Source organism: Vibrio sp. C8 (genome assembly GCF_054051265.1).
In genome coordinates, this window is sequence record NZ_JBPAOE010000022.1 from 414,805 (window position 1) to 472,475 (window position 57,671).

45 protein-coding genes (2 of these 45 only partly in view) are annotated in these 57,671 nt (G+C 44.4%); 30 read left to right on the forward strand and 15 right to left on the reverse strand.

Annotation, left to right across the window (positions count from 1 at the left end; all coding sequences use genetic code 11):
* The 3 genes in view from ACRQQK_RS13160 to ACRQQK_RS13170 are tightly spaced (at most 56 nt apart) and all read right to left on the reverse strand, a layout consistent with a single transcriptional unit that may run on beyond the window.
* Positions 1–1,136, reverse strand: the 5' portion of a protein-coding gene (locus ACRQQK_RS13160; protein WP_457512073.1) for a bifunctional diguanylate cyclase/phosphodiesterase. The gene continues 775 nt to the left of window position 1, outside the view; 1,136 of the gene's 1,911 nt are visible here — the first part of the coding sequence; its start codon is at positions 1,134–1,136; its stop codon lies beyond the left edge, outside the window.
* A gap of 5 nt (positions 1,137–1,141) precedes the next feature.
* Positions 1,142–1,804 (reverse strand): transglutaminase-like cysteine peptidase, encoded by a 663-nt coding sequence (locus tag ACRQQK_RS13165; RefSeq protein ID WP_392477186.1) that lies wholly within the window; start codon positions 1,802–1,804, stop codon positions 1,142–1,144.
* Positions 1,805–1,860: 56 nt separating this feature from the next.
* Positions 1,861–3,252 (reverse strand): HlyD family type I secretion periplasmic adaptor subunit, encoded by a 1,392-nt coding sequence (locus ACRQQK_RS13170; RefSeq protein WP_457512076.1) that lies wholly within the window; start codon positions 3,250–3,252, stop codon positions 1,861–1,863.
* 284 nt (positions 3,253–3,536) lie between these two features.
* Here ACRQQK_RS13170 and pdxH point away from each other — a divergent pair, with 284 nt between their 5' ends.
* Positions 3,537–4,172, forward strand: a complete 636-nt coding sequence (gene pdxH / locus ACRQQK_RS13175) for a pyridoxamine 5'-phosphate oxidase (RefSeq protein WP_457512078.1) — start codon at positions 3,537–3,539, stop codon at positions 4,170–4,172.
* 94 nt (positions 4,173–4,266) lie between these two features.
* On the opposite strand, the gene ACRQQK_RS13180 is transcribed toward pdxH, so the two are convergent.
* On the reverse strand, positions 4,267–6,090 hold the full coding sequence (locus tag ACRQQK_RS13180) for an SUMF1/EgtB/PvdO family nonheme iron enzyme (protein WP_457512080.1): 1,824 nt from the start codon (positions 6,088–6,090) through the stop codon (positions 4,267–4,269).
* Between the two features lie 167 nt (positions 6,091–6,257).
* Complete coding sequence (locus ACRQQK_RS13185; protein WP_457512082.1) at positions 6,258–7,364, reverse strand: PEGA domain-containing protein; 1,107 nt, start codon at positions 7,362–7,364, stop codon at positions 6,258–6,260.
* Between the two features lie 451 nt (positions 7,365–7,815).
* Here ACRQQK_RS13185 and ACRQQK_RS13190 point away from each other — a divergent pair, with 451 nt between their 5' ends.
* From ACRQQK_RS13190 to ACRQQK_RS13250, 13 genes are all read left to right on the forward strand, one after another.
* Positions 7,816–8,625: an AraC family transcriptional regulator gene (locus ACRQQK_RS13190; protein WP_457512084.1), complete on the forward strand. Its 810-nt coding sequence runs from the start codon at positions 7,816–7,818 to the stop codon at positions 8,623–8,625.
* Positions 8,626–8,965: 340 nt separating this feature from the next.
* A complete protein-coding gene (putA, locus tag ACRQQK_RS13195; protein ID WP_457512086.1) occupies positions 8,966–12,085 on the forward strand; it encodes a bifunctional proline dehydrogenase/L-glutamate gamma-semialdehyde dehydrogenase PutA in 3,120 nt (1,039 codons plus the stop codon).
* A gap of 24 nt (positions 12,086–12,109) precedes the next feature.
* The gene (locus ACRQQK_RS13200) at positions 12,110–12,808 is read left to right on the forward strand and encodes a 1-pyrroline-5-carboxylate dehydrogenase (protein WP_457512088.1); all 699 of its coding nucleotides are present in this window, start codon (positions 12,110–12,112) and stop codon (positions 12,806–12,808) included.
* A gap of 105 nt (positions 12,809–12,913) precedes the next feature.
* On the forward strand, positions 12,914–14,404 hold the full coding sequence (putP, locus tag ACRQQK_RS13205; protein ID WP_457512090.1) for a sodium/proline symporter PutP: 1,491 nt from the start codon (positions 12,914–12,916) through the stop codon (positions 14,402–14,404).
* Positions 14,405–14,611: 207 nt separating this feature from the next.
* Positions 14,612–14,845, forward strand: a complete 234-nt coding sequence (locus ACRQQK_RS13210) for a hypothetical protein (protein WP_457512092.1) — start codon at positions 14,612–14,614, stop codon at positions 14,843–14,845.
* Positions 14,846–15,018: 173 nt separating this feature from the next.
* Entirely contained in the window at positions 15,019–15,495 is a 477-nt protein-coding gene (locus ACRQQK_RS13215) for an Lrp/AsnC family transcriptional regulator (RefSeq protein ID WP_042479512.1), read from the forward strand.
* Between the two features lie 21 nt (positions 15,496–15,516).
* The gene (locus ACRQQK_RS13220) at positions 15,517–16,959 is read left to right on the forward strand and encodes a coniferyl aldehyde dehydrogenase (RefSeq protein ID WP_457512094.1); all 1,443 of its coding nucleotides are present in this window, start codon (positions 15,517–15,519) and stop codon (positions 16,957–16,959) included.
* Between the two features lie 267 nt (positions 16,960–17,226).
* The gene (nifH, locus tag ACRQQK_RS13225) at positions 17,227–18,105 is read left to right on the forward strand and encodes a nitrogenase iron protein (RefSeq protein ID WP_457512096.1); all 879 of its coding nucleotides are present in this window, start codon (positions 17,227–17,229) and stop codon (positions 18,103–18,105) included.
* A gap of 48 nt (positions 18,106–18,153) precedes the next feature.
* Complete coding sequence (gene nifD / locus ACRQQK_RS13230) at positions 18,154–19,620, forward strand: nitrogenase molybdenum-iron protein alpha chain (protein WP_457512098.1); 1,467 nt, start codon at positions 18,154–18,156, stop codon at positions 19,618–19,620.
* Between the two features lie 77 nt (positions 19,621–19,697).
* Positions 19,698–21,269: a nitrogenase molybdenum-iron protein subunit beta gene (gene nifK, locus ACRQQK_RS13235; protein ID WP_457512100.1), complete on the forward strand. Its 1,572-nt coding sequence runs from the start codon at positions 19,698–19,700 to the stop codon at positions 21,267–21,269.
* A gap of 62 nt (positions 21,270–21,331) precedes the next feature.
* On the forward strand, positions 21,332–21,553 hold the full coding sequence (gene nifT / locus ACRQQK_RS13240; protein WP_457512102.1) for a putative nitrogen fixation protein NifT: 222 nt from the start codon (positions 21,332–21,334) through the stop codon (positions 21,551–21,553).
* A gap of 14 nt (positions 21,554–21,567) precedes the next feature.
* Positions 21,568–22,278 carry a NifB/NifX family molybdenum-iron cluster-binding protein gene (locus ACRQQK_RS13245; RefSeq protein WP_457512104.1) on the forward strand — a complete coding sequence of 237 codons (711 nt, stop codon included), beginning with the start codon at positions 21,568–21,570 and terminating at the stop codon, positions 22,276–22,278.
* Positions 22,271–22,585: a hypothetical protein gene (locus ACRQQK_RS13250; RefSeq protein WP_457512106.1), complete on the forward strand. Its 315-nt coding sequence runs from the start codon at positions 22,271–22,273 to the stop codon at positions 22,583–22,585. The genes ACRQQK_RS13245 and ACRQQK_RS13250 overlap by 8 nt, the downstream gene beginning before the upstream one ends.
* A 294-nt stretch (positions 22,586–22,879) precedes the next feature.
* On the opposite strand, the gene ACRQQK_RS13255 is transcribed toward ACRQQK_RS13250, so the two are convergent.
* Positions 22,880–24,283 carry an HD-GYP domain-containing protein gene (locus ACRQQK_RS13255; protein ID WP_457512108.1) on the reverse strand — a complete coding sequence of 468 codons (1,404 nt, stop codon included), beginning with the start codon at positions 24,281–24,283 and terminating at the stop codon, positions 22,880–22,882.
* Positions 24,284–24,722: 439 nt separating this feature from the next.
* Between ACRQQK_RS13255 and nifE the strand changes: the two genes are divergently transcribed.
* The 6 genes from nifE to ACRQQK_RS13285 all read left to right on the forward strand — a co-directional run bounded on the left by nifE (position 24,723) and on the right by ACRQQK_RS13285 (position 31,356).
* On the forward strand, positions 24,723–26,135 hold the full coding sequence (gene nifE / locus ACRQQK_RS13260; protein ID WP_457512110.1) for a nitrogenase iron-molybdenum cofactor biosynthesis protein NifE: 1,413 nt from the start codon (positions 24,723–24,725) through the stop codon (positions 26,133–26,135).
* 10 nt (positions 26,136–26,145) lie between these two features.
* On the forward strand, positions 26,146–27,537 hold the full coding sequence (gene nifN, locus ACRQQK_RS13265; RefSeq protein WP_457512112.1) for a nitrogenase iron-molybdenum cofactor biosynthesis protein NifN: 1,392 nt from the start codon (positions 26,146–26,148) through the stop codon (positions 27,535–27,537).
* On the forward strand, positions 27,534–28,016 hold the full coding sequence (locus tag ACRQQK_RS13270) for a NifB/NifX family molybdenum-iron cluster-binding protein (protein ID WP_457512114.1): 483 nt from the start codon (positions 27,534–27,536) through the stop codon (positions 28,014–28,016). The genes nifN and ACRQQK_RS13270 overlap by 4 nt, the downstream gene beginning before the upstream one ends.
* Before the next feature lie 81 nt (positions 28,017–28,097).
* The gene (gene fdxB, locus ACRQQK_RS13275) at positions 28,098–28,388 is read left to right on the forward strand and encodes a ferredoxin III, nif-specific (protein WP_457512116.1); all 291 of its coding nucleotides are present in this window, start codon (positions 28,098–28,100) and stop codon (positions 28,386–28,388) included.
* A gap of 299 nt (positions 28,389–28,687) precedes the next feature.
* Complete coding sequence (locus tag ACRQQK_RS13280; RefSeq protein ID WP_457512118.1) at positions 28,688–29,986, forward strand: HD domain-containing phosphohydrolase; 1,299 nt, start codon at positions 28,688–28,690, stop codon at positions 29,984–29,986.
* A 92-nt stretch (positions 29,987–30,078) separates the two neighbouring features.
* Complete coding sequence (locus ACRQQK_RS13285) at positions 30,079–31,356, forward strand: HD-GYP domain-containing protein (protein WP_457512380.1); 1,278 nt, start codon at positions 30,079–30,081, stop codon at positions 31,354–31,356.
* On the opposite strand, the gene ACRQQK_RS13290 is transcribed toward ACRQQK_RS13285, so the two are convergent.
* A complete protein-coding gene (locus ACRQQK_RS13290; RefSeq protein ID WP_457512120.1) occupies positions 31,343–31,969 on the reverse strand; it encodes a DUF2057 family protein in 627 nt (208 codons plus the stop codon). The two genes, ACRQQK_RS13285 and ACRQQK_RS13290, sit on opposite strands and share 14 nt — an antisense overlap.
* A gap of 307 nt (positions 31,970–32,276) precedes the next feature.
* On the opposite strand from ACRQQK_RS13290, the gene ACRQQK_RS13295 reads away from it, so the two are divergent.
* Together ACRQQK_RS13295 and ACRQQK_RS13300 are read left to right on the forward strand one after the other, a co-directional pair.
* On the forward strand, positions 32,277–33,011 hold the full coding sequence (locus ACRQQK_RS13295) for an IclR family transcriptional regulator (protein ID WP_457512122.1): 735 nt from the start codon (positions 32,277–32,279) through the stop codon (positions 33,009–33,011).
* A gap of 5 nt (positions 33,012–33,016) precedes the next feature.
* The gene (locus ACRQQK_RS13300; protein WP_457512124.1) at positions 33,017–33,853 is read left to right on the forward strand and encodes an arginase; all 837 of its coding nucleotides are present in this window, start codon (positions 33,017–33,019) and stop codon (positions 33,851–33,853) included.
* 123 nt (positions 33,854–33,976) lie between these two features.
* Here the strand turns inward: ACRQQK_RS13300 and fdhF are convergent, their stop codons facing one another.
* Complete coding sequence (gene fdhF, locus ACRQQK_RS13305; RefSeq protein ID WP_457512126.1) at positions 33,977–38,113, reverse strand: formate dehydrogenase subunit alpha; 4,137 nt, start codon at positions 38,111–38,113, stop codon at positions 33,977–33,979.
* Between the two features lie 536 nt (positions 38,114–38,649).
* Between fdhF and ACRQQK_RS13310 the strand changes: the two genes are divergently transcribed.
* Positions 38,650–40,524, forward strand: coding sequence for a PhoX family protein (locus ACRQQK_RS13310; protein ID WP_457512128.1), 1,875 nt, complete (start codon positions 38,650–38,652; stop codon positions 40,522–40,524).
* Positions 40,525–40,658: 134 nt separating this feature from the next.
* Here the strand turns inward: ACRQQK_RS13310 and ACRQQK_RS13315 are convergent, their stop codons facing one another.
* Both ACRQQK_RS13315 and ACRQQK_RS13320 read right to left on the reverse strand, forming a co-directional pair.
* Positions 40,659–41,363, reverse strand: coding sequence for a DUF445 domain-containing protein (locus tag ACRQQK_RS13315; protein WP_102953258.1), 705 nt, complete (start codon positions 41,361–41,363; stop codon positions 40,659–40,661).
* Between the two features lie 165 nt (positions 41,364–41,528).
* The gene (locus ACRQQK_RS13320; RefSeq protein WP_457512131.1) at positions 41,529–43,382 is read right to left on the reverse strand and encodes an ABC transporter ATP-binding protein; all 1,854 of its coding nucleotides are present in this window, start codon (positions 43,380–43,382) and stop codon (positions 41,529–41,531) included.
* A gap of 421 nt (positions 43,383–43,803) precedes the next feature.
* On the opposite strand from ACRQQK_RS13320, the gene ACRQQK_RS13325 reads away from it, so the two are divergent.
* Positions 43,804–44,781, forward strand: a complete 978-nt coding sequence (locus ACRQQK_RS13325) for an arginine deiminase-related protein (RefSeq protein ID WP_457512133.1) — start codon at positions 43,804–43,806, stop codon at positions 44,779–44,781.
* Between the two features lie 12 nt (positions 44,782–44,793).
* Here ACRQQK_RS13325 and ACRQQK_RS13330 read toward each other — a convergent pair whose 3' ends face one another.
* Positions 44,794–45,912 (reverse strand): HD domain-containing phosphohydrolase, encoded by a 1,119-nt coding sequence (locus tag ACRQQK_RS13330; RefSeq protein WP_457512135.1) that lies wholly within the window; start codon positions 45,910–45,912, stop codon positions 44,794–44,796.
* Between the two features lie 193 nt (positions 45,913–46,105).
* On the opposite strand from ACRQQK_RS13330, the gene ACRQQK_RS13335 reads away from it, so the two are divergent.
* The 3 genes from ACRQQK_RS13335 to ACRQQK_RS13345 all read left to right on the forward strand — a co-directional run bounded on the left by ACRQQK_RS13335 (position 46,106) and on the right by ACRQQK_RS13345 (position 48,251).
* The gene (locus tag ACRQQK_RS13335) at positions 46,106–46,687 is read left to right on the forward strand and encodes a histidine phosphatase family protein (RefSeq protein WP_457512137.1); all 582 of its coding nucleotides are present in this window, start codon (positions 46,106–46,108) and stop codon (positions 46,685–46,687) included.
* A gap of 33 nt (positions 46,688–46,720) precedes the next feature.
* Entirely contained in the window at positions 46,721–47,179 is a 459-nt protein-coding gene (locus ACRQQK_RS13340) for a GNAT family N-acetyltransferase (protein WP_457512139.1), read from the forward strand.
* A gap of 271 nt (positions 47,180–47,450) precedes the next feature.
* Positions 47,451–48,251, forward strand: coding sequence for a hypothetical protein (locus ACRQQK_RS13345; protein WP_457512141.1), 801 nt, complete (start codon positions 47,451–47,453; stop codon positions 48,249–48,251).
* A gap of 122 nt (positions 48,252–48,373) precedes the next feature.
* Here the strand turns inward: ACRQQK_RS13345 and glgX are convergent, their stop codons facing one another.
* Positions 48,374–50,350, reverse strand: coding sequence for a glycogen debranching protein GlgX (gene glgX / locus ACRQQK_RS13350; protein ID WP_457512143.1), 1,977 nt, complete (start codon positions 50,348–50,350; stop codon positions 48,374–48,376).
* A gap of 443 nt (positions 50,351–50,793) precedes the next feature.
* On the opposite strand from glgX, the gene ACRQQK_RS13355 reads away from it, so the two are divergent.
* The gene (locus ACRQQK_RS13355; protein WP_457512145.1) at positions 50,794–52,203 is read left to right on the forward strand and encodes a carbohydrate porin; all 1,410 of its coding nucleotides are present in this window, start codon (positions 50,794–50,796) and stop codon (positions 52,201–52,203) included.
* 64 nt (positions 52,204–52,267) lie between these two features.
* On the forward strand, positions 52,268–53,110 hold the full coding sequence (locus ACRQQK_RS13360; protein ID WP_457512147.1) for a MalM family protein: 843 nt from the start codon (positions 52,268–52,270) through the stop codon (positions 53,108–53,110).
* A 74-nt stretch (positions 53,111–53,184) separates the two neighbouring features.
* On the opposite strand, the gene ACRQQK_RS13365 is transcribed toward ACRQQK_RS13360, so the two are convergent.
* Positions 53,185–54,822 carry a glycoside hydrolase family 13 protein gene (locus ACRQQK_RS13365; protein ID WP_457512149.1) on the reverse strand — a complete coding sequence of 546 codons (1,638 nt, stop codon included), beginning with the start codon at positions 54,820–54,822 and terminating at the stop codon, positions 53,185–53,187.
* Between the two features lie 198 nt (positions 54,823–55,020).
* Between ACRQQK_RS13365 and ACRQQK_RS13370 the strand changes: the two genes are divergently transcribed.
* Positions 55,021–55,917: a LysR family transcriptional regulator gene (locus ACRQQK_RS13370; protein ID WP_457512151.1), complete on the forward strand. Its 897-nt coding sequence runs from the start codon at positions 55,021–55,023 to the stop codon at positions 55,915–55,917.
* A 55-nt stretch (positions 55,918–55,972) separates the two neighbouring features.
* On the opposite strand, the gene ACRQQK_RS13375 is transcribed toward ACRQQK_RS13370, so the two are convergent.
* Positions 55,973–57,085 (reverse strand): hypothetical protein, encoded by a 1,113-nt coding sequence (locus ACRQQK_RS13375; RefSeq protein WP_457512153.1) that lies wholly within the window; start codon positions 57,083–57,085, stop codon positions 55,973–55,975.
* Between the two features lie 404 nt (positions 57,086–57,489).
* Positions 57,490–57,671, reverse strand: partial view of an Hsp20/alpha crystallin family protein gene (locus ACRQQK_RS13380; RefSeq protein WP_042479459.1) — the final stretch only. Its footprint extends 241 nt past the window's final position; 182 of the gene's 423 nt are visible here — the last part of the coding sequence; its start codon lies off the right edge, out of view — the gene reads right to left on this strand; the stop codon is at positions 57,490–57,492.

A 57,671-nucleotide genomic window follows, 5' to 3' on the forward strand; every position in this document is an offset into this window, starting at 1 on the left:
ACAGCGTTATCTAGCAACGAAAGTATCTGTGTTGAATTTTTCTTGCTCTGGTTATGCACAATGCCCAGATAGACTTTCTCTTGAGTCATGCCTGTAGGGTCTGCACTGATATCCTGAACACAGCCGAAGATACTCTCAGCAACCATTTTTAGTTCGCCTTCGTCCATGTTCGGCAGAATGAAACCAAACTCGTCGGTAGAGATACGGGCAATGGTGGTGTTTGGTGCGGAAAGCGTGACTTTTAGATGTTCAGCTAAGTTACCAATCATGCCGTCTCCGGCTTCGTAACCCTTATCATCGTACAACTCTTTAATAAATTGAGCCTGAAGAATGGCAACGCCACCGATTGCACTTTCTGCCAACCAGTTATTAAGTTGGTTCATGTAGTACGCACGGTTACCTAAATGAGAAACAGGGTCGATGTAAGCACGCTCACGAAGTTGTTGTGCTTCTTGTGCTTGCGCTTTGAAAGACTTTTCAACTTGTGCCGACATGCTGTTAATGCCTTCCACCACAGAAATAAGATCTTTGGTTTTTGGCAGTGGAAGTGGATCGCCAAAATAGTTGCGAGCAACTTGTTCCATCTTATTGACGATCATTTGTAATGGACGAAGTGCGCGTTTGACGATGACTGATATTGCAACTAAACCCGCAAAGAAGATCGCGCCGAATGCAATACTTAGGCGAATAAGTGCATTCCATAACTGTGAATAAGCTTCACCAGGGTGGCTGATGATTTCTACTTCTGCTAGTTGCATCCAACCACTGGTAACCACACGTTGGTCGTGAATCGGTTGAAATAAATTTAAGTTCGTAAACCAAACAGGTACCGAACTTGGCTTTATAGGGTAGGCTCGTTCAATCTGCTGGTCATCATCGAGAAATTTCAACCTAACTAACGAGTAGGTACTTCCATCAAACAGAGCATTAATAACAGACTCAACCGCGACGGTGTCTTTCTTCTCAAGGTAAGGTGCGAGAGCTAAACCAACGGTATTGATCGTATTACTCACCTCAGAGCGTTGTTGTTGCTCTAAGTTGTCACGAGTCGTGTTAAATTCGATAACGAATACCGAAGCTAACAACAGAACAAATACAGTGATCATCCCTGCGACCAGTTGTTTATATAGTGTCATAGTACCTACTCATCGTAACTGATTAGTGGTTTATTCAGTTTAAGAGAGCGCTCGCGAGCGCGTAAATCATTCCAAAGGCTAAGACGTGAAGAGTCACCAGCAAGCTGACCGTTCTTAGATTTCATTAGCCACAAGTTTTTACCGTTGAAACTGTATATAGGTAATAAGTCTCTACGAGTTGAAGCTGGTTTTATTTCGCCGTTGATGTTGTCCAAAATCAACGGTTCTGCATTCGGTGTTGAGTAGTAGGCAAGAACCATGTGGAACTGGTTAAGTTCGATGGCCTTAACGTACACGAGGCGCAGTTTGATATCCGAAACGCCAAGTTCAAGCAGGGAGAAATACTTCGCAATGGTGAAGTCTTCACAGTCACCTGCATTACTGCCGAGAAATTCCAATGGTGTTGCCCAGTAATCGTTTTTGCCCCATAGCTGGATATCGTTAACGAAATAGAGCTGGTTAAAAAAACGGTTCACCTGAGTGAGCTGTTCTCTTTCTGACAAGCCTTTATAACGGGTCATTTCTGAACGCCAAGTCGCCACACGTTTACCCGCTCTTTGACCATAGGTCGCAGAGACAGCATCAATCCACTGTTGCTCCTGTTTACTGAGAGCCAGTGATATGGATGAGGTCATTAGGATAAGCGTTGCAGCTAGCCAGCGCTTCATTGCGTATCCCAATCACTGTTGTTCAAATGGGTCAGTTCGTGCTTGAGCATTCAGTATTATTCCCGCAAGGCGTTTGTCTTTGCTCTAAGAATTGGTTCAAGTAGGTACTCCATCACTGTTCTTTTTCCGGTAATAATGTCTATCGAAGCGGTCATACCCGGAATAATGGGTAGGTTTTCATCGTGACCAAACGACGTCTCAGTGGTACGCACTCGAACCAAATAGAAACTGTTGCCTTCTTCATCTTGTGAGGTGTCGGCGCTGATATGTTCTAGCGTGCCTTCTAAACCACCGTATTTAGTAAAATCGTAAGCGCTGAATTTCACAATAGCGTGTAAATCTGGGCGTAAGAATGCGATATCTTGGGGAGCTATTTGTGCCTCAACAAGCAGTGTGTCTTCAGTAGGAACAATTTCGACGATATCCATGCCTGGCTGAATTACACCACCCACGGTATTCACATTCAGGGTTTTCACTGTACCAGTGACAGGAGAAATAACGACAGTTCTATTTACGCGATCCTCTAATCCCACCGCAGACTCTGTCATTGAAGAGAGCTTATCCTGAACTTGGTTGAGTTCTTGCTGTTGCTGAGAACGGAATTTTTGAGCGGTATCTATCCGGCTCAGCATCGCTTCGCGAATGTTTGATCTCAATACGGGTACTTTTAATTCACTAGAAGTGAGTTCACGACGAGTGTCATTCACCTGACGTTGCAATTTGAGAAGCTCAATTCGTGGCACCACACCTTCATCGGCTAAAGGTTTGGTGATTTCCAGTTCTTTGTTTGCAAAGTCATAGCTTTGGCGAAGGTTTTTGATTCTAGCCTGAATCTCAATTAACTCTTGTTGCTTCTGTTTAACCTGTTGTGTCATCACCGAAATCTGGTTTCTTAAATTATCCAAATCTTGTTGATATTCTGCACGCTGACGAGCCACCAGCTGAGGTTGTGTGTCCTTGAGCAGGGGAGGGAAGGCGAGTTTGTTGTAATCAATGCGAACACTGTTTTCCCAATTGTTTTCAGAAAAATCTTCGTCGATGGTGACACTAGAAAGTGTCGCGGAGAGCTGTAGCACGTTTGCAGTTAAATTGGCTACCTGTTGCTCACGCTCACGGAAATCCGAACGGAAGCGAGTGTCGTCAATTAGGATCAGCTGTTGACCTTTTTGAACTTGTTCACCTTCGCGAACCAAAATCTGCTTAACCAAACCACCTTCCAAGTTTTGGATGACTTGAACTTGAGAAGAAGGAACCACTTTTCCTTGGCCACGGGTGACTTGATCGATTTCAGCCCAAGATGCCCATGCGGAAGCTGCGATAAAGAAAGCGATCATCACCCAAAGCATGACCCTAGCACTACTCGGAGTGTTTAGAAGCAGTGCCGCTGTTTGGTCGTCGACATACTCAAGTTCTGTCGCGGAGAGCTTATTGTAACTACTCTTGCTCATGGTGTTCCTTGATGTTGCGGTTCGTAGCTAATTGCTTATTGATTTACCTATAAGAATAAATGTTAATTATGGAATACGTATAGCTATTTCCATTTAATTTTTGAATTCATTCGTTTTTTCGATGGATTTGTTGAATTGTTAGCTTGTCTATTTGGTCTACGAGTTGTTTTTCTTAACTTTAGTTAAGATCATAATTTCTAGCCGTTATTATTTATCTACTGGTGAATTGCTTGAGTTCTGCAACAGTTCAGAGGACAATCGGCAAAAAATTACGAGGAGTAGAAATGGATCTTTCAGATATTCGCCGTGAGTACATCCGAGGTGGTTTGAGACGTAAGGATTTGCTTGCCGATCCCATTGACCAGTTTAACTTATGGTTACAACAAGCGATTGATGCAAAATTGACTGACCCTACCGCGATGACAGTTGCGACAGTTGATCAAAATGGTCAGCCTTTTCAACGTATTGTTCTGCTGAAGAACCTAGATAAAAATGGTTTTGTTTTCTACACCAACTTGGGAAGCAGAAAAGCGCAGCACATTGAACACAACAACAAAGTCAGTATCCATTTCCCTTGGCACCCTTTAGAAAGACAAGTTCATATTACAGGCACTGCAGAAAAGCTGACTGCATTAGAAAATATGAAATACTTCACTTCTCGTCCAAAAGACAGCCAAATTGCGGCTATCGCTAGCCATCAAAGTAGTCGTATTTCAGCTCGCGGTATTCTCGAAGGTAAATATTTAGAACTGAAACAGAAGTTCGCTAACGGAGAAATTCCAGTGCCGAGTTTCTGGGGTGGATATCGAATCAGACCTGAAAGCATTGAGTTTTGGCAGGGTGGGGAACATCGTTTACACGACCGTTTCTTGTTCAGCAAAGCAAACGATGAGTGGACGGTTGACCGTTTAGCACCGTAACTATTTTTTTGTTTTCGCTAAAAGAAATTGAGCAACAAATGTGACAAAGGGGGAATACATTCCCCCTTTGTCACATTTGTTGCTCGTATATCACTTATTCGAGCTCACGTAGGATACGGAAACCCAGATAGTTGGCGGCAGTGGAAGGGCCTATAAATAGCTGTTTATCTGCTTTTGCCATCTCAGGTGAGAAGATCCAAGCACCACCTTTCGCCATGCCTCTTTCATCGTTGGTCCATTCCCACACGTTACCCACCATGTCATAGAAGCCTAAACGGTTTGGTTCAAATGCTCTCACTGGAGACGTGCTCTTATTGGACCACTGAGTACCACCCCAACCTGTATTCGCCTTACCTGACCCAAAGTTATCGCCCCACCAGTAGCCATTCTGGCTGCCTGAGCGAGCGGCTATTTCCCACTCATCTTCACTTGGTAAACGGTATTTGAAACCCGTTTGTTGAGAAAGCCAACGTGTGTAGGCAACAGCATCATTTTTGCTGATACAGACGGCAGGTGAGTGAGCCGATTGTTTGAAGCCCGGATTACGCCAATAACTTTCGGCTACAGGAGTCACTTCAGAATTGTCGACGGTAATACAGATGTTTTTAAGCTCTGCATCTGTTTGGTAGCTGGTTTGATTCACGAATGTCTCAAACTGACCGACAGTTATTGGTGTCGCACTCAATGCGAAAGCATGATCAAGGCGAATTTGTCTTGAAGCTTGATCACCTAGCAGATATTCACCTTTTATCATGGTGATCATCTCAGGGGCTTTTGCATTGCCCTTCAATGAATCTGCAAACTTATGACCCGGTTTCAAAACGTTTTCATATTCGTTCAGGACTGCTCGTAGTGTCTGATCTGCGGTGACTTCAATTTCACTGTTGAAAGAGCGATAGCCTTCTTTTTCAATGATGATGTGATGTTTACCAACGGGCATCAGCACTTCTACAGGTGTACTACCATATTGAACGCCATCAACGATGACTCTGTCCGCATATTGATTTGAACGTACAGAAAGGCTTACCCAGGCTACTTCTTTTTGCTTCTCACCCGTCTGATTGCCTTCACCCGGAGCAAAACAGTATTGGGAATTTAAGTTAAGAAGTTTACAAGGAGCGTTTTCTGCAGGACGAGCATCAAGCTGAGCTGAAATCACAGTGCGAAATTTGCTGCCATCTGAGAAGCCAGATTCAACAACAGAGTGCTTTAGAACATGAATATTGAGAGAAACGTCAGAAAGGTATTGTTTGACGATTGCTGATTCGCTGGTCTCATCCACAAGCCAGTTCTGGAATTGTTTAACTGCTTTTTGAAGTCCGAGTTCGTTTGTTTGGTTGCTACATTGAGCTAATGTCATGTCCGCGTTACAGGTGTTGGTAAAGCTGACTTTTTGTTCGCCGGTGCGTTTTAATTCTTCACGTAAACGTTCCACACGAGCGCGAAGTTTGTTTTGCTCTAAACCTGCTATGTTTTGTTCAATAATGCCTTGCGCAGATTGTTTCTGAGCAAGAGCTGTTTGCAGTTCTTGCAGCTTTTGTTCAGCTTCTAAGCGAGACTTTTGGTTCTGCTTCACTTCAGACCACGCATCTTGATACGCCTGTTGCGAAGGCATTATGTCAAGATCTGGTTCATCGATCATTTTGAGATAGTCACGCTCCAAATTTGCTTTCGCTGTTTTTAGCTTCGCATCGAGTTTGACTGTCAGTTGATTAAGACGATCCAATTCTTGTTGTTGATTGTCGAAAGCAGTCTGATCAGACTGGGTTGCCTTTTTTGCATCCTGCAACTCTGAATGTTTACTGAACAGCGCGTCATCAATGGCCATTACAGAGGAAGGCGTTCCTTCTGCCAACGTCGATGTCGCCATTAAGCAAGGTGAGAGTGCTATTAGAAGAGCGGATAAACCTTGTCGCATTGTTGTCTACTTCAGTTAAGTTTTAAAAAATGTTTTGGCTATTCTAAACGAAAACGCCATTTTGTCAGAAGCTATCTTTCAATAACTTGGTAACAAAATGGCGTTTTAACATAGCCTTATTTATCAGCTTTGTGAATCATCACAGAAAAATTACTGTATTCCGTCGCTTAGCCGTTTTTGTTTGGTCTCAGTTTTACCCAGATAGAATCGTTGCCATTCACAGTGATAACACGGTTGTATGTTTCAAAACCGTCTTTAGACACAGTGACTTGATGACGACCCGCTGGTAGAACGATTTCTACAGGAGTACTACCATAGTTAATACCATTGATGGTCACAGAATCGTTATATTGGTCTGAACGAACAGTGACATTTGCCCACTGTTTATCGTTCTTCTTGTTTGCATTCTCGTCAGCTGCGCCTTGTAGGCAATAGCGAGTAGAAACATTCAACAACTTACACGCTGCCACTGCTTCAGGTTTTGCTTGTAACTGAGCTTGCATTTGAGTGGTGTAATCGTTGTTGCCTTCAAAACCGCTCTTGATGATTTGGCTTTCTTGAACGTGAATATTGAGTTCAACACCGTTGGTGTTTTGCTTAACAAGTGTTGATTCAGTCACACCGTCCAGTAACTTAGCTCGAAACGTTTTAACCGCTTTTTGCTTAGTTAGGTATTTGCCTTGGTTAGCACACTCGCCAAGCGTCATCGTTGTAGAACAGGCAGTTTTGTAGCTTGTTTCTAAAACACTGCTTTCACGAAGTTCAGCTTCAAGGCGCTTCACGCGTGCTTCAATACGGCTTTCTTCCAAGTTAGTAAATTCAGTTTTTAAGCGAGCTTGTTTCTGCTTAATCTGAGACAAACGCATTTCGCTTTCTGTCACAGCCTGTTCATTGGCTAACTTTTCAGACTGATTCTGTTTTACCGCAGCCCAAGTTTCTTGATATTTCTTTTGGAAGGTAATCAGATCAGTTTCAGGATCATCTAATAGACGTGAGTATTGTTTATCTAGAGCTGATTTTGCTCTATTACGCTTCGCATCTAATTCATCAGCTTCACGTTGGAGGCGTTCTTCTTCATTTTTCAATTGTTGAAGCTTGGCACCTTCCGCTTCATAGTCTGAAGAAATCGTGTCAATTTCATTTTGTTTGATACTTATCTTCTCATCGATGCTCGCCACAGGATCAGCCTGTGTTACTTGTTCTGCGTTCACCGATGCAGTTACCCAAAGAGGGCTTAGCGCAAGCAATAGCGCTGGGATGCGATATTTGATCATAGGTCCCTGCAACAATTTAACATTTAACCACTGATAATAGTGGGAAAGACAATCTTTTGACAGCTTTTAAATAAGCCGACTCATAATGCAAACTCTGTAGCTTTTTTAGCTTCAAAGCACTAAAACTTACTGAAACCTGCTACTAGGTCTCTGATTTTGTAAATCTTATAAATGTGCATTTCCCATTTTGAGCAGATTCATAAAATATGCAAGCACCGATTTCCGATTCACAGCGCTGTTTTCCGATTGAATACACATTGACCGTAATTTATGTGCACTTGATCATTGTTCCGACTAGATGAATACCCTCCATTTCATCACTATAAATTATCGCATATGCTCATGGTTGTTTATTGGTGGTTAAATACTGTACAGCATTATCACTGTGGGAAAATTTGGTATAAAATTAGCGTCTATTTTAAAGAATGACCTGGTCTTGAGTGAGCAAAGTATGACAACTTCTGCCTATACAGAGCAAAGAGCCAAAGTTTTGTCGCCTCGCCCGGCGCAGTTAATTACTTTGCCTGCATATATGGATTGCCATGATCACAACTACACGCAAATTGTTATTGGCCTAAAGGGGCAAGCGGAGTTTGAAGTGTGCGGCAGCGGTAATGTTGTCGGGCCAGGGCAGGGATGTGTTGTAACCTCTGGAACAGATCACGCTTTTGGCGGCATTGTTGGTCAGTCAGATATCTTGGTGCTGAACTTGCCACTTCCTTCTGACGAAGACCCTCTAGCCTTGCAGAAGATAAATGATCTCGCTCGCAATGACGTGTATTTTCAACTCGACGGCCAAATTCAAAAACTGATTCAACTATTAGTGTTGGAAATGCAATCTTCTCCCGATGATTTACTTTTGAGTCGGGCTTGTAGCGATACAGTAACAGCATTATTGCAGAGACATATATCCAGTTTTTCTAGTCATAGAAAAGACTCGCGCTTTGATTTAGAAGCGGTTGACCGCTATATTGAGCAGCATTTAAGCCGTCGAATTTCTGTCGCGCAGTTAGCGGGCAGCGTATTCCTTGGAGAAAGCCAATTTCATTGCTTGTTTAAAGAACAGCTTGGTATTACACCACATCAGTATGTGTTGGGTAAGCGTGTTGATATGGCGAAATCTCTCATTGAACAGGGTCGTTTAAATTTAGGACAAATAGCAGAACTGACAGGGTTCTCAAACCAAAGTACCTTTACTCACACTTTCTCTCGTTTGCAGGGGATTTCACCTTCGCAATTCAAAAAAAGCTGTCGCAAATAAGCTTCAAAATTAAGAAATCACGCCACAATTTTGTTTTTTCCTACGCTCGCTGACATTGGCTCATAGCGATCTTCACTATTTCTAGCCTTAAATAATGATAATTATTCTTCTTTAAAGTGCGATGTCGCCATTTTTAGGTTACTTATTTGCAATGTCTGGTAAAAAACTAGCATATTATCTTGTGAAAAATGATGTGATTCTGTTTTTGCTTTGTTAATAAACCAAGTTTTTGGCAAAAAGCTCGGAGTTTTTGACAAGTAATCCTCGTGCGCTCAAAATACACTGCTGCCATTGTAGGAAGCCCGTATTGGATAAACGGGTATGAGATTGAGGAAAACGCGTGTTTACAGCAACTGATGTGTTGAAAGCCGAATTTGTCGAGCAGCCGCTAAACAAATTGTGGTCGCAGATCTCTCCACTTTATATGGTGGACGAATCCCAATGGCTAAAAGAACTTTTACCCCTAGCAACGCCGACGGAAAATGAGAAGTCTGCGATAGCGGTTAAAACAACCGAATTGATTGAGACGATTCGCAAAGACAAGCAGTCGATCCAAATGATTGATGCGCTTCTGCTTGAGTACAGTTTAGATACTCAAGAAGGTATCTTGCTGATGTGTCTCGCCGAAGCTCTAATGCGTATTCCAGACACGGAAACGGCAGATGCCTTCATTAAAGACCGTCTTGGCGTTGCAGACTGGAAATCACACCTTAAGAATTCAGATTCTGTATTTGTTAACGCTTCGACTTGGGGCTTAATGTTTACAGGTAAAGTGATTGGTCTTTCTGACGCTGAGAGTACCAGTCCTATCCAAGCAGTTAACCGTTTAGTGAACAAGTTGACTGAGCCTGTGATTCGTAAAGCAATGCATCAAGCGATGAAGATCATGGGACACCAGTTTGTTCTTGGTCGTAACATTGCTGAAGCGCAAAAGAATGGCCGTAAGATGCGAGACAAAGGTTTTACCTACTCATTTGATATGTTAGGTGAAGCGGCGCTAACTACTGCTGATGCGAAAAAGTATTGCCAAGACTACTTAACAGCCATTGAAGCTGTAGGGCGCGACAAATATGGTTTAGACACCAGCCCAGCTCCATCTATTTCTATCAAACTTTCTGCACTACATCCTCGTTACGAAGTGGCAAACCGCGATCGAGTAATGAGTGAGTTGTACCAAACGTTGATGCAATTGCTTGAAAAAGCGATAGAGCTTGATGTTGCTATCACGATTGATGCGGAAGAAGCAGATCGTTTAGAGCTATCTCTTGAGCTGTTTGAAAAAATTTACCGCAGTGAACTTGTAAAAGGCTGGGGCAAGTTTGGTCTTGTAATCCAAGCTTACTCGAAACGTGCTCTGCCAGTTTTGGTTTGGTTAACAGCGCTTGCAAAAGATCAGGGTGACCTGATTCCTGTTCGTCTTGTAAAAGGTGCATACTGGGATAGTGAGATTAAGTGGTCTCAACAAGCGGGTTACACTGGCTACCCTGTATACACTCGTAAAGAATCTACCGATGTTTCTTATTTGGCGTGTGCGCGTTTCTTACTAAGTGAATCCGTTCGTGGCAACCTGTTCCCGCAATTTGCTAGCCACAACGCGCAAACGGTCACTTCTATTGCTGTGATGGCAACACACAAAGATTTCGAATTCCAACGTCTGCATGGCATGGGTGACGCACTGTATAACCATGTAATGAAAGCGTATAAGCAATCGGTGCGTATTTATGCTCCTGTAGGCAGCCATAAAGATCTGTTGCCTTACCTTGTTCGTCGTCTCCTCGAGAATGGTGCAAACAGCTCGTTTGTTCACCGTCTGGTTGATGCGCGCTGCCCGATTTCATCTTTGATTCAGCATCCGGTCGATATGCTGCTTGAGTTTGATACCTTCAACAATACTCAAATTCCATTGCCGCCAGCGATCTTCTCTGAGCGCCGTAATTCTTATGGTGTGAACATAGATATCGAAAGCGAAGCTAAACCATTTGAAAAGCAAGTTGAATCATTTTCTGGTTATCAGTGGAAGGCTGCGCCAATCATCAACGGACACTCTTTGTTCGAAAGCATGATCAAGGAAGATGTAAAACCTGAGCTTGTTACAGCGCCTTATGATCGTCGTATCGAAGTGGGGCAAGTCTACTTCGCATCCCATGATCATGTTTCCGAAGCTATCGAGTCCGCACAAGCGGCCTTTGCAAGCTGGAACCAAGAGCCTGCATCTGTTCGTAGTGAAAAGTTAGAGAAGCTTGCTGATCTGTTAGAAGCGAATCTGGCTGAGTTAGTCGCAATCTGTCATCACGAAGCGGGTAAAACCATTCATGACAGCATTGATGAAGTTCGTGAAGCGGTTGATTTCTGTCGTTACTACGCCAAACAAGTGGATTGCTTAGGCGAATTCACAGTGGATGGCTTTGATGGAGAGAAGCGTACGGTACAACGTGAAGGTCGTGGTGTATTCGTTTGTATCAGTCCTTGGAACTTCCCTTTGGCAATTTTCCTAGGTCAGATCTCTGCTGCACTAGTTGCTGGTAACACTGTGGTTGCAAAACCAGCAGAGCAAACCAGTTTAATCGCTGTTCGCGCGGTTGAATTGATGCTTGAAGCGGGTTTCCCTGCCGGAGTTATTCAACTACTTCCGGGTAAAGGTTCAGAAATTGGTAGTGTGCTTACTTCTCACCCAAGTATCGTGGGCGTGGCGTTTACAGGCTCTACCGCAACAGCGCAACGTATTAACCAAACACTGGCAGAGCGCGATGCTGATCCTGTTCCGTTTATCGCGGAAACAGGTGGTCAGAACGCAATGATCGTAGATAGTACAGCGCTACCTGAGCAAGTGGTTCGTGACGTTCTTCGCTCAGCGTTTGCTTCTGCGGGTCAACGCTGTTCAGCGCTACGTGTTCTTTTCGTTCAGCAAGATATTGCAGACCGCATTACCACGCTTATTCAAGGTGCAATGCAAGAGCTGTCGATTGGTCTTCCTTATTTGCATACTACTGATGTTGGTCCTGTGATTGATGCGAAAGCAAAACAAACACTGCTTGAGCATATTGACCACATGACAAAGACGCAGAAGAAAGTTGCTGAGCTTAGTCTAGGTGAAGATTGCCAACACGGTGATTTTGTTGCACCGACAGCGTTTGAGATTGCAGACATTTCATGTTTGACAGAAGAAAAATTTGGTCCGGTACTGCACATTGTTCGCTTCAAAGCGAGTGAACTGGCGGATGTGGTGAATCAAATTAACCAGACAGGTTTTGGTCTGACTATGGGTATCCATAGCCGCAACGAAACGACCTATCGCTGGATTGAAAAACATGCGCGTGTTGGTAACTGCTACATCAACCGCGACCAAGTTGGTGCTGTGGTTGGTGTTCAGCCGTTTGGTGGTCAAGGGCTATCGGGCACAGGTCCGAAAGCAGGTGGTCCACACTATTTATACCGTTTTTCTCAGGTTCAATACCGTTAATCGACTAAGCGAAGGAGACCAAACATGGTTCATCAAGTAACTCGTTTTTCTGACGCTTTTTCGGCTTGGGAAAACTGGAATTTAACAAGTTTTGATTCTAAGTGTGAGTGTTTACTTTCATTGAAATCAAATTTAGAGAGCACTTCTCCGCAACTTGCGAGAGTGATTTCTTACCATCTTCAACAGGCAGCGACATTGTTGGCGCATACGCACCAACTAGTTGGCCCTACCGGAGAAACGAACGAGCTGTATACGGCAGGTCGTGGTGTAGCACTGATCATTCAAGATGATGACAGTGCTGCTGCGAAAAAAGCCGTTATAGCTCAGTTAACAGCTGCATTAGTTGCGGGTAACAGCGCAGTTTATTGCAGTGATGATGCTGAATTGTTTTCAGCACTAAAGTCTGCTTTCGAGCAGTCAACTCTACCCGCTAACGTTCTGCAATTTGCGACATTCGATGCTCATCAACAGTTGATCGAATCGGATGTTCGCGCTGTGGGCTATGTTGGTAAAACGTCGGTTGAGCGTCGTCTTAACCGCGAACTGGCAAAACGCACAGGTGCTATCGTTAGCTTAGTATCAGAAACGGATTTGGATGCCCTTCCTGTGGCACACGATCCACACTTATCACTGCGCTTTATTACCGAACGTACTCGTACAATTAATATTACGGCAGTGGGTGGTAACGCGACCTTGCTAGAGCTTGGAAGCGAATCTCACTAGGTCTGATGACATTAAAAGATCTTCAGACCTTGGATCTTTTATCTCTCCTCCTCCCTTTGAGGGAGGGGGCATGGAAGATAATTCATATTTAGAGGACTCAACACAATGGAAAATAGCTTTGCTATTACGACCACCTTTATCGTCTACCTCATTTTGATGTTGGCGATTGGTGTTTACGCATATCAGCGAACGAAAAGTTCATCGGATTATTTCCTCGGTGGCCGATCTTTAGGCCCATGGCCTGCAGCGCTTTCTGCTGGTGCATCTGATATGAGCGGATGGTTGTTACTTGGTTTACCTGGTTACGCCTACGCTGCTGGCTTCGAAGCTTTTTGGTTAGCTGGTGGCCTTTTAGTAGGTACTTGGGCAAACTGGTTATTGGTTGCAAAACGTCTACGTACGTACAGCGTAACGACGGATGCACTTACATTGCCTGAATTCTTGTCGCGTCGCTTTAATGACAAATCTAAGCTAATTCAAACAATTTCAGCTTTCTTTATCCTTCTATTCTTCCTTTTCTACACCAGTTCAGGCCTAGTGGCTGGTGGTAAATTGTTTGAAACTGTATTTGGTATTGATTACACCATCGCGGTAGTTATCGGAACAATCTGTGTGGTTTCTTACACACTATTTGGTGGCTTCCTGGCTGTATCTTGGACTGACTTAGTTCAAGGTCTTTTAATGGCAGCCGCTCTTCTTATCGTGCCTTTCGCTGCGCTTGACGGTGGTTTCGGTAAGCTGGATGCAGAACTAACGGCAATTAACCCTGAACTTCTTACTCTTTGGAATGGCATTGACGGCAAACCACTGTCTGCTATCGCGATCATTTCTCTGGTTGCATGGGGTCTGGGTTACTTTGGTCAGCCACATATTTTGGCTCGTTTCAAAGCTTCACGTTCAAACAAAGATCTAACTACTGCACGCCGTATTGCTGTTTTGTGGACGGGTCTGTCGATGTTTGGCGCATTGTTAGTGGGCTTCGTTGGTCTTGTATACGTAACTAACCACGGTACTATGCAACTTGAAGATGGCGAGAAAATCTTCATGCTATTAGTAAACGCAATGTTCCACCCAGTTATTGCTGGTATTCTTTTAGCGGCAATTCTTGCAGCAATCATGAGTACTGCGGACTCTCAGTTACTGGTTTCTTCTTCTGCACTGGCTGAAGATTTCTACAAGCAAGTATTTAAAACTGACGCAAGCTCTGAAGAGATCGTACGTGTAGGTCGCCTAGCGGTGATCATTCTATCGGTTATTGCTCTTATCTTGGCGATGACACCAGATAGCTCAGTGCTCGGTCTTGTATCTTATGCTTGGGCTGGTTTCGGTGCGGCATTTGGTCCAGCACTTATCTTAAGCTTGTACTGGTCTCGCATGAACCGAAATGGTGCTCTGGCTGGTATCATCGTTGGTGGTGTAACTATCGTAGTCTGGAAACAACTGTCTGGTGGTTGGTACGACGTATACGAAATTGTTCCGGGAATAATCTTATCTACAATCGCGATTGTGGTTGTGAGCCTACTGACAGGTGAACCTGAACAAGCTGTGAAGTCTCAGCACCAAACATATAAGAAGCAATTGATTGACCTAGACTAGGTTAAAAGTTCACTGTTTCTCTGAAAACCCCACACTGTGGGGTTTTTTTATCTATATCAAGACCGTTTGTTAGCAGAATTTACTTGGAGTGTATGTAGGATGTTTTAGATCCTTGTCACACATCTAAATGAAATATTTGAGTGTTTGCTCGAAAGTGATTAAATAAGCACCGAGTTATCATTTTAGTCAATAAGAGAGGATCCTGTTATGCCAGAAGCGTTTTGTAACTGTTGCCGTAAAACCACACAGCATAAAGTTGTTATGAGACGTTGCTCTACGGAATCGGAATCTGGTTGGCAGGCTGTACATGCTTTTCTTTCAAAGCTTTTTAACGGCGAGCATTACTACCCGATGGAACAGCAAATGTTCTGCCGTGAGTGCAATCATAAGCTGGTAGTAACAAGTAACAAATATCCGGGTTCTAATACCGTTAAGGTGTAGCCTTCTATCGCATACTACAAATGAAACTAAGAATTTTCTTCTTAATAAAGGGCATCATCTGATGCCCTTTATTTTTGATTGTGACTATGCTCACAACACATAATGATGAGGTTCATCCTGCCCTTATTAGTCAGTATTGTATGGCGCAATGAGTCTTGAAAAAGTATTGAGCTATGAATCTAGACCGTGTGGATCAACAAATCCTGCGCATATTACATACTAAAGGCAGACTGCCAGTGGTTGAACTGGCCAAGTTAGTGAACCTTACTACGTCACCTTGTTCTGACCGAGTTAAGCGACTAGAAAAAGAAGGCTACATCAAAGGCTACCACGCTGAGTTAAATCCAGAAAAGTTAGGCTTAGATGTTCAGGTGTTTATTCATATTCGTTTAGACCAAACGTGCTTTTCTATTTTTGAACGCTTTGCTCGTGCAGTAGAAGATATCCCTGAAATTGAATCTTGCTATTCTTTGTCAGGTGACTTCGATACCATGATTAAAGTTCGCGTCAAAGACATGAAAGCTTACCAAGCGTTTATGTCCGGACGATTAGGTACACTGCCGGGAGTGATTCAGACAAGAAGTGAATTTGTGATTGAAGAACACAAGACAAGCTTTGGCATAAACCCTGAGCTTCTTTCCACGTTATAAAGTTGTCTGGTAGGAGATAATATGAATCGAGTATCCGCTGTAGAAGCTCAGTGGCAAAAATTGCAAGTGACTGAGCTAGAAGTACTGCATGCGCAATACAGCCGTCTTCGTCTTCAATACGCTAATGACCCGTCACCCAGTTTGGAACAGAGACTGCAACGCCTTTCTGCGTTGAAAGCTGCGTTGTTAAAAGAGAAAAAAGCGCTAGTAGAAGCTCTCAGTGAAGACTTCGGTTTCCGTCCGCACTTTGACAGTACTTTCTGTGATGTACTGCCTGTCATTAATCAAATTAAGTACACCCAAAAGCATCTCAAAAAGTGGATGAAGCCATCGCGCCGTCATGCGGGGTTATTGGTTTTACCATCGAAAGTGCAAGTGCACTATCAACCCTTAGGTGTAGTCGGAATCGTGGTCCCTTGGAACTTCCCAGCAATGCTGAGTTTGTCTCCGCTTGTTACTGCTATCGCGGCTGGTAACCAAGCGATGATTAAGTTCAGTGAATACACGCCAGCAACCAACAAAGTACTGACACGAATTATCGGCTCGTTGGGTGATATTGCTGTGTGTATTGAAGGGGATTTAACTATAGCAACAGCATTCAGTTCTTTGCCTTTCGATCATCTGCTTTTCACTGGCTCAACACCGGTGGGCAAAATCGTAGCGCAATCTGCAGCGAAAAATTTAACCCCTGTCACTCTAGAACTTGGAGGGAAATCGCCAGCAATTATTGCACCGGATGCAGACTTGGTTCGTAGCATTGACAACATCATGCAAGGCAAAGCGATTAACTCGGGGCAAATATGTATTGCTCCAGATTACGTGATGTTGCCCGCCGACAAGGTTGATCAATTTATCGAGTTGTATCTGAAGCGTTTTGCTAAACGTTTTATCAACAAACACGGCGTATTGGATTGCGCAGGTATCATCAATCAAGCGCAGTTAGAACGTCTACAAAGTTATCTCGACGATGCCAAACAGAAAGGTGCGCAGATTTACACTGTAAAACAGTCGGTTGAATTGAAAGCAACGCAGATGGCGCCAAGTCTAGTCACCAATGTCACTGATGATATGTGGCTGATGCAGAATGAAATCTTCGGCCCAATTTTGCCTGTGATTGGCTATAAAACCATTGAAGAGGCAATTGAGAGAGTGAACTCCCACGCTCGTCCGTTAGCACTCTATCTCATGACTGATGACAACGATATTGCTGAATATGTTCTCAAGCACACGCACAGTGGCGGAGTGTGTATTAATGATACTTTGATGCATGTTGCAGCCGATTCCGCGCCATTTGGCGGTATTGGTGATTCAGGTATGGGGCATTATCACGGCATTGAAGGCTTCAAGACCTTTACGCATGCTAAAACGGTGGTGCGTTCGTGGAGTAAGTTACCTCGCAGTTCATGGATATTGAGCCATCGTAAATCGATTCTGTATTTGCTTAATCGTTTCTTAATTCGCTAGTTCTACGATCTAGTCCTACCAACCTCATTTATAAAGGCGCTTATGCGCCTTTAGTCATTTTTATCGATTCTAAATAGTAAGTTCGCTAACCAATCATTCTCACCGTTAACCCCTCCTACAATCAGCCGACAAAGGCTTGTTGCAAAGCTGACAATGTTTGATTGTTGCTTCTAGTACCCAAATTAACTATATGAAAATTCGCTGATTTTCTGATGGTACAGATCTCGCAATAACGACCGTGAGTCTAATTTAACAAGGAGATAGACCATGGCAATTCGTCAATGTGCAATTTACGGAAAAGGCGGCATCGGCAAGTCCACTACCACTCAGAACTTAGTGGCAGCGTTGGCTGAAGCAGGTAAGAAAGTAATGATTATCGGTTGTGACCCGAAAGCGGATTCAACTCGTCTAATCCTGCATTCAAAAGCACAAAACACCATCATGGAAATGGCAGCGGAAGCCGGTACGGTTGAAGACATCGAACTAGAAGATGTATTGAAAGTTGGTTATGGCGATGTTCGTTGTGTGGAATCAGGCGGTCCAGAGCCAGGCGTGGGTTGTGCAGGTCGTGGTGTTATCACAGCAATCAACTTCCTCGAAGAAGAGGGTGCGTATGAAGAAGACTTAGATTTCGTTTTCTACGACGTATTGGGTGACGTTGTGTGTGGTGGTTTCGCGATGCCAATTCGTGAGAACAAAGCGCAAGAAATCTACATCGTGTGTTCTGGCGAAATGATGGCAATGTACGCTGCAAACAACATCTCTAAAGGTATCTGCAAATATGCAGCGACAGGTAGTGTGCGTTTAGCGGGGCTGATTTGTAACTCTCGTAACACAGACCGTGAAGATGAGCTCATCATGGCATTGGCAGACAAAATAGGTACTCAGATGATTCACTTTGTACCTCGTGACAACATCGTACAACGTGCAGAAATCCGTCGTATGACGGTTATCGAATACGACCCAACTTGCAGACAAGCGGACGAGTATCGTGCTCTTGCAAGCAAGATCATCAACAACCAAAAGTTTGTTATACCAACTCCTGTGACCATGGATGAGCTGGAAGAGCTACTGATGGAGTTCGGCATCCTTGAAGAAGAAGACGAAACCATTATTGGTAAAACAGCAGCAGAGCTTACAGCGTAAGTTAAGCACTGATTCTTCTATTTGGTTAAAGACAATGAGGATTCACTTATGTCTATGAACAAAGAACAAAAACAGGCTCTGATAGACGAAGTTTTGGATGTCTATCCTGAGAAAGCGCGTGAAGATCGCAAGAAGCATATTGCGATCAGTGATAGCTCTGCTGAAGGCACTTGTATCACTTCAAACCGCAAAACACTGCCTGGTGTGATGACGGTTCGTGGTTGTGCGTACGCAGGTTCAAAAGGGGTAGTGTGGGGACCTGTGAAAGATATGATTCACATTTCTCACGGTCCGATCGGTTGTGGTCAGTACTCTCGTGCGGGTCGCCGTAACTACTACTCAGGTACAACGGGTGTTGACTCTTTTGGTACGTTGAACTTTACCACTGACTTCCAAGAGCGTGACATCGTATTCGGTGGCGACAAAAAACTCTCTGCTGCTATTGATGAGATTGAGTCATTGTTCCCGCTGTCTAAAGGTATCTCGATTCAATCAGAGTGTCCGGTGGGTCTAATTGGTGACGATATCGAAGCAGTTGCAAAAGTTAAAGGCGCTGAAATTGGTAAAACCATCGTTCCTGTTCGTTGTGAAGGTTTCCGCGGCGTGTCCCAATCATTGGGTCACCACATCGCGAACGACACTATTCGCGACTATGTGTTGGACGCCGCACAAGAGAGCACTGTCGAATCCACACCTTACGATGTGGCAATCATCGGTGACTACAACATCGGTGGCGATGCTTGGTCTTCTCGCATCATCCTCGAAGATATGGGGCTGCGCGTTGTGGCTCAATGGTCAGGCGACGGCACATTACCTGAGATGAAAAACACACCAAAAGTTGCGTTAAACCTTGTTCACTGTTATCGCTCAATGAATTACATCGTGCGTTACATGGAAGAGAAAAACGGCATTCCTTGGGTGGAGTACAACCTATTCGGTCCAACCAAAATCGAAGAGTCTATGCGTAAAATTGCCGCATTCTTTGACGATAAAATTAAGCAGCAGACTGAAGATGTGATCGCGAAATATCGTCAGCAATGGCAAGCGGTGATTGATAAATATCGCCCACGCCTAGAAGGCAAGACTGTGATGCTTTATGTCGGTGGTTTACGTCCTCGTCACATCATTGGTGCGTACGAAGATTTGGGTATGGAAATTGTGGGTGCAGGTTATGAGTTTGCTCATAACGATGACTATGTGAAAACCACGCCAGATGTCAAAGATTCAACCTTGCTTTTCGATGATGCCAGTGCCTATGAGTTGGAAGAGTTCGTGAAACGCTTGAACCCAGATTTAATCGGTTCTGGTGTGAAAGAGAAATATGTCTTCCAGAAAATGGGTTACCCGTTCCGCCAAATGCACAGCTGGGATTATTCCGGCCCTTATCACGGTGTCGATGGTTTCGCTATCTTCGCTCGTGACATGGATTTAACGCTGAACAACCCATGCTGGAAGAGCATGAAAGCACCTTGGTTGGAAGAAGCATCAGACGAAGCTCTAGCTAAATCTGCTTAAAGTGAGTTGGAAAGGATTTCCAATTAATGTAACCCGAACCGGTGTTCACAGATTAGTGGCACGGTAGGAGAATACTCATGACTCAAAAAGTTGAAGACATTAAAACTGGTTATGCGCTATTTCAGCAACCAGAGTATCAAGAGTTGATGGCGAACAAGCGCGCGACTTTTGAAAATGCCGTTGATGCTAAGAAGGTTCGCGAAACCTTTGAATGGACAACAACGAAAGAATACCAAGAGATTAACTTTGCTCGTAAACACATTACGATTGACCCTGCTAAAGCGTGTCAGCCGCTCGGTAGCGTTTTGTGTTCTCTCGGTTTCGAAAAAACACTTCCTTACGTGCACGGTTCACAAGGTTGTGTGGCTTACTTCCGTTCTTATTTCAACCGCCACTTTAAAGAACCCGTTGCGTGTGTTTCTGACTCAATGACAGAAGACGCAGCGGTCTTTGGTGGTCAGGAGAATATGTTTGACGGACTTAAAAACGCCTACGCCTTGTACAAACCCGAAATGATAGCTGTCTCTACCACTTGTATGGCGGAAGTTATCGGTGACGACTTAAACGCCTTCATCAATAACGCCAAACATAATGAACATATTCCAGCGGATTTACCGGTTCCATTTGCGCACACACCTTCGTTTGTGGGTAGCCATGTTACTGGCTGGGACAACATGTTCGAAGGCATTCTGCGCTATTTCACTATCAATGGAATGGAAGGGAAAGTGGCTGGAAGCAATGGCAAAATTAACATTGTTCCGGGGTTCGAAACCTATCTTGGTAACTACCGCGTCATTCGTCGTATGTTGGACGAAATGAAGGTGGAATACTCTTTCCTTTGTGATCCATCAGAAGTATTGGATACCCCTGCAGATGGTGAATACCGTATGTATTCAGGCGGTACGCCAATCGAAGAAGTTAAAGATGCGCCGAATTCAAAAGCAACTTTCTTACTTCAACCTGATCAACTTGTGAAAACCAAGAAATTCATTGAAGGTACTTGGAAACAAGACGTGCCAGCACTGAACATCCCTATGGGGTTGGAGTGGACAGATAATTTCATCATGAAAGTATCTGAAGTCACAGGCAAACCTATTCCTGAGTCAATCACCAAAGAGCGTGGTCGTCTTGTGGATATGATGACGGATTCCCACACTTGGCTGCACGGCGTGACAGTTTCACTGTACGGTGATCCTGACTACCTATTGGGTATGTGTAAGTTCCTAACCGAGCTTGGTTGCGAAATTAAGCATGTGCTTTGTAACAACGGTGCGAAGCGTTGGCGCAAACAAATGGAAGCTCAGCTTGCTGAAACGCCATATGGTCAAAACGCGGAAGTGTTCATGGGTAAAGACTTATGGCATTTACGTTCACTGATGTTTACTGACAAACCGGATCTTTTGATTGGTAACTCATACGGTAAATTCATCGAACGTGATACCAAAGCGAAAGGTCCTGAGTTTGAAGTTCCATTAGTTCGTATCGGTTTCCCAATTTTCGATCGCCATCATCTTCATCGCCAATCTACTCTTGGCTACGAAGGTGCAATGACCATGTTAACCACTTTGGTGAATGAGGTTCTGGCGAAGCTGGATCGCGAAACAAGTGACCTAGGTAAAACGGATCTTGGGTTTGACTTAGTTCGTTAATGTATATGGCCGGCGGAGTATTCTGTCGGCCTTTCTTTATCAGCCTAACAGAGGGAAAGGTTATGGCGAATGTAATGATTCAGTACAACGAAAATGGCGCACTTTCACTTTATCTACCCAAAAAAGACTTGGAAGAGGTGATCACTTACTTTGAATTTGACAGCGACAACAAATGGGGTGGTGAAGTGCGTTTAGCAAACGGGGCGATTTATCACATTGACCCTATGGCAACAAAACCTAAGTTGCCTATCACGGTAAAAGCCAAACGACTACAAGCCGCTTGATTGAGGAGGACGATATGATGATGGACAATACCATTTCCGACCAAGCGGCGATACGCATTGCTTTAGCGTCTAAGTCGTTGCCCAATATCGAACTGCGCTCGCTATTGGGGCTGTTGATTCAGCACCTTGGTGAGCCTCTGACCGAAACGAAGTTAGTCGGTTTGTCTCCGAAGGCTTTTCGTTTAATGGTTGGTTCGTTAGGTTCAGGACCGACTCGCAAAAACGTTTCCAACGCTTTGCATGTGCTTTGTAATCCAGACATCAGTGATGTTTCTGCCCCAGAAGTCGTTTCGCAAACGCCTATCTCTGGACCAAAACTGTGCGTGGCGTTGACATCCAACCAAGGTGAGATGGTCAATGGGCATTACGGTTCGTGTTTGCGTGTTCTGATTTATGAAGTGAGTGCTACTCAGCATCAACTGGTTGATGTGCGTGAAATGCCGACCGAGAAAAAAGGAGAGGAGCGCGCCATTGCGATGCTGGATAGAATTCGCGATTGCCATATGTTGTTTACCCTCTCAATTGGCGGTCCTGCTGCTGCGCGCGTTACTCGTGCCAACATCCATCCTATCAAGAAAACTGCGCCTGCAGAGGCTTCTGCCGTGTTGAAGGATCTCTCGCAAGTGATTGCAACCAATCCACCACCTTGGGTGAAACGAATCCTTGGTTTCAAAAAGGATGTCGTTGAGTGTGGAGAATTGGAGCTGGAGGAGAGCTATGAGTGATGTAGTTATAGAGGCATCTGCACCCATGCAGCTTGCGCAACTTTCTCCCGTAGTATTGTCGGACATCGTTGCCAAGCTTGAGGCGCAGTCCGACATCAATCAGCAAACGTTGGATAGCTTGAAACTAAGCTATCCTGAGCTGCGTTTTACCCTTTGTTTTGAACAGGAGATGGGTTCACGTGAAGCCTATCTTGAAGCGAAACACTTTGATCTTCATTTAGTCTCACATAGCTTGTCGGGTTGCAGTTCATTGACCTTTGATTTGGCTGCATGCAGCGGTCTTGTGATTGCGATTCGCGATGAGTAAAACCAAACTATTAGCTTTAAAAAACACTTGCTGCTTTTACGGCTAATCAGCACTAATCCTATCTATTTAAAGCGCCTCTTAGCATGCGAAGAGTGCGCTCACTCAATTATAAAAAGCCATAGATTAGAAATAGTTAATTGTGACAGAAATACCTGTTCGTTAATTATTCATTCATTCTCACTTAAGCTCTTACCATTGATTCGGCTTGATTGTGCAGAATTTATCGCTCGCCGAGCTCAAATATCAAATAGCAGCTAGATGACTCTAACCCAATCATTATTTTTGCAAGTCAACCTAGAGCATCGGTGACGCTGGAACCCCACTCATACCAATATCTTTCATATACTTCTCTGGTAGTTTTTTTAGTGCCGCTTTTAGCGCATTAAAGCACAATGGGTCGATGGCTGTTCCAAGGTTTTCTTCCATGATTTCTAAAGTTTTTGGAATTGGAATAGCACCTCGATAAGGGCGTTCAGCCGTAATGGCATCAAAAATATCTGCTGTGGTAATAATCCGTGTCATCATCGAGATTTCGTCTGCAACCAGTTTATCGGGATAGCCTGTTCCATCTAACTTTTCATGATGAGCAGCTACCATTTTGGCGAATTGTTTTAGAGGGGATATCTTTTCAATTATCTCTCTGGTAAACACCGCGTGATTTTGTATTTTTGCCCACTCGTCATCATCCAATTTTCCTGGTTTATCCAAGATCGTGTTACTTACTCCTAATTTGCCTAGATCATGTAAGAGCGCTGCACGTTTCAGCCATAGTCGATCCTCTTTGTCTAACTTGAGTTCTTCGGCTATGAGCGTACTAAAAATAGCCACTCTGGAACTGTGACCAGAGGTAAAAGGGCTTTTGGCATCAATGATTTTGCCGAAAGCAGTCACGATTCGATCGAAATAGTCATCATCTAATGGAATCATCGCTTGGGCGGGTGACATAGAGAGTACAAAAGGGACTATGGATGGGGCATTAAGTGCCTTAATGAAATCAGGATTGTCTTTCAACTGCTTAGAGATGGTCACTAAGTTAGGATCCAGCCAGTTTCCGGAACGACTTTCTAGTTCAGAAAATGCAATATTCAAATCATGTTCACGTTGAAAAACATCCATCACTTGAGCGAGAAGGGCAATTCTTGAAAATAGTGGGATTTGATCATGCATCAACCCATCAGGACGACCTGAACCGTCCCAGTGCTCATCCAAATGTTGTATACCTTTAGCTACGTTTTCACTGAACAAGAGTTCACGAGCAACTTCTGCCCCTTTTGTACAACGTGTTTGAATCAGTTCTTGAGCGTAATCTGTACCATTTTTCAAAATATCAATCGTGGTAGAGATACGCTTCTGCCAATGTTCTCCCGAGCCTGCATTTTTTAATACGAAATTAATCGCACTCGTCAGGCTAGTACCGACAGTTTTATAACGTTGTTTAAATATAAGATCATCGGTGGCGTAGAGTTCACAAATACGGGCTGCATTGCTGCTGCAGCCAGCATCCTTGAGAAGTAACGTAAAATACAGATCATGGATTTCTGTTGATGAGAGGTTCATTCGCTCACCAATATGCATTCCAATCCAGCAGCAACGCATACTGTGCTCTGGGGGTTGCCCCTCTGTCATATCTAACGCTACTGTCAGTGAAGAAACCAGCTCGGCCAGAGGCATATTGAGGTTCGAACCTTGTAATAACATCGCACTCTACTTATTAATATTTAAACAAAAAGTATAGTGAAATCTAGCACAATCACCTAATCACAAATAAACAATACAGATGCTGTAGTGGCTTAGTCGCATTGTCACAATTTAAGATGTTTGCCATATATTTTTTCTCATCGGAAATCACCAGATCTAATTTAATTTCTAGAGGATTCCTGTCCTAAAGCATGCCTGCAGACTGTGATAGCAAGACCGATCATCACAACTGACAAAATTTGCGTATCAACCGATTTTCTTTTTTGTCGCACCTTCTGTTTGGCTTTGTCCGTTTTGCGACAATTGCAGGTTCCAGATTATAAATAAACAATATTTATCAATAGTTTATTTTTGGCTTTCTAATTGCAGTTCCACTGGTTAATACGACATTCACTGATTGAATGTCACAACATCGTTCGATGTAAACCGTGGAGGCACCATGAAGCAGTCCGAAATCAAGCTATTACAAGATGAACCTGCCTGTGAGCATAACTCAGGCAGTAAGAGTGGTTGCAGCCGCTCCAAACCGGGTGCTACGGCTGGTGGCTGTACTTTTGACGGTGCGCAAATCAGTTTGTTACCGATTGCCGATGTTGGACATATTGTCCACGGCCCAATTGGTTGTGCGGGTAACAGTTGGAACAACAGAGGCACCCGTGCTACTGGTACCAATCTGTTTCGCTATGGCTTCACGACGGATCTCAACGAACAAGACGTCATTATGGGCAGGGCAGAGAAACGTCTGCTTCACGCCATTAAACAACTGATCGAAAAACATGCTCCCCCTGCGGTGTTTGTCTATATGACTTGTGTACCTGCGTTAGAAGGCAACGACATTGAAACCATTTGTCAGTTGGCGAAAGAGCGCTGGAATATTCCGGTCATCCCTGTGGATGCTGCTGGTTTTTATGGCAACAAAAATCTGGGTAACCGCATTGCGGGCAATGTGATGTTTGAGCGAGTTATAGGCAGTGCAGAGCCACCGCCAAAGCCTCTAATGAAGCATGATCCTTCTCGCCAAGTGCATGACATCGTCTTGATTGGCGAATACAACATTGCAGGCGAGTTTTGGCATGTCTCTCCGTTGTTTGAACAACTGGGTCTGCGAGTATTGTGCTGCTTGGCTGGAGATACTCAGTTTCATCAAATTCAAACCATGCATCGTGCTGATGCGGCGATGGTGGTTTGCGCTCGTGCGCAAGTTAACGTGGCTCGCAAGTTGGAAGAAAAGTGGAACATCCCATGGTTTGAAGGCAGCTTTTACGGCATTGAAGATACCTCTTGCGCACTGCGCTCCTTTGCTCGCTTAATCAAAGATGAGCGCCTAATTGAAGATGCGGAGGCTTTGATTACCCGTGAAGAAGCTCAAACCCGTGAAGCGTTAAAGCCTTATGTTGAACGTCTCAAAGGTAAAAAGGCGCTGCTCTATACTGGCGGAGTTAAATCTTGGTCTGTTGTGAGTGCACTAAAAGAACTTGGCGTTGAATGTGTCGCGACAGGCACGCGTAAATCCACTCAGTCAGACAAGAAACGCATTATGGACATTATGGGGGAAGAGGCTTTGATGCTCGATGAAGGTGGCGCTTCACTGCTTCTTGATACCTATCACCGTTACAACGCTGACATCATGATAGCTGGTGGGCGAAACATGTACACAGCACTCAAAGCACGCTTGCCATTCTTAGACATCAACCAAGAGCGCGAACACGCCTATGCGGGATACAAAGGCATGCTGACTCTGGCACAAGAGCTATGTCGGACTTTGGAATCACCGATTTGGTCGAAAGCCCGCAGTGAAGCGCCTTGGTCACTGCAAGGCTGCTCCACCCCATCTTTAGCAAACGCAAAGTAAGGAGACAGGCATGGGTAACGTGAGAAAAACGAATTCGCCTTTGGTGTCACAACCGCTCAAAACCAGCCCAGCAACAGGTGCGACTTTAGCTTCATTGGGTTTTCATCGTGCCATTCCACTCATGCACGGTGCTCAAGGCTGTAGTGCTTTTGCCAAAGTTTATCTGATTCAACACTTGCGAGAGCCTATTCCTCTGCAAAATACAGCCATTGACCAAGTCTCAGCAGTGATGGGTGGAGATGATAACCTCAGCGAAGCTTTGCAGCTGTTATGTGAGAAACAGAATCCAGAACTGATTGCAGTAATGACGACAGGGCTTACCGAGATGCAAGGTTGTGATGTGTTTCGGGTGATTGCCGATTTTAAACATAACCATCCCGAGTTTGTGAGTACTCGTATTGTCTCAATGAGCACGCCAGATTTCGTCGGTTCGATGCAAACTGGCTACTGTGAAGCGGTAAGAAGCGTCGTGAAGCAGCTTGTACAGCCGCCGACACTGCGTCCTCGTCAACGTCAGCAAGTTAATGTGCTCTGCTCTTTAGGCATGACGGCTGCTGACATTGAAACCATCAAACAGTATGTGGAAGCTTTTGGTCTTGATGCGGTTATCGTTCCCGATTTATCCCTGTCACTTGATGGACATTTGGACGAAGCGGAATACAACGCAACCAGCACAGGTGGTACCTCTGTAATGGAAGTAGAGCTGATGTCGGACAGTGTTATGACACTGGTACTGGGTGATGGTTTGGTTGATCTTGCCCAATGGCTCAAGCAGCGTTTTGACATTCCCTATCAGTCTTTTGGAATGGGTATGAGCATAGATATGATTGATGATCTGGTCATGACTCTCTCTCGAATCAGCGGGCAAGATGTTCCGACTTGGATGACGCGCGCCAGACAACGGGTCCAAGACGCAATGTTAGATACCCACTTTCTGCTCAGTCGAGAAGAGTATGTGATTGCGCTAGAGCCCGACCTTGCCAAAGGTTACGCCGAATTGCTTCTCTCTGTTGGTGGCCGAATTTCTCAACTGATCACCACGATTGATGCGCCTCATCTATCGGATATCGATGCGGATGACATTGTGATTGGCGACCTCTCTGCGATTGATCTGAACAACTTACATCTGAAAGCAGTGATCAGTAACACTCATGCTGCGCAGATGTGTGAGCCTCGTGTTCCGGTTTTGCGTGCTGGTTATCCTTGCCACGATCAGTACGGGAATATGGACATACGTCAGTTTGGCTATGAGGGGATTCGTGAGCGCCTGTTTGCATTAGCCAATTTGCTATTACGTAATCACAAAGATGAAGTCCCTGTTCATATCAGCGCTTACCGCTTTGAAGCTCATGAAGTCATGCAAAACGAGATGACTGGATTTGATTCTAAGGAGGCGCGATGAACATAAGCAAACGCAGATTGCACGTCGAACCCAGCCCAGATTCCAGCAGCTTCAAAGTGAAAGTTGCCTTTGCAACCCATGATAGACAGACCGTAGATCAGCATTTCGGTAGCTCGTTAGGCATGCTGATCTACGGCATTTGCGAACATGATTGGCACTTGCTAGAAGCGATTGAATATTCGGTATCGGATCGTGTCCACGACAAGCTTCCAAGCCGGATCAATGATCTTGCGGATTGTTCTGCGGTGTTTTGTAACGCATGTGGCGCAGCCGCGATAAGGCAGTTGATTGAGCAAAACATTCAGCCAATCAAAGTGCATCCAGGTTATGAGATTCATCAGCTACTGTCCGAAGTTCTACAAGAGTTACAGCAGGGACCTTCAGGCTGGTTGGCTCGTGCAATGAAACAAAGAGAAGAATCGGAAACGACTGAGGACAGCCAGCAACGTTTGTCACAGTTGATGGATGAAGAGTGGTAGCTGTCGTGACCAGTTTGAACGTTACAAATGGCACGATTATGCATGAAATGGATTGTTTAAATATCAACAAGGAAGAGAACTGTGAGCAATAGAGTAGGTTATACCCAAGGCGGTGAGGAATGGGTGCCGCAATTCATTCAAGCAATCGACAAACAGAACTGTATCGGCTGTGGCCGTTGTTACAAGGTGTGTTCAAGAGATGTATTTGATTTGGTTGAAAATGAAGACATCGACGAAGACGACGATTACTTTGATGACGATGAAGTGATGATGGTCATGACGCTGAAAAATTCGGCAGATTGCATCGGCTGCGAAGCCTGTTCAAAAGTGTGTCCGAAGAACTGTCAGAGCTTTGCGCCTGCCAGCGCCTAAGTTTTCATCAACACTATGATATATATTTAATTTTTCTGGGGTAAGAATAGTTGTCCTTTCCCCTTTGTTTGTTCATTTCTTATTCAATCACAACCCTAGCGTATATGCACCAAGTTGGATTTCGATCACGATTTAAAATTCATCTCGTTTTTAAATGTAACAATATGACATTCGGTGAAAACCATTGGTCACATTTTTTAAGTGTTCCGTCGATATCCCCTAATATATTAAGGACAAAAGTATGGCATTGATTTATATTTTCTAGCCTTAAAGTTTAGGTGAGATTGCTAGTTGCTCTTATGGATATGTCAGTTGAAGATGCAAGAGTTAATTTGCGTCAGGCTTTGTTGGGTGTTGCTCAGGCATTAGACGCCATTGATCATGAAGTTCCTTACCACGGCTACAACGTGGCATATATTGCCTATCGATGTGCGGTTTTTATGGGGTGGGATGAAGAACAGGCTCAGTTAGCTTTTTCAATAGGGCTAATGCATGATTGTGGTGGTACACAATCGACTAATCTTTTACCTCTGTTTCCACATTGTTTAACTGGCAGTTTTTCCCGTCATTGTGAAAAAGGCTATATGCTGCTGAAAGAGTGTCAGCCTTTGTCCTGTTTCGCTACGCCAATTTTATATCATCATACGCCTTGGCAAGAGCTGAAAAATCTCCCGTTATCTGACACCGACAAGCAACTGGCTTCTCTGATCTTTTTAGCCAACCGTTTAGATCATCTCTACCGTCATCACAAGAAAGATAAATTTGGCAATCTTTCCGCAGTAGAGAAAAAAGCGATTTGTAATGAGCTGATCCATCATGCCGATACTGTGTTTGAACCGAATATGGTTCAGCATATGACAGAGCTGGTGGATAAAGATGATTTCTGGTTTTCCATGAAACCAAAGTACATTGAGGAAATGTATTTTCGCATGGCTCCTGTACCGTTTTTTTCCGGCCGAATTGATCTGGATGGCACTATCGCGATAGCAGAGTTTTTCGCAAAAATTGTTGATGCAAAAAGCACTTTCACTTTTCAACATTCACTTAAAGTTGCTCAGCTAGCGCAATATATCTCTAAACAGCTCGGGTATTCTCCTAAGGTGCAGAAGATGTTGTATCTGACGGGGCTAGTGCACGATATTGGTAAGCTTTATACGCCGGATCCTGTATTGCACAAAGCAGGTAAGCTGACTTCCGAAGAGTATACCTGCATTAAGAGCCATGCCACGGACACTCGTTTTATCCTGCAAGCTATTTTCCGCTCTCAGCGTATTCTTGAATGGGCATCCAATCATCATGAGCGTTTGGATGGTTCGGGTTATCCGTTAGGCAAAATGGCTGATCAACTTGATAGGCCAAGCCGGATTATTGCCGTTTCGGACGTATTTCAAGCGCTCACTCAGTCACGGCCTTACCGAGCGGGAATGCCGTTGGAAGAAGCTTTGGGAATCGTTCGTTCTCTCGTTGATAATAATCAGTTAGATAGAGAAATTTTTGAGTGTCTGGAACAGCATTCTCATGAGTGTTATCAGCTCTCTATTGGCGAACAGGACGAAATTATCGATTATGTGCCGGCTTTAACCGTTGGTGAAAAGTGATCGAACCAAAGTTTAACGGCTAGCCATTGTTCTACTATATTTTCATTAGGGTTGTAGTATTCAACTAAAACACTAGAAACGAGTTGCGTATGATGAGTCCAGTGAAAATAGAATGGCATGTTAATTTAAGACAGACATTCTTTTGTATCGCCAGAGCGTTAGATTCAATTGGTATTGATGATATCAATCACGGTCATCGTGTAGGCTACATGGCCTACGCTTGCGCGAAAGCGATGGAATGGAGTGAAGAAGAGTGCCAGTTGGTGTTCTCACTTGGTTTAATTCATGACTGTGGTGTTGCACAAAAAAGCGATTTTTATAATTTGCTCGAAAACATGCAACCTGACAATGTTCGCCAGCACTGTTTACGCGGATACGAGCTTCTTTCTCAGTGCCCCCCATTAGCGTTTTTCGCAGACGCTATCCTGTACCACCATACCCCTTGGGAAGAACTTAAGAACATTGATATCTCAGACAGAGATAAGCGGTTTGCCGCGCTGATATTTCTGGCCGACCGGGTCGATTATCTTAAAGAACTCTATCCAAGAGATGAGTTCAGCAACGTGACTCAGGAAGCTCGTAATGAAGTGTGTCTTGAAATTGGACGGCTCAGTGGCACCCTGTTTGAGAGGGATCTGGTACGTCAAATGCAAAACTTGCTAAGCAAAGAATTTATCTGGTTCTCAATGGAGTATCATCACATTGAAGCTCTTAGCCAAAACCTACCTTCGACTCCTTTTTTCGAACAGAAGCTAGAAGTGGGGGATATTGTGGCTATCGCGATGTTGATGGCAAATATCGTCGATGCGAAGAGCCAGTTCACTTTTTATCACTCTCAGAAAGTGGCCGAGATTTGTCACAGCTTGGCTCGGCAGTTGGGATTGAATTCTGAAATGCAAAAAGCGCTGTATTTAACCGGATTAGTACACGATATTGGCAAGCTACACACGCCAGAGGACATCCTACATAAACCGGGTAAACTCAATGAGAGTGAATATTTGTGTATTCAGCGTCACTCAACGGATTCTGGCTATACATTGCAAATGATGTTTGGTCAGTCTGCTGTCTGTGAATGGGCGGCCAATCACCATGAACGATTAGATGGTTCGGGATATCCGAAAGGTTTGCAAGGCGCAGAAATTGATTTGCCTTCACGTATTATTGCAGTGGCAGATGTGTTTCAGGCATTAACTCAAGCGCGCCCTTACCGAGGAAGAATGACGCTCGAAGAAGTAATGCAAATTATGTCTCACGAAGTGAGTTGCGGGCGACTGGACAGCAAGGTGTTTGATGTTCTGGTGAAGAATGAGAAAGAGTATTACGAGCTCTCTATTCAAGAGAGCTCGCCAGGTTGGGTTAATGCCCCTTAACGTATTCTTTAAAGCGTGCTTTCGTTTCTGCGTCAGCTTTGTTGTACCAGAAGTGCAGCATTTCTTCCGTTGTAGAATCTGCGGCTATTGGTTGGGTGATAGCCATTGAGGTAGCATTTTTATCGGCAATAGAAGCTACAGCTCCAGTTTGGTTGTATTCCTTGGTTTCTTGATAGAAATTACGGCCAAGCTGCATACCTTCTTTGACTAAACGATCTTGGTCAATGCTGATTGCTGAAGTACTTTTATCCACCAAAGACCATTCAAAAGACTTAATCTTTTCTTGCGCCATTTTGGCATCGCGATACTCAGGCAATGAGAAAACCAATTCTTTATCTTGTGCAGTAAATTTGGCGATCACGACATCGCTCGCTACGCCAACACGGTCATCCCCTTCAGTAAAATAAGGTTCAAAACGAAAGACGATCTGGTTTTGCCCATCTTCCAGTTCAAGGCTTTTAGTTGAAGAGAACAGACTTCCAGACGTGTTTGGTTTTGCACCATTTACAACCAGCAAATCAATAGAGCTAGGAACTTCGATCGTTACTTTAGCGGCTACAGATGCGCTGAAAGCGAGGGCGAGAATATACGAGAGTGGTTTGATTAATTTCATTTTGTTTATCCTTGAAGCCAACTTGCAGAAATACGCAAACTACTTGCAGTAACAGCAAACCCAAAAACAAGGAACACCGTTGGCGTCGCTGCACATTCAAATAGGAAGGTTATAGAGGGTGCCGATAGATGGCGGGAAATGCAAGCCGTCATCTGTAAGTAACATAGGAATTGCGATTGATGCTAAATCTGTATTTATTTTGCAACATTCTCACTCAGTGAGAATGTAATGCTTTAATTTGGGTAAGATTCTCGATATATAAGAATTTGAGTTTGAGGCGTTTAATTATAAAGGCTAAAACAGTCCCATGAATGAAATAAAACTGTCTTCCAATCAGGTAAACGAAAAGTCACTTCAGTTGTTGATGCAAGTGGCGGTAAATAATGAGCCTGTCTCAGCTAAAACGCTGAGCGAACAATTGCAAGTCCCGTTGAGTAGTCTTTACCGACACTTAAAACTGTTGAAAGAGTGGAGCTTGATTGAGGAAAGTCCATACGACAAAACCTTGATCATCGGTCCGGCAGCATTGTTATTAATGCATAGCTACGAGACCAGCCAACACAATTTAGACGAAGTTGACGCTGTACTCACTCGATTGCAAAAACAGACAGGAGAAATGGCTGCATTCATGGTGCCTGTAGGTTATCGAGCACTGTGTGTCATCCAGAAAGAAAGTATGCAGGCGCTCCGATGCAGCTACGTCCAGGGTCAAAGTCAACCCCTGCTTCGTGGCGCCTCATCCAAAGCTATGCTGGCTTTTATGCCAACTCAGCGTTGTGAAAAGATATTGCGACACTTCGGGCAAGAAGAGCAATTGGACAAGTGGCAAGTTGAGTTGGAGAAAATTCGGCAACGAGGATATGCCGTGAGTACTTCTGAGATTGATCCGGGCGTTTCTGGGATCAGTGCTCCGGTAATGAAAGGAAGCAAATTGATTGGCGCGATTACAGTTATGGCTCCAGCCCATCGCGTTGACGCTAATAAACAGCGAATCATTTTGCATGTGTTACAGGCCGCTCGCGCGTTGCCACCAGAGAGGTAATCATCATGTTGAGTTTATTCAAACGTTACCGTATGAACCGCAGTTCGGTGCATACATTCTCTCCGTTCACTTTTCTAACCGTTTGTGAACGTGTTAAGCCTATGACACAGGTAGAGTTTGAATTTGCTCAGCAGAGTTTGGAATTGTCTTCAGAGTGGCTTTACAAACAGCAATCTAATCTTAACTACAGTGATGCTGGCCATTTCGTGGTTCAAGATCATCAGGATGTCGCTTATCAAGAGCTGCTCAGCCGACACTTTGCTTTGTGCTCTGTGCCTGTGGCTTTGGCAAACTGTCATGAGCTGATCCTCAAAGCGATGCCAGTACTGGCGTTGGATAACGAAGAGATTGGCGTGATTCATATTGGTCACGGATTTGAATTGAAGCAATCGCTTGAGCCAACCTTGGGCTCCGCGTTTCACTTTATGTTGTCGCGTTTTCACAATACCCGAGCTTTCTTTATTGGCGCTGATCTCAAGCGTACAGCGTCTCAAGTTTTAGAGTATGCCGAAGATCTCGGTTGTGATTGGCTAAGCTCCGACGAATGCAGTTTTCGTCATCGTACCCAGTTGAAAAACCAGCTTAACCACTTTATGGATCACTGCGATCAACTGGTGGTGAATATCGATTTGGCGTCATTGGTGCCAAGTACAGGGTTGTCCGATGATGAAGTGCTCGATAATCAGATGGTTCTGCGTATTTTAAGACATGCGATTTTGTCTAAAAAAGTGAAGATGGTTCAGTTGGTCGGTTCTAAGGATAAGTTGATCTACTCAAAACAAACCAAAGAGATTGTTGATGAGCTTTGTTCGCTCTCTCCGGACATTATTCATGCTGCTTAATTAGCAATTGCAACATTAGCAACTGAAACGGCAGATGAAAAAAAACCACTCTAGTGAAAGAGTGGTTTTTGCTTTTTAGAGCCAGTTGATGGAGGTTGTTTCCACACTAAGTATAGACACAGATTATTCTTTCAAAGCGACTTTCGATATCTTTTTATTAGTTAATCCTAATTTTTCTAACCTTACCGCTGAAACCTTGAACTCCGGTATTTTGGCATAGGGGTCTCTTGCTTCAGATGTCAGTCTGTTCGCTGGTGCTTCCGCAAAATGGAACGGAACAAAGACCACACCTTCTTGCATTCGTTTGGTGACAAAAGCTGGCGCTTCGATAATGCCTCGGCGAGAGCATAGGCGTACCATTTCACTGTTTTTGATACCCAGTTTTTCTGCATCCTGAACGCTAATCATGATTCTTGGTCCTGCGAGTTTGTCCAGCCCTTGGGTTTTACGAGTCATGGTTCCAGTATGGAACTGTTCCAGCAAACGTCCTGTAGTCAAAATTAGCGGGTATTTCACGTCTGGCATTTCAGCAGCATAGATGAAAGGTACTGCTACCATCTCACCACGACCACGTTTGAATGTGCTTTGGTGCATGATGCGTGTACCGTTTGGTGCTTGGTCGTTACACGGCCATTGCACACCTTGGCTGCCCACTTTCTCCCATGTGATGCCTGCGTATTGTGGTGTCACTTCGCATATCTCAGCATTGATTTGCTCAATATTTTGATAGTGCCAGTTGCCACCCATTGCATTCGCTATCTGAGTGATGATCCACCAATCCTGTTTCGCTTCACCCGGTGATTTAATCGCAGGTGAAAGCGCCTGAACACGTCGCTCGGTATTGGTAAAGTGCCCGCGTTTTTCTGCAAAAGACGCTGAAGGCAGCACCACGTCGGCAAGCTCAGCAGTTTCCGATAAGAAGATATCTTGCACCACCAGAAAATCGAGCGCTTTAAGCGCTTCAATCACATGGGCTTGGTTCGGATCACTGAGTACAGGGTTTTCACCCATCACGTACAAACCGCGAAGTTCTTTACGATGCGCGGCATCAATCATCTCTGTTAGGGTTAATCCATCTTCAGTGGATAGGTGTTCAGCTTGCCATGCTTTAGCAAATTTGGTTTGTACCAGCGGGCTCAACACTTTCTGATAACCTGGGTAATCCGTTGGCAAGGCTCCCATATCACAAGCGCCTTGAACGTTGGATTGACCGCGCAGTGGATTGATACCGCCACCTTCAACGCCGATGTTGCCACACAGCATTTGTAAGTTGGCGATGGAGCGAACGTTATCGTGCCCTGTGGTGTGCTGGGTAATTCCCATAGCGTAATAGACGGCGGTCACTTTGGCTGTACCGATCATCTCTGCCATTTGCTTAATGTCTTGTGCTTTGACACCTGTGACGAGTTCAACTTTTTCCGGTAAATAAGCATCGGACATCACTTCCATCATCAAGTCTTCAAAGCCGTCAACACGCTCGCGAATGTAATCTTTGTCATACCAAGCATTCTGGATGATCTGCTGCATGATACCGTTGAGTAGCATTACATCGGTACCCGGACGCTGTTGAACATGCAGGGTTGCAACATCTGCCATGCCGATACGTTTTGGGTCTGCCACAATCAGTTTCGCACCGAGGCTTACCGCTTGTTTGAGGTGTGAGGCAATGATTGGGTGCGCCGAGGTGGTATCTGAACCGATCACAAAGATCACATCCGAGTGTTGAATGCTGGCGATATCGTTGGTCATGGCACCGCTACCAATTGACGCTTCCAACCCAGTAACCGTAGATGCATGGCAAAGCCTTGCGCAGTGATCGACGTTATTGGTGCCAAATTCGCGACGAATCAGCTTCTGGAACAGATAGTTATCTTGGTTGGTAGTTTTCGCGGATGAGAAGCCACCGAGCGCATTACTACCGTGTTCCTGTTTAATCTCAGTAAAGCGTTTAGCAATAGTTTCAATCGCATTTTCCCAAGAAGTGGGTACTAACTTACCATTTTGACGAATTAAAGGCTGAGTTAGGCGTTCTGGGCTATGAATGAAGTCAAAGCCAAAACGGCCTTTCACACACAGCATACCTTGGTTAACTGGCGAGTTTCTATCGCCTTCGACATAACGAACTTTGTTGTCTTTTTCATCCACATACAGCACGACATTACAACCGACACCGCAGTAGGTGCAGACGGTTTTTAGTGGTTTGAGTATTTCTACTCTGGAATAAGATTTGTCGCGTTTGTCTGCAAGTGCGCCAGTTGGGCAAACCTGAACACAGGCACCACACTGCACGCAGCTTGAACTGCCCATTGATTCACCATTAGCGAAATGAGGACGCAGTGAACCTTGTGTAAACTGGAGGACGCCATGTTGTGTGTCTTCTTGGCAAGTTTGTACGCACAGGCCACAACTGATGCAACGGTTCGCATCAAACACAATGAACTCACTGCTTTTGTCCACTGGGAAACGATGTTTACCCGATGCACAATCGACTTCTTCTGTTTTGACTTGATACTCACTGGCGTAATCGCGTAGATCGCACTGGGTGCTTGCTTGGCAGCCGCATTCTAAGCAGCGTTGAGCTTCTTGCATTGAAGCTTCGATACCTGCATCCAGTTCTACTTCGTTGAAGCTGGTGGTTGATTCTGATTCTGGCAAATGCGGGAATTGGATTCTGCGTTTCACCGCCTCTAAACGATATTCGAGTTGCTTAACTCGGCTGAGTGATGGTTCTTTTCTGCTTCTGAATTGATGAGGTTTAGGCGCAATACCACCGAGCAGCAGTTTTTCTGCAATGGCTTCTGCGGCGAGTTTTCCGTCGGCTATGGCTTCGATCGCAGTGGCTGGTCCGCGTCTGAAATCACCAATTGAAAATACATTTCGCGCATGGTGCATGGTCTCTTCGGTGACATCAGCTGTACCGCGACGAGTTAGTGGCAGGTCAGCACCTGCAATGATCACCGTATCTGAGCGTTGTGAAATGGCTGAGATGACAGTATCAAATTTCATCTCGACAATCTCACCCGTTGGAATCGGTTGTCTGCGGCCGGATGAGTCTGGTTTACCTAGCATCATCTTTTCGAGTTTTACCGCCCGCACATGTCCGTTTTTATCGGCGAGGTTTTCTACTGGATTGGCTAGAAACTGGAATGCCACACCTTCGTTTTTGGCTTCTTCAATTTCATACTCTTCCGCTGGCATCTCTGCCATGGTGCGACGATAAATCAGCGTTACTTTAGCACCAAGTCGCAATGCGGTACGGGCGCAGTCGATGGCGGTATTACCACCACCGATAATCGCCACTCGCTTACCTGTTTTCAGTTTTCGTTCTGTTGCAGCATCTTTGAGGTAATCGACGCCCAGATAACAGCCTGCTAACTCACTGCCGGGATAGGGACTGCTCACTGCCAGACTAGCCCCAATCGCAAGGCAAACTGCGTCGTAATCGTGTTCCAGTTGTGCCAGCGTGTAATTCTCACCGATCTTCTGATTGCAGTGAATTTGCATGCCCGTTTGGGTGAGCAGTTCAATTTCTTTGTCGAGCACATCTTTTGGTAAGCGATATTCAGGAATACCGTAGCGTAACCAGCCGCCTGCTTTCGGCATCTCTTCATACACAGTGGTCGCAAAACCCAATAAGCTCAGATAGTAGCCGCACGCTAATCCTCCGGGACCTGCGCCGACAATTGCCACTTTCTTGCCATTACTTGGCTGAATTTCTGCTTGATAAGGCGTTGCTTCCAGATCAATGTCTGCGGCATGACGTTTTAAATGGCGTATGGCGACAGGTTCATCGACGACACTACGACGACATTCCGCTTCACAAAAAGCTGGGCACACACGACCAATGGAGGCAGGAAGTGGCAAGTGCTTTTTAATGACTTCGATAGCTTTTTGAGGTTCGCCTTGGGCGATGTGGTGCAAGTAAGTTTGAATATCCACATGGGCAGGGCACGCGATTTGGCAAGGCGCTTCACAGTCGGAATTGTGGTCAGACAGAATACGTTTCAGAGCCTGATGACGAAGTTGCTGCAAAGCTTCTGAGTGAGTTTGAATGCGCATATTCGGTGTCAGTTCTTGTTCACAAGAACGAACAATACCGACTCCGTCAATGTCGACCACGCAGAGTCCGCAAGGTTGTTTTTGTTGCTGATGACTGGCCGCGCACAGGCTAGGGACTTCAATCCCAGTAGATTGAATAAATTGAAATACGGTTTTCCCTGCCTCATAGGCATAGGAAACACCATTGATAACCACGTTCATAATACCCTCATTAACTCCCATAGGAGGAAGTTGGCCTGTTAATGGAATAAGGTCAGGCCCTTGGTTTCTGTTCTCATTGTCGTGTCGTTTCTTTTTCCGCTTGCTCTGTGGTCATTGGTTTAGGATGACGGTGCAGAGTTTCTACTGATTTTTTTTCTGATTAGCATTGCTATAAACAATCGTAGAAAGCTTTCTAATGACTGGGCGTTACGGGTTTGTGGTTAGTAAATAAGTCTCCATTCCCATAGATGATTCATAGATAAACAACTATGTAATGGAAACAAATAAACGTTGCTCATGCCGCAACAACTTCAGTAACAGAAAATAACGGTAATAAAAATGTGGTTACTGCTGTTGAGTATAAGGAATAGAAAAGAAATGTGAACGGATAGGGCTCTCAAATTTTTATGCTGCTGTCATTAGTTAGAAACATTACATTCACCTTTTAGTCACATTTGAAAGATAAGCTCCTGAATCTTAGAAATCTAAGTTGCAATGATGCAATAACTATAACTAGTAAAGTCAAGGAGTCTCCAATGTGGAATCGTGATGAGCAAGATTCTCAGTTCAGTGAAATGATCGAAGCGAGATTGTCTCGCCGTGGTTTCCTAACTGGAACAGCAGCAGTGAGTGCGGGTGCTTTTTTAGCGCTTAATCCAGTGGCAAAAGCGGTGGCAGCAAAACCGACATCGTCACTATTGAATTTTGAGCCAGTGCCAGCCTCAACCGCTGATATGGTTGTTGTTCCTAAAGGCTACAAAGCAACACCGCTCATTTCGTGGGGTGACCCAATTTTCCCCAATGCTCCTGACTTTGATCCGAGTGGAAAACAAGAGTCTGCCGCTCAGGCGCTTCAATTTGGTGATAACACTGATGGTATGAGTTTGTTCCCGATCAGCGATGATCGCGCAGTTCTAGCAATCAATAACGAATACACCAACTATGAGTATTTGTTTGATCACCAAGGCAAGAATATGACTGCTGACGATGTGCTGAAAGCACAGGCGGCAGTAGGTAACACCATTGTCGAAATCGTACGTAAAAATGGTCAGTGGATGATTGACCGTAACGGCAAACGTAACCGCCGTATTACCGCCAATACACAAATGAAGATGACGGGTCCGGCAGCAGGTCATGAACTGCTAAAAACGGCAGCCGATCCATCGGGCACTATGCCAAAAGGGACGTTTAACAACTGTGCAAACGGTCAAACGCCTTGGGGTACTTACCTAACGTGTGAAGAGAACTTCAACAGCTTCTTTGGTGCAAATACCGAAGGCAGTGTTAATGCCGACCAAAAACGTTACGGCATTTCTGCTAAGCCAAGTGATTACCAATGGCATAAATTCGACGAACGTTTTGACGTAACGAAGAACCCGAACGAGCCAAACCGCCACGGCTGGGTAGTGGAAATTGACCCGAATGATCCGAACTCAACGCCTCTTAAGCGTTCTGCTCTTGGTCGTTTCAAACATGAAAATGCCGCGTTAACCATTAACAAAGACAACCACGTTGTGGTGTATTTAGGTGACGACGAGCGTGGTGAGCATCTGTACCGATTTGTATCGAAGAACAAATACCAGAAAGGTAATGATGCAGCGAACCGCAATTTGCTTGAAGAAGGCACCTTGTATGTTGCTCAGTTCGATATGGAAGACAAAGCGCTGAAAGGTCAAGGTCGTTGGCTAGAACTGACTTTCGGCAAAAACGGCTTAACGCCTGAAAACGGATTTAACAGCCAAGCGGAAGTGTTGATTTTTGCTCGTCGCGCTGCAACACAAGTGGGTGCCACGACTATGGATCGCCCTGAATGGGTAGCGGTACATCCAAATAATGAATACGTATTCTGTACTCTGACCAACAACAAGAACCGTGGTAAAGAAGGTCAGCCTGTGGGTGGTCCGAACCCGCGTGAGAAAAACAACTACGGCCAGATTGTTCGTTGGATGCCGGTAAAAGGTGACCACACTGCAGAGATGTTTGCATGGGATCTATACCTGATTGCGGGTAACCCAACAGTAAACCAAGGTAACTTGTACGCAGGTAGTGAAAACATCAATGCCAACAATATGTTCAACAGCCCTGATGGTATTGGTTTTGATAAAGCAGGTCGTCTGTGGATTCAAACCGATGGTAACTATTCAAACAAGGGCGAGTTTGCAGGGCAGGGTAATAACCAGATGTTGTGTGGCGACCCAATCACTGGCGAAATCCACCGCTTCTTAACTGGGCCTGTGGCTTGTGAAATTACAGGGTTAACCTTCTCTCCAGACCAGAAAACCATGTTTATTGGCGTTCAGCATCCGGGTGAAGAGTTACAAGCGTCGAACTTCCCTGCTGGTGGTTCTTCTAAGCCTCGTTCAACCATCATGATGATTACTCGTGAAGATGGCGGCGTCATCGGTGCTTAAAGCGTAGTGAATGAACGAAGTTGTGACTGATATTGATAAGTAAACCCAGCGTGCCAAGGAAGGCACGCTGGAGCCCCATGGATGGGTCTATGCGTGTTTATGTTCAATACAGTCATCATTGAGGTGTAGACATGTTATGCGATAAAGGTAGACACAAGGCCAATCACACCACCGAAGATACCGCCCCAAACAACTAGCCAGCCAAGGTGTTCTTTAATCATTTTCTGCACCATCTCTTTGACCAGCTGAGGCGTTAACTCGCTTAAGCGTTGGTCAATAATGCCCTCAATGTTGGTTTTGATTTCATCTAACATTGCCGGTGATTCTAGCTGCTCTTTAAGGGCATTTTTTACCGATTCACTCTGACTGATTTCCACCATAGATTCTTGCATCTTCTCTACGAATGGCTGCTTCATTGGCTGAAGTGCCTCGGTACCGCCAAACATTGCCAACATGCCGCCAAATTGAGAGTTCGCGATAACATCCACTAACTTGTCAAAGCTTGGGTTGAAGTCGACTTTGGCGATAATCGGCGTTAAGTCGAGCGGTTGTTTGCCACTGAGCTCTTGATTCAGGAAGCGGTCAATATTGGTGTCAGTAAAAAACTGCTCCATCATCAAGGTCTTAATTGCATTTTTGAATGCTTCAAATCGCGCTGGAATCACCCCTGAACCATATAAACCGGGTACTTTCTCAAATAACATATGGATAGCTAGCCAGTTGGTAATTGCGCCTGAAAAAGCGAACAAACCCGCGTACAGAGCAAACTGATTCTGAGTGGTATAACCCACAGCCAATAGCACAAGAGAGATAAGGTTGGTGATAAGACTTTTATTCATGATTGATGAAATTCATTTTGTTGAAACAGAAGTTGGCGGAATTTTATGAGAAATTCGCCACAGTGAAAAGAGAAGAGCCAACCTTTATAGGATGGCTCCTGTATAGTTGGCTCTTTATCTTTAGTTGTTATTCGCTATTTTGTTTTGATTAGTGAGACTGCTTATTCAGGCTACGTTCTCTTCTTCAAGGTCATCACAACCGATAAAACCGCCAGTCTGATGAGCCCAAAGATGGGCGTAGATGCCGTCCTGCTCGATAAGTTCATGGTGCGTACCTTGTTCAATGATCTTGCCACCATCTAAAACAATAAGCCTGTCCATCGCGGCAATCGTTGATAGACGGTGGGCAATCGCAATCACCGTTTTACCGTGCATCAGCTCAAGCAAACTTTCCTGAATGGCAGCTTCCACTTCTGAATCTAGTGCAGAAGTTGCTTCGTCTAAAACCAGCAGTGGCGCATCTTTGAGTAATACTCGTGAAATAGCGATACGCTGACGTTGACCACCCGACAGTTTCACACCGCGCTCGCCCACTTGAGCATCGTAGCCTGAGTTGCCATGTGGGTCGGTCAGGTCAGTAATAAACTCATGAGCATGCGCTTGTTTGGTTGCTTTGAGCAGATCTTCTTCGGTTGCATCCGGTCTGCTGTACAAGATGTTGTCGCGAATTGAACGGTGCAACAATGACGTATCTTGCGTCACCATACCAATAGCGCTACGCAGTGAATCTTGAGTGACTTTAGAAATATTCTGGCCATCAATCTTAATCTCTCCGCTCTCCACATCATGGAAGCGCAGAAGCAGATTCACTAAGGTTGATTTACCCGCACCAGAACGTCCCACCAAGCCGACTTTTTCGCCTGCTTTGATATGCAGATTAAGGTGATCAATTACACCTTTGTTCTCGCCGTAGTGGAAGCTGACATCGTTAAACTCAATTGCACCTTGAGAAACGACCAGATCTTTGGCGTCTTTATCATCTTGGATATCAATTGGTTTAGACAGCATCTGCATGCCATCAACCACAGTACCCATGTTTTCAAACAGGCCGCCAACTTCCCACATGATCCATTTCGACATACCGTTTATACGCAGTGCCAGTGCAATCGCAATCGCAATTGAGCCTACTGATATTGCACTTTGCATCCACAAGTAGATAGACATAGCGGAAATCACAAACACCAGAACGTAGTTTGCAAGCTCAACACAAATGTTAAAGCCTGTAACTAAACGCATTTGTCGATATACGGTATCGAGGAAACTGCCCATGCCTTCTTCTGCGTATTCAGTTTCACGTTTACTGTGTGAAAACAGCTTTACGGTAGCGATGTTGGTGTAGCTGTCGACAATGCGCCCTGTCATTTGTGAACGAGCATCGGCTTGCTCTGAAGAGACGCTTTTAAGCTGTGGTACAAAATGAAGTTGAATAGAGACATACGCGACTAGCCAAATTAGCATCGGCAGCATTAAGCGCCAGTCTGCCTGAGCCAGCATGACGACCATCGCGGTAAAATAAACTGCGACGTAGACAAAAACATCCAACGTTTTCATCACGGTTTCGCGGATCGCCAGCGAGGTTTGCATTACCTTGGTCGCTATACGGCCAGAAAACTCGTCCTGATAAAAAGATAAGCTCTGTTTCAGCAGGTAACGGTGTGCCAACCAACGTATCGACATCGGATAGTTGCCCAGCATGGTCTGATGTATCACCAACGAATAGAAGCCGATCAATATAGGCATCACAACCAAGATAAGCACGGATAAACCCATCAGAGTATCTTTATTGTCCGCCAAAAATGTTTCTGGGTTGCTACCTGATAACCAATCGACTAATTGCCCCATAAAGCCAAACAGTGAGACTTCAATGATGGCGATTGTGGTACTCATTAACGCCAATAAAATCAGCGGTTTTTCAAAGCCTTTTGTGTAATGCAGGCAGAATGCTAAGAGTGTATTGGGTGGCCTGTCTGGCTCCTTTTGAGGAAACGCTTCGGTGAAGCTTTCAAATTTCTTATACATTGAAGATCCTTATTGTTATTCATTCACCACATCACAAATAGGCAGAAGTCGTTGTGATGCGAAAGCGGGATAATTTTTTCGTTGCTTACTGTGCCGACAACGAAAATATGCAATTGAATGCTTTATGTTCAGCAGTATATCTCTAAACCGAGGTTATTCAGAGTACAAATATCCGCCAGTATAAAACGCTGCGGCTTGTTCGGTATTCATTCATTAAATTGAATGCACCATGCACTTGTTGCATAAAAAGTGCATATATGCCGCTTAGTTAAAAAGTGGTCAGTAATATTTACTGCTGTTAATTGAAACGGCAGTAAATGAGAAGGTTTGCTTGCATTTGTTAGCCAAAATTCAGTGAAAGTTATTATAACAAACTGTTTACAATCCAAAACATTGCTGAACAAACGGATGTGTTTCAACCATGCTACAAGCGCAAAATTTATCCCAACGTCACTCAGATGTTGTGCAGAATGCCAACTGTGTTGTTATGGTCCCGCCAAAAGAGTTTAAGTTCAATGCGGAGACGGCTCAAGACAACGAATTTCAGAATCAATCTTCCTTGTCTGATGAACAAGTCACTCAACATGTCATGGCTGAATTCAATCAAATGGTCACCAAGCTACGCCAAGAAGGTGTTCAAGTAGTTGTGTTTGATTATCCGTTGGGCGATGTGGCAACACCGGATGCGGTATTCCCTAATAATTGGTTCAGTACCACTGTTGATGGCGCTTTCTATACCTTTCCAATGGCATGCACTAATCGCCAGTATGAGGTTCGTTCAGGTGAGTTGATTGAGCAACTTTCTTTTGCTGGTCGCACCATCGTACGCCAAGATTCGCTGGTGGAATACCAAAAGCAACATGCGTATCTGGAAAGCACTGGCGTTATGGTGATCGATCATATCAACCGTACCATTTATGCCGCACTTTCCCTGCGTTGTGATCGTGAAGTTCTTGAAGATTATGCTCAACGCATTGGCTACGAGCGTGTGGTTTCTTTCCAAACGGCTTTGCCTTCAGGGCAACCGATTTATCACACCAATGTGATGATGGCGATTGGAGAAAGCTTCTGCGTAATTTGTGATGAAGTGATCCCCGAATACGAGCGTCGCTTTGTGCTGAAGTCGCTGGCAAAAGATAAACAGGTGATTTCCATTTCACTGGAGCAGATGAATCAGTTTTGCGGCAATATTTTGCAACTAGAAACGGTAAATGGTGACAAGGTTATTGCGATGTCTCGATCTGCATTTGAGGCATTTTCTCCGGCGCAACGAACTCAGCTTTCCAGCCACGGTAAACTGCTGCCATTCAATGTTGAAACGATTGAAAACATCGGTGGAGGAAGCGTTCGTTGCATGTTAGGGGAAGTGTTTCTGCCAGCCCGTAGTCATACCCTCTAAGTTAGACATTCGCTAGTCGTCTCTATATTGGGTAACGATATCGGTAGCTTGGTCTATGTTTTCGATCAGAGCGTTAACGCATACAGGATCAAGCTTGCCAATTTCTACCATTGATTGCAGTTCTTTGATTGAATCTTCAATCGACATAGGCTCTTTGTAAGGGCGTTTGCTGGTTAGTGCATCGAATATGTCAGCTACGGTGACAATTCGCGCTTCTATCGGTATTTCGTCACCGATCAGACCTTTCGGATAACCTGTTCCATTTAAGTATTCATGGTGGCCTGCCACAATGTTGAGCATTAATTGTGAATCGCTGAGATGGGAGAGTTGATAGTCATCCAGAACCTTAGAGATGATTTTTATCCCTTTATCGACATGACCTTTCATAATTTCAAACTCTTCTTCAGTGAGCTTGCCGGGTTTGAGCAGTATTTTGTCGGGAATTCCTATCTTGCCAATATCGTGCAATGGACTAAACAAATAGAGATGCTCAATAAACTCATCGGTGAACTGAAATTGATCGGCGATCGATTTCGCTATCATGCGTGACAAGAGCGCCATTCGGTTAAGATGCATGCCGGTTTCGAAATCTCGCAGGTGAGCGAAGTCTCTCGCAGCCTGAGCGGTGGCCAACAATGCCTGAACCGTTGATATCTCACTGACGATAGTTAGAGTAATCAGTTTGGTTAGCAGTACCAAATCTCTTTGAACTTGCTCGTCAAAGTAACCTTCTATTTGGCTGTCAATGAAGATAAAACCAATGAAATGATTATCTGTCATCATTGGTATGGTGAAAGAGGAGCGATATTTCTGTTCGAGAAGCCAATCAGAATGGGCGGTCCCTGTGCCAATCTCATTTTCAATTTTGTCGATAACTCGGCACAAACCACTCTCTCTAAGCTTCTGCAACTGATAGCTTTTACTCAGCGGAAACTCATAACGACTAATAGCGTGCCCGGAGTTAGTACTGTTAATAAAGGTTTTCAGTAGATCGGTTTGCGGGTCATAAAGGGCGCAGGCAATGCGACACACGCCCGGTGAGTGTTCTAGTATCCGGTCATGTAGATCTTTAAGCCTGTCCGTCAACGAGTGTTCTATATTGTTTAAAGGGTTGTGTAATATGCTAGCCATTTCTAAGCCCAACCTTGTTTGCCAGATAAACTAATTATAAATGGCATTATCTGAAGCGTTTCTAAATCTCAACTATTGGCCTAGTTTCGTGAGTCCGAGCACAAACTATTGCTAGTTTCTAAAAGAGCTACATTGGATTCATATCTGTTTATAATGACGCATCGTTTTTTAAGACCGAAGTAAAGGGCTCTCAATGACCAAAACTTTTTATATGATGCGCCATGGTGAGACGCTGTTTAATGTGAGAAGAAAAATCCAAGGTTGGTGTGATTCACCGCTAACTGAAAAGGGGATTCGTCAGGCAGAACTTGCCGCCAAGTTTTTTGACAATATTGAACTCGACCGCCTCTACAGTTCTTCTACTGAACGCGCCAGTGATACCGCTGAAATCGTGACCCGCAACAGAATGCCTTTAACCCGCCTGAAAGGGTTGAAAGAGATGAACTTCGGTAGTTATGAAGGTGAGAGTGAAGATCTGCATCCAAGTTACGAAGCTCGTGAAACACACTATTTGCAGTTTGGTGGCGAGTCTCGTCAGCAATTGAAAGATCGTGTGCTGAAAACTTGCATTGAAATCATGGAGCAAGAAGATAACAACACGGTTCTAGCGGTGTCGCATTCAGGTGCATGTAAACACTTTTTGTCCCTATGGCACGACTTAGATGATGTGCTGAAAGGACCAATCCCGAACTGCTGCGTAATCAAGTATGAGTATGAAAACAAAACCTTTAAGTTGGTGGAAATATTCGATATAACCAAAAACTTCAAGGAATAGTATTCATTCACATATAAGACGGACAATTAAGATATGGACATCATTATCGATAGCCTTAAAGGCGGAGAAGTTATAGGACTCCTGGAAGAGCATTTAGCTGACATGTACGCCACTTCTCCACCTGAAAGTGTGCACGCGCTCGATGTAAACGCGCTTAAATCCCCCGAGATCACTTTCTTTAGCGGCTGGCGAGATGGGCAGTTAATGGGGTGCGTGGCGATCAAACAACTGGACGAATCACACGCTGAGCTGAAGTCGATGCGCACCTCACGTCACGCCAGAAAATCAGGGGTAGCAACTCGGCTACTGCAACATGCTTTGAACGTATCAACGGAACGTGGGTATCAACGTGTAAGCCTAGAAACAGGCTCGGAAGAGTACTTTCTTGCGGCACGAAACCTTTATGAGAAGTTTGGTTTTAATTACTGCGAACCGTTTGCAGACTACAAACCCGATCCGAACAGTAAGTTCATGACTGTTGAGCTAAGGTAGCCAATGCATTAGAACAGAGAGAAGACACGGAAGTTGTTTTGGTAAGGCTCAAAGCTCAAAGCAGCCTAAGCTAGTTCTCAAAGTTGATGCTTTCTACGTAATAAAATAATTCCACCCCGATCACAAAATCACCAAAAAAGTGCGATTGGTCACATTTTTGTGCAGGCCTGTTAAGTTCACTTAAGTGTAAATCTATTGATATCAATAAGTTAACAGTTGGCACTGCTTATGCAATTCTTTTCTATAGACAGGTATGCAGGAGATCAGTGACATGGAAATGATTGGCAATAACTTTATTCTTGGTTTGGTCGGTGAAGTTTCTACATTAGTTTCAAAAGGTTCACGTCGTAGTTTGCTGAAGCATCAGGCTTCAGTTACCAAGTTACTGGATATGATTGATATGGTCAGACAGCATCGATCTTTCACTCACCAGTTTCTGTTTAATCATCAACAAGAGGTTGTAGACAAAATCGCAGCGCTTGATGAGGAGATGACGAAAGCAATCACCAAACTAGCCAGTGACCGTTACGTTGGCAATTCTATTGAAAGAATCGCACTGAAAAACAAGCTGTCCCAGTTAACCAGTAGCTACAAGGAACGTTCGATTTCAAACAATTTGGTGGCGCACGGCAAGGTGATTCGCCAACTGATTTTTCAGATCGATAGCCAGATTCTTATTTCTCTTGATAAAGCCGACAAGCTGGAGTTAGCAGGAGAATACAATGATCAGTGGCAAGCGGTGATGTCTGGTATTGAAGCGTTGACTCAGTATCGATTAAGCATCATGGCAATGAACATGAACTTAAAACCGGCACTACTGGCAAAACAAGCGAATGTTCTCTATTCCAAACTGGTAAAAGTAAGTGACGTGTATTCGGATTACCATCCAGATTTGAATGAGTGTATGACACAGCTGGAAAGATATTTGACCGAGCATAAACATACAGAAGAGTATCAGGCGAAGTTGTTTGATTTGAGTTCAGAGATTTCAGCAGCCTTGGTTGATGTTTATGAAGCGATCATTGAAAAAACCTTCGCTAAAGCCATAAGCGGTGGACATGTCGCTGAATGATTAGCAAGATAAAAACGGGAGAGCTTTTGGCTCTCCCGTTCTGTTCTCTGCGATAGTTAATATTTACGGTCACATGCTGTGAGATTGCTATTGGATCATTAACATCGATGAATTTGAAGGATCTAGGATTTGCATTTCTTCTTCGGTTGGTAATGAAGAATCGCCATTGAAGATGGCAGTTGCAGTATTTCTCCTTCGGCATGGCCTGGCTGAATATGAGACAAGTTGGTGTCACAGACAATTTTCCAGTCCTGACCTCGATCATGGGGCAGTTTAAACCTTGCCGGAGCATTGGTTTGGTTGATCAAATACAACATCTCTTGCTCATCTTCACCAATCCCCATGTGCAGAGCAACCGCACTGACTCTGTTCCAATCATCATGTTCCATCAGTTCACCGTCTACTCGTCGCCAGAAGATACGGTTAAAGTTACGTTCGTCACCACTGAAGGCTCGAATGAATGGAACCATATAGGTTTGACGAGCAGCAACCATTTTAGCTATCCACTCTTTGAAGATACCTTTACGTTCTGAATTTTCCCAGTTTATCCAACTGATTTCGTTATCCTGACAATACGCATTGTTATTGCCCTTCTGAGTGTGGGAGAGCACATCTGCGGTGAGAATATGTGGTATACCAAACGCAAACAGCAGGCTTGCCATGAAGTTACGCTTTTGGCGCTCACGGGTTGCCTGAATCACAAGGTTATCCGTTTCGCCTTCTTCACCATAGTTATCAGAACGGTTATCACCATGGCCATCACGGTTCTGTTCACCGTTGGCTTCATTGTGTTTGTGCTTGTATGACACCAAGTCTTGAAGCGTATAGCCATCATGATAAGTAATGTAGTTGACGGTTAGTTTATATGGCCAGTTCGCTGCACTGTAGAGATCCCGTGAGCCCATCAGTCGCGTCGCAAACTCTTTCAGATAGCCCTGATCGCCACGCCAAAAGCTGCGGGTAATGTCGCGCAGTTTGTCATTGGTTTCGTTCCAGCCAAAAGGGAAATTGCCCACTTGGTAGCCGTTAGGACCAATATCCCAAGGCTCGGCAATCAATTTTACTTCTCGCAGTATTGGATCTTGAGCTACGGCTTTGAAGAACGCAGCGTCTTTGCTGAAATCATCTCCTCGACGACCTAGTGTTGCGGCTAAGTCAAAACGGAAGCCATCGATTTTGTACTCGTTTACCCAGTAACGCAGAGTATCCATTACAAGGTTTAATGAAGGCTGATAAGAGAGGTCAACAGTGTTGCCACATCCAGTGAAATTGGCGTAATGAGGACCGTGTCTCAGGTAATAATTGGGGTCTAGTGCTTTGAGGTTAAATATTGGACCATCTTGTCCGCCTTCCGCGGTGTGGTTGTACACTACATCGAGAATGACTTGGATGCCTTGCTTATGCAGTTCACGTACGACGGTTTTGAATTCGGTTACCGCGTCTTTAACAGCGTAGCGAGGGTCAGGAGCCATAAACACATAAGGGTTGTAGCCCCAATAGTTCACTTTGCCCATATCCAACAAATGAGGTTCGTGCATACAAGCTGCAATCGGAAGCAGTTGCAAGGTGTTGATATGTTGCTCACGATAAAACTGCAACATCGGCTCACTGATTAAGCCCAAATAGGTTCCACGAACAGCACCATCCACATTCGGGTGAAGTTGTGTTAGCCCTTTTACGTGCGTTTCAAACAGCACCATTTCATCACGAGAAATTGCAGGTTTGTGTGAGTCTTGCCAGTCGAAGTCATCGCTTATGACGATACACTTCGCTAGCTCAAAGCTGTCCTCTTCAGAGAATGGAGGAGTATAAGTAAGTGGAGCATCGAGGGCTTTTGCATAAGGGTCTGACACGTACAATAAACTGTTGTCGTCTGCATGCGAGATAAAACCATACCGTTGTCCCGCTTTAATACCCGCCATGTAGGTGTGCTTTATTCCAGCATACTCTCCTTCCAAAGAGTGCGTTTCGTAACTGCCATCAGAATTGAATAAGGCAAGGACCAAATCATCGTTGGCAGGCGCATAGATAGAAAAGTTGCATCCATTTGGGTCAAGCGTTGCACCTAAAGGATACGGACGAGAAGCTGTAGTAGTCATCGTAAGTTACGTTCTTATAGTTAGAGTTAAGTTACCCACTTAATTAAGTAAAAAGCTTTGTGACTATTAGGTCAAGCGCTGCTTAATAAAATATATTTTGTAATTTCATTACATTTTTATGAACAATTTATCGTCAAATAGTGATCTAATGCATTTTGTATTCCAATAACCTGAAAGGTTTCGATCACTACTCCCCCTAAATTGCGTGATCAACGTTTCAAAAACACCATACCTGAAAAAAACTCCTCCCTAATCATCCCCCTCAAATTAATTTAGGGTGGAGGAAGTCATCCCTATACGACTTGATTAACCTAAATAGCGTTGAAACAACTGGGGACTTGTCCCGTCTTACCTCTTTTTATTTTGGCCGGATTTCTGCCTTTTCGGCTCCAAGTAGAAAGAGAACTAAGGAACTAAAAATAAAATCCTATTTGGAGTTAAAAATGAAAAAAGTAAGTGTAATTGCTGCCGCAGTGGCAACAGCTCTTTTCGCTGGCCAAGCTTTAGCTGAAAACGAAGTAGCACTAGATGTAACTTCTGGTGAAGGTGCAATGAACGTAGAGGTTAAAAACCCAACAGAAGTTATTGCAGATGGTTGGGAAGTTCACGGTTACGCTTCTATGAACTTCCGTATGGTTGATGGTGAAACTGTAGATACTGAGTTTGGTAAGCCAGACTATAAAACTGCAGGTACTCACGGTAAGAGCACTAACCAAGTAGAATTCTCAATTAAGAAGCACACTGAACACCAAAATGGCGTTTGGTCTAACTTCAACGTACGTACTGAGTACGGCAACGGTAACTCTTATGCTTACAGCTCTTCTGGTAGTCAAAAACAAAATGACGACGCGCAGTTTGAAGTTAAAGAAACATTCGTAGAAATCGGTGGTTTTGACTTCCTAGGTCAAGATACGTCAATCTGGGGTGGTCAACGCTTCCTAAACCGTGCTGCAGGCCTGCTTTCTGGTGAGTTCTGGAAACAATCCTCAGGTGTAGGTGCTGGTGTTCAGTCTAAACTAGCAGGGAATACTGCAGGTTTCGCTGTCGTTGTAGCAGACCCAGATGCAGGTTCTAATCTTGGAAGCAAAATTGACTGTAAACAGGATGATGGAACTATTTCAACAGTACCTTCAGAGTGTAAAGTTGTTTCAAATAGTGCCGCAGAGCGTTCGACCTTAACTTCGTATGACTTTTACTATTATGGTGTTGATGTCGGCTTTGGTAGCTTAGACTTTGATTTCAAATACATGGAGCAAGCGAACAAGGACAGCAACGCAGAAGATGGCTTCGGCGCTGCAATTACCTTGAACTCTAGCTACTATGGCCTAGATGGTTGGACTCAAACAGCTATCGCATACGGCAAAGGTGTTGCTCAAAACCGTGGTGTGAACTTCGGTGGCTGGTCTGGCGGCGACGAAAACCAAGAATCAATTTTCTTCACTTCTTACGGTGTGCTTAACATCTCTGAAAACTGGCAAATGGGTTCTGAAATGACGTACTTCGCTGCGTTAGATGAACTATTTACTGCGAAAGACCTAAAACGTTATATTGTTGCTGTTCGTCCTTCTTACAAAGTGAACGACAACCTACGTCTAGAAATGACAGGTTCTTACGCACATGAAGAAGGTGCTGACGGTTACTGGGGTCGTTCTGGCGATGCAGTAGAAAGCGATATTCTAAACCTAGAAGTTGCTGCTGCGTTTACAGTGAATGCTGACTACTTTGGTCGTCCACAAATTAAACCTTACGTAAGCTACATTTCTGCTGATGATGAAGCGAGTGCTTCACAAATCGGTATCAAAGATGGTAAGAGTGAAACTGTTATCGGTGTTCATACTGAAATCTGGTTCTAACCCGATACCATTAGCGAAGGCAGCCTAGGCTGCCTTTTTGCGCAATCACTAGAGAGATAAAATAATGACAAGAACAAAAACCTTACTTGCTGTTTCCTTAGGTGCTCTACTTACTGGTTGTGCGACTCAGTCCCAGACTCAATTGCACATCGATCCCCCGACGAATACTGAAATTTGCTGTTCAAGCTATGCGCAATTCCCTTTTGCACAGCTTGGTGACAACGCGAATATTAAATTTGATATCGATTTGGCTTCTCCTGTGGGTAGTTTTCCAACTGGAAACAGTCATTTTGCGGCTTTTCGCTTTAGCGACCGTTCACAAGACCTCTTGCTGACATTGTCTAGTCAGTTTGTGAACGATTCCGTATTTGCTCCAGAAGTCATATTGCTCAACGAAGCATTTCAACCCGCAGCTCAATATTCATTAGAAGAATTCCAGACTAAAGCGGCGGACGCTTTTAGCCGTACTCAATACGTTACTCGCTTCAGAGTTGATGCGGCGAAAACGCCATACATGATCGTTTACACGTCTGCTGAGACTTTAGGTCAACGAATTACCGTTGATCACCCAGCAAAGGTTAGATCTAAAGAATTCGGCGAAGCTATGCCAATGGTTGTGGATCCAACCTACACTTATCAACTTGGTGGAACACTAGGATTAGAGGTGGAAACACTGAAACTTCGTCCGTTTAAAGCGAACCCGCAAACGGCAGTTGCAGAACCAGTAAAAGCGAAAGCTGTTGTGATTGAAGCTCAGCCAGAGACAAAAACGTTCTACCTAAACGCAATTCAAAAGGCAGTGGCAGACAATGACATTCCTAAAGCCCTAAGCCTACTTGATGAAGCCAAAGCTCTTGGTATTGAAGATGCTCAAGAAGTGTTTGTGAAAGCGGTGAACGCCAAATAATTCAATTATGGATTCGATTTGAAAACAAAGGAGCAGTAATGCTCCTTTGTCTGTTTTATCGCTACAGTTTTGTTCTATCGCTGCAGTTTTACGGCAAACGATTCAAACGGAAGCAGTGTCAGTTCTCCGTTGAGGTTATCTCTTGGCGGGTAGTTACTAATCAGGTGTTCAACACTGTCTAGCCCTGCAACTTCAGATAGTGAGAGAGTTTGAGGCTCTTTGCTGAAGTTATTTACTACCAGAATTCTATCGTCTTCATCTTCACGTAAATAGGCAAACACGGCCTCATGAGATTCGCATACAGGCGTGAAGTGACCGTACACAATCACAGGCATAGTTTTTCGTAGCTGAATTAACGATTGGTAGTGATAGAAAATGGATTCACTGTCTGCGAGCGCTTGTGCAACGTTGATGTCCACATAGTTTGGGTTCACTTTGAGCCAAGGCTTAACAGTGCTGAAGCCCGCATATTCTTGATCATTCCACTGCATCGGAGTGCGGGCATTGTCGCGGCTGTTTTCATGCAGCGCCGCCATCATCTCTTCATGGGATACACCCGCTTCGGTACGTACTTTATAGAAGTTCAGAGTCTCAATATCTTGGTACTCATCCAGTGAATTGAACTCTACATTGGTCATACCCAGCTCTTCACCCTGATAGATGTAAGGCGTTCCTTTTAAGAAATGCAGTGTTGTTGCCAGCATCTTGGCTGATTCGACACGATATTCACCGTCGTCGCCATATTTGGACACTGCGCGCGGTAAATCATGGTTATTCCAAAACAGTGAGTTCCAGCCTTGGTTTTCTAGCTCGACTTGCCACTTGGTTAAAACCTGTTTGAACTCGCTGAGTTTTAACGGAATCGGCTGCCATTTGTCGCCATCTTTCCAACTAAGCGTGATGTGTTCAAACTGAAACACCATCGACAACTCATTGCGTTCTGGGGCGCTGTAGAGTTTTGCAATTTCCGGTGTCGCACCCCAAGTTTCACCTACGGTGAGAAGATCTTTATCGCCAAAAGTTGCTCTATTCATTTGCTGTAATAGGGAGTGCAAACGTGGGCCATTACCCGTAATTTTTTTGTCGATCTCTTTTCCGATAAGGTCAATAACATCAAGGCGGAAACCACCAATACCTTGTTCTATCCACCAGTTCATCATGTCGTGAACCGCTTGCTGAACTTTCGGGTTTTCCCAGTTCAGGTCTGGCTGGCGTTTAGAGAACAGATGGAAGTAATACTGCTCTGTGGTCGCATCCCACTCCCACGCGCCACCACCAAAAATGGAGCCCAAATCGTTGGGCGGTGAACCGTCAGCATTGGCATCGCGCCATATATAGAAATCACGATATGGGCTGTTTTTGGATGATTTCGCTGAAATAAACCACGGATGTTCATCTGAGGTGTGGTTTACGACTAAATCCATCACCACTTTTATATTTCGTCTGTTTGCTTCATCAAGTAGGCATTTCATGTCTTCCATGGTTCCGAACTCAGCAGCGATAGCCTGATAGTCTGAAATGTCATAGCCGTTGTCATCCATAGGTGACTGATAAACGGGCGACAGCCAGAGTACGTTCACACCCAAATTATTCAGATAATCGAGTTTGCTGATGATGCCCGGCAGGTCGCCAATACCATCGTGGTTAGAGTCGCAAAAGCTGCGAGGATAAATTTGATAGACAACGGCATCATGCCACCACTGTTTTTGCATAGTACTTTCTCCCAAATTTCAACAAGACTCTAAGCAATATAGTGAGATAGAGGGAAAAAGAACAATTGATTAGATTTACTGTGATATAGAATTTAGCTATATCATGTTGAGTTGATACTGGTTTGCGGTTTTAATGGTCTTCAACAGTAAAAAATCCATTTCTCAAAGTGTGATATCAATAATTATTGGTGGTTGGCTATGCATAAAAACTATCGTTATTTCCTGATGGTGGCTCATTTAGGCAGCATCAAGCAGGCTGCGGAACAACTGCATATTAGTCAGCCTTCACTGACATCTGCAATGCAAAAACTAGAAAGTGATATTGGTGTTTCTTTGTTTCACCGCCGTTCAAAAGGGATGGCGCTGACGGAATACGGCAAAATGCTTAAAGAGCATGTTCAGCAGCAGCAGGAACAGCATAATCAGTTATTGCATCGATTGCATGACATGCATCAGCGAGAAGCCGGTAAGTTGAAGCTGGGCACGGGTGACACATGGTGGGAACTGTTTGTTCGAGAAGCAGTGAGCCAACACCTAAAACAAGCGCCTAAGTCGTCTATTGAACTTGAGTTTGGCAATAACTTGTCGCTCATGCACCACTTAGTTCAAGGGGAAATCGACCTGTTTGTCGGACATGAAATTCGACATTTGCATGAAAGGTGTCGGGTGCAGTTTGTCCCTCTGCTGCAAGATCGCGAAGCCGTTTATGTACGAGGCGATCATCCACTGCTTAAGCGTAACGTGCAGTCAATATCAGAGGTAGATGCGAGCTATCCTCTGATTCGTGTCACGCCGGATCATGCACGGCATAGCGTAGTGCTTGCGGATCATATGAAATCGCAGATGGGCATATCGTCGGATGTTGTGCGTTCCACTTATAACGTGGACTCATTTTCAGCCAGCTTGGATATATTACGCAACAGTGATGCCATTATGCCCTACAGCAGTGAGCTGTCAGCGTGGATGATGCAGAAAGGGTTTAAGACTCTTTTCATTGATGAAAACAAGCTTGGTAACGTTGGTATCTACCACAAACTAGGCTGTGACGATGAAAAGGTGTTATCCATGATAGAAAGGATTCGGCAAAGAGTCTGAGACAGAAAAAGGAGCGAAATCGCTCCTTTGTTCGTTTTAGATACTGCCAGTGTTATCAGCTGAACGTTTTCACTCGTAGCCACTCCTGTTTCAAAATGACTTGAGTGATAGCGACGATTTCATCATTCAGTTTTGAAGGTGATTTCTTCGCTTCAATCGCCACCATGGTTTTGTCTAGCAAGCTTGAAAGCGTTTGAGAATGTTCTTCATCTGGATTAATCAGCAAATGAATTTTCGCATACAGTTTTTCGGTGTCCTGCAAGGCTTTGTTATAGGTACAAGACCACTGATAGAGCTCTTTCATTGCAAACTGTGGATCTTTCATCTCAGTAAGAATGTCTTCAAAGCCATCTTTGATTTTGTGTAAGTCCCAGATTGCATTAGTTGCGGAGACGAAATCTGCAATTTCAGCTCTTAACGATTGAATCCACTGTTGTCTGCTTTCTGCCACGATCTTTGCTTTTTCAAACTCAACGTCAATGGTTGGATTGATATTCGGCATCACGGGGCGTGAAGATTCTTTGGCCAGTGCTGTGGCTTTCTTGATCGCTTTGCGATTGGTAATGAGCACAATGATCGAGGTTAAAATGAAAACCGCGATCAGTATCCAATCAGTATTAAAAGCCATGCCAGCGTCTGAATGCACGGGCTTATTAGCTGACTCTACTGTGGTAGCAACTTGGTTGTCTTGTTTAGTGTTCACAGAATTTTGGTGGTGTGAATCTTTTAGAACCAATACTTCTGCATCCTCAACAGACGGAGTTTTTGTATCCGAACTGGTTCGGTTTTCGCTTTCTGAAACGACAACAATCGATTCTACGGCGTTGGCCTTGGGCGCAGTGCTCTCCACTTTAGCGTCTACCTTGGTTTCTGCTTCAGGTGAAGTGGTCTTGATGTTTTTTGTTGTCACTGGTTCCTCGCGTTTCGCGTTTATCTCAGTTGTTTGCGATTTTGAAACTGCGTTAGGCGCTTCAATCACTGTTGTGGTTGAAACATTAGGCAATGCAGGGGCAACAGGCTCTATGGTTATCAGCTCTTCGGTTGCTGTGGCGTCAGCGGGTTGCTTTACGTCTTCGTTTGGTTTGATTTCATTTTCTACTATGTTGGGTTCTGAGCCATCAACTGGTTGAACGGTTGTCACTAAAGTATCCGTATGCAAAGTGCTCATTGTTTTTCTTACCTCAAAATTTCTCGATGTCACCTTTGCGTGATTGGCTCTCTGTGTTCAATTGTCCCTAGTGTCAGATCAATACCAACTTCCATAGTGGCGCTTAAAAGAGCCGCCTCCGTGAAGTTGCAAACGTGGTAGACATAACGTTACAAGGGAGCCATTTTGCCGAAATATTTCTCAACTGAATGCAGCCATTTGCATTCATGTCCTATCAGAAAACGCTGAAAAATAGGGTAATGCGGCTTTAAACGGGTTGGGGTAAATGTTGAACTGAGCTGAACGGCGTGTCTGGGTTGGCTTATCTAACCAGCCCGTAAAGAAACAAATGAAGAAAAGGGGCATTTCGCCCCTTTTGGCTTTTGGTTGTACACATCAATGAGCTATCAATTAGCAAGATTCAGCTAACTGATAGTAATGCGGTGGTCTTCCACTTGTTGCGTTTCTAGCTTAGGAACAACCACAACCAACACGCCATCCTCAAATTCTGCGTAAATGTCTTTTGGATTTACGTTTTCGCTTAAAGAAAAGCTGCGAACCATCTTTCCTTCATAGCGTTCTTTGTGGATGACTTTGTTCTGATCTG

Coding starts and splice junctions, on each gene's coding strand:
- ACRQQK_RS13165 (WP_392477186.1), bottom strand. CDS start 1,804: ATGAAGCGCTGGCTAGCTGCAACGCTTATCCTAATGACCTCATCCATA.
- ACRQQK_RS13170 (WP_457512076.1), bottom strand. CDS start 3,252: ATGAGCAAGAGTAGTTACAATAAGCTCTCCGCGACAGAACTTGAGTAT.
- pdxH (WP_457512078.1), top strand. CDS start 3,537: ATGGATCTTTCAGATATTCGCCGTGAGTACATCCGAGGTGGTTTGAGA.
- ACRQQK_RS13180 (WP_457512080.1), bottom strand. CDS start 6,090: ATGCGACAAGGTTTATCCGCTCTTCTAATAGCACTCTCACCTTGCTTA.
- ACRQQK_RS13185 (WP_457512082.1), bottom strand. CDS start 7,364: ATGATCAAATATCGCATCCCAGCGCTATTGCTTGCGCTAAGCCCTCTT.
- ACRQQK_RS13190 (WP_457512084.1), top strand. CDS start 7,816: ATGACAACTTCTGCCTATACAGAGCAAAGAGCCAAAGTTTTGTCGCCT.
- ACRQQK_RS13200 (WP_457512088.1), top strand. CDS start 12,110: ATGGTTCATCAAGTAACTCGTTTTTCTGACGCTTTTTCGGCTTGGGAA.
- putP (WP_457512090.1), top strand. CDS start 12,914: ATGGAAAATAGCTTTGCTATTACGACCACCTTTATCGTCTACCTCATT.
- ACRQQK_RS13210 (WP_457512092.1), top strand. CDS start 14,612: ATGCCAGAAGCGTTTTGTAACTGTTGCCGTAAAACCACACAGCATAAA.
- ACRQQK_RS13215 (WP_042479512.1), top strand. CDS start 15,019: ATGAATCTAGACCGTGTGGATCAACAAATCCTGCGCATATTACATACT.
- ACRQQK_RS13220 (WP_457512094.1), top strand. CDS start 15,517: ATGAATCGAGTATCCGCTGTAGAAGCTCAGTGGCAAAAATTGCAAGTG.
- nifH (WP_457512096.1), top strand. CDS start 17,227: ATGGCAATTCGTCAATGTGCAATTTACGGAAAAGGCGGCATCGGCAAG.
- nifD (WP_457512098.1), top strand. CDS start 18,154: ATGTCTATGAACAAAGAACAAAAACAGGCTCTGATAGACGAAGTTTTG.
- nifK (WP_457512100.1), top strand. CDS start 19,698: ATGACTCAAAAAGTTGAAGACATTAAAACTGGTTATGCGCTATTTCAG.
- nifT (WP_457512102.1), top strand. CDS start 21,332: ATGGCGAATGTAATGATTCAGTACAACGAAAATGGCGCACTTTCACTT.
- ACRQQK_RS13245 (WP_457512104.1), top strand. CDS start 21,568: ATGATGATGGACAATACCATTTCCGACCAAGCGGCGATACGCATTGCT.
- ACRQQK_RS13250 (WP_457512106.1), top strand. CDS start 22,271: ATGAGTGATGTAGTTATAGAGGCATCTGCACCCATGCAGCTTGCGCAA.
- ACRQQK_RS13255 (WP_457512108.1), bottom strand. CDS start 24,283: ATGTTATTACAAGGTTCGAACCTCAATATGCCTCTGGCCGAGCTGGTT.
- nifE (WP_457512110.1), top strand. CDS start 24,723: ATGAAGCAGTCCGAAATCAAGCTATTACAAGATGAACCTGCCTGTGAG.
- nifN (WP_457512112.1), top strand. CDS start 26,146: ATGGGTAACGTGAGAAAAACGAATTCGCCTTTGGTGTCACAACCGCTC.
- ACRQQK_RS13270 (WP_457512114.1), top strand. CDS start 27,534: ATGAACATAAGCAAACGCAGATTGCACGTCGAACCCAGCCCAGATTCC.
- ACRQQK_RS13280 (WP_457512118.1), top strand. CDS start 28,688: ATGGATATGTCAGTTGAAGATGCAAGAGTTAATTTGCGTCAGGCTTTG.
- ACRQQK_RS13285 (WP_457512380.1), top strand. CDS start 30,079: ATGAGTCCAGTGAAAATAGAATGGCATGTTAATTTAAGACAGACATTC.
- ACRQQK_RS13290 (WP_457512120.1), bottom strand. CDS start 31,969: ATGAAATTAATCAAACCACTCTCGTATATTCTCGCCCTCGCTTTCAGC.
- ACRQQK_RS13295 (WP_457512122.1), top strand. CDS start 32,277: ATGAATGAAATAAAACTGTCTTCCAATCAGGTAAACGAAAAGTCACTT.
- ACRQQK_RS13300 (WP_457512124.1), top strand. CDS start 33,017: ATGTTGAGTTTATTCAAACGTTACCGTATGAACCGCAGTTCGGTGCAT.
- fdhF (WP_457512126.1), bottom strand. CDS start 38,113: ATGAACGTGGTTATCAATGGTGTTTCCTATGCCTATGAGGCAGGGAAA.
- ACRQQK_RS13310 (WP_457512128.1), top strand. CDS start 38,650: ATGTGGAATCGTGATGAGCAAGATTCTCAGTTCAGTGAAATGATCGAA.
- ACRQQK_RS13315 (WP_102953258.1), bottom strand. CDS start 41,363: ATGAATAAAAGTCTTATCACCAACCTTATCTCTCTTGTGCTATTGGCT.
- ACRQQK_RS13320 (WP_457512131.1), bottom strand. CDS start 43,382: ATGTATAAGAAATTTGAAAGCTTCACCGAAGCGTTTCCTCAAAAGGAG.
- ACRQQK_RS13325 (WP_457512133.1), top strand. CDS start 43,804: ATGCTACAAGCGCAAAATTTATCCCAACGTCACTCAGATGTTGTGCAG.
- ACRQQK_RS13330 (WP_457512135.1), bottom strand. CDS start 45,912: ATGGCTAGCATATTACACAACCCTTTAAACAATATAGAACACTCGTTG.
- ACRQQK_RS13335 (WP_457512137.1), top strand. CDS start 46,106: ATGACCAAAACTTTTTATATGATGCGCCATGGTGAGACGCTGTTTAAT.
- ACRQQK_RS13340 (WP_457512139.1), top strand. CDS start 46,721: ATGGACATCATTATCGATAGCCTTAAAGGCGGAGAAGTTATAGGACTC.
- ACRQQK_RS13345 (WP_457512141.1), top strand. CDS start 47,451: ATGGAAATGATTGGCAATAACTTTATTCTTGGTTTGGTCGGTGAAGTT.
- glgX (WP_457512143.1), bottom strand. CDS start 50,350: ATGACTACTACAGCTTCTCGTCCGTATCCTTTAGGTGCAACGCTTGAC.
- ACRQQK_RS13355 (WP_457512145.1), top strand. CDS start 50,794: ATGAAAAAAGTAAGTGTAATTGCTGCCGCAGTGGCAACAGCTCTTTTC.
- ACRQQK_RS13360 (WP_457512147.1), top strand. CDS start 52,268: ATGACAAGAACAAAAACCTTACTTGCTGTTTCCTTAGGTGCTCTACTT.
- ACRQQK_RS13365 (WP_457512149.1), bottom strand. CDS start 54,822: ATGCAAAAACAGTGGTGGCATGATGCCGTTGTCTATCAAATTTATCCT.
- ACRQQK_RS13370 (WP_457512151.1), top strand. CDS start 55,021: ATGCATAAAAACTATCGTTATTTCCTGATGGTGGCTCATTTAGGCAGC.
- ACRQQK_RS13375 (WP_457512153.1), bottom strand. CDS start 57,085: ATGAGCACTTTGCATACGGATACTTTAGTGACAACCGTTCAACCAGTT.